40 protein-coding genes are annotated in these 53469 nt (G+C 42.3%); 20 read left to right on the top strand and 20 right to left on the bottom strand.

Features of this window, described 5'->3' with window-relative positions; translation table 11 throughout:
* The first annotated feature begins 282 nt into the window (after positions 1-282).
* The 6 genes from ACUNWA_RS18075 to ACUNWA_RS18050 all read left to right on the top strand — a co-directional run bounded on the left by ACUNWA_RS18075 (position 283) and on the right by ACUNWA_RS18050 (position 7564).
* On the top strand, positions 283-2088 hold the full coding sequence (locus ACUNWA_RS18075; protein WP_445593331.1) for an SLC13 family permease: 1806 nt from the start codon (positions 283-285) through the stop codon (positions 2086-2088).
* A gap of 80 nt (positions 2089-2168) precedes the next feature.
* Entirely contained in the window at positions 2169-3113 is a 945-nt protein-coding gene (cysD, locus tag ACUNWA_RS18070) for a sulfate adenylyltransferase subunit CysD (protein WP_445593330.1), read from the top strand.
* 54 nt (positions 3114-3167) lie between these two features.
* On the top strand, positions 3168-5075 hold the full coding sequence (cysN, locus tag ACUNWA_RS18065; protein ID WP_445593329.1) for a sulfate adenylyltransferase subunit CysN: 1908 nt from the start codon (positions 3168-3170) through the stop codon (positions 5073-5075).
* Between the two features lie 380 nt (positions 5076-5455).
* Complete coding sequence (locus ACUNWA_RS18060) at positions 5456-5989, top strand: hypothetical protein (protein WP_445593328.1); 534 nt, start codon at positions 5456-5458, stop codon at positions 5987-5989.
* Between the two features lie 140 nt (positions 5990-6129).
* Positions 6130-7137, top strand: coding sequence for a Gfo/Idh/MocA family protein (locus tag ACUNWA_RS18055; protein WP_445593327.1), 1008 nt, complete (start codon positions 6130-6132; stop codon positions 7135-7137).
* A gap of 160 nt (positions 7138-7297) precedes the next feature.
* Positions 7298-7564, top strand: a complete 267-nt coding sequence (locus ACUNWA_RS18050) for a hypothetical protein (protein ID WP_445593326.1) — start codon at positions 7298-7300, stop codon at positions 7562-7564.
* A 43-nt stretch (positions 7565-7607) separates the two neighbouring features.
* On the opposite strand, the gene ACUNWA_RS18045 is transcribed toward ACUNWA_RS18050, so the two are convergent.
* Together ACUNWA_RS18045 and ACUNWA_RS18040 are read right to left on the bottom strand one after the other, a co-directional pair.
* Positions 7608-8087 (bottom strand): PaaI family thioesterase, encoded by a 480-nt coding sequence (locus ACUNWA_RS18045; protein ID WP_445593325.1) that lies wholly within the window; start codon positions 8085-8087, stop codon positions 7608-7610.
* Positions 8088-8150: 63 nt separating this feature from the next.
* Positions 8151-8969 (bottom strand): prohibitin family protein, encoded by an 819-nt coding sequence (locus tag ACUNWA_RS18040; protein ID WP_445593324.1) that lies wholly within the window; start codon positions 8967-8969, stop codon positions 8151-8153.
* Positions 8970-9145: 176 nt separating this feature from the next.
* Between ACUNWA_RS18040 and ACUNWA_RS18035 the strand changes: the two genes are divergently transcribed.
* Together ACUNWA_RS18035 and ACUNWA_RS18030 are read left to right on the top strand one after the other, a co-directional pair.
* Positions 9146-10015, top strand: coding sequence for a nucleoside phosphorylase (locus ACUNWA_RS18035; protein WP_445593323.1), 870 nt, complete (start codon positions 9146-9148; stop codon positions 10013-10015).
* A 13-nt stretch (positions 10016-10028) separates the two neighbouring features.
* A complete protein-coding gene (locus ACUNWA_RS18030) occupies positions 10029-10895 on the top strand; it encodes a transglutaminase family protein (RefSeq protein WP_445593322.1) in 867 nt (288 codons plus the stop codon).
* Positions 10896-11007: 112 nt separating this feature from the next.
* Here ACUNWA_RS18030 and ftcD read toward each other — a convergent pair whose 3' ends face one another.
* The 4 genes from ftcD to folE all read right to left on the bottom strand — a co-directional run bounded on the left by ftcD (position 11008) and on the right by folE (position 15379).
* On the bottom strand, positions 11008-12699 hold the full coding sequence (gene ftcD, locus ACUNWA_RS18025; RefSeq protein ID WP_445593321.1) for a glutamate formimidoyltransferase: 1692 nt from the start codon (positions 12697-12699) through the stop codon (positions 11008-11010).
* A 53-nt stretch (positions 12700-12752) separates the two neighbouring features.
* Positions 12753-14003 (bottom strand): imidazolonepropionase, encoded by a 1251-nt coding sequence (gene hutI, locus ACUNWA_RS18020; protein WP_445593320.1) that lies wholly within the window; start codon positions 14001-14003, stop codon positions 12753-12755.
* A 189-nt stretch (positions 14004-14192) separates the two neighbouring features.
* Complete coding sequence (locus ACUNWA_RS18015; RefSeq protein WP_445593319.1) at positions 14193-14543, bottom strand: T9SS type A sorting domain-containing protein; 351 nt, start codon at positions 14541-14543, stop codon at positions 14193-14195.
* Between the two features lie 146 nt (positions 14544-14689).
* Complete coding sequence (gene folE, locus ACUNWA_RS18010; protein WP_445593318.1) at positions 14690-15379, bottom strand: GTP cyclohydrolase I FolE; 690 nt, start codon at positions 15377-15379, stop codon at positions 14690-14692.
* 326 nt (positions 15380-15705) lie between these two features.
* Between folE and ACUNWA_RS18005 the strand changes: the two genes are divergently transcribed.
* Together ACUNWA_RS18005 and ACUNWA_RS18000 are read left to right on the top strand one after the other, a co-directional pair.
* The gene (locus ACUNWA_RS18005; protein WP_445593317.1) at positions 15706-17055 is read left to right on the top strand and encodes a sulfatase-like hydrolase/transferase; all 1350 of its coding nucleotides are present in this window, start codon (positions 15706-15708) and stop codon (positions 17053-17055) included.
* Between the two features lie 214 nt (positions 17056-17269).
* Positions 17270-18586, top strand: a complete 1317-nt coding sequence (locus ACUNWA_RS18000) for an alpha-L-fucosidase (RefSeq protein ID WP_445593316.1) — start codon at positions 17270-17272, stop codon at positions 18584-18586.
* A 72-nt stretch (positions 18587-18658) separates the two neighbouring features.
* Here the strand turns inward: ACUNWA_RS18000 and ACUNWA_RS17995 are convergent, their stop codons facing one another.
* Positions 18659-19069, bottom strand: a complete 411-nt coding sequence (locus tag ACUNWA_RS17995; RefSeq protein WP_445593315.1) for a secondary thiamine-phosphate synthase enzyme YjbQ — start codon at positions 19067-19069, stop codon at positions 18659-18661.
* A 113-nt stretch (positions 19070-19182) separates the two neighbouring features.
* On the bottom strand, positions 19183-20382 hold the full coding sequence (locus ACUNWA_RS17990; RefSeq protein WP_445593314.1) for an anaerobic sulfatase maturase: 1200 nt from the start codon (positions 20380-20382) through the stop codon (positions 19183-19185).
* Positions 20383-20511: 129 nt separating this feature from the next.
* On the opposite strand from ACUNWA_RS17990, the gene ACUNWA_RS17985 reads away from it, so the two are divergent.
* Positions 20512-21123, top strand: a complete 612-nt coding sequence (locus ACUNWA_RS17985; RefSeq protein ID WP_445593313.1) for a hypothetical protein — start codon at positions 20512-20514, stop codon at positions 21121-21123.
* 13 nt (positions 21124-21136) lie between these two features.
* On the opposite strand, the gene ACUNWA_RS17980 is transcribed toward ACUNWA_RS17985, so the two are convergent.
* The 3 genes from ACUNWA_RS17980 to ACUNWA_RS17970 form a co-directional block, all read right to left on the bottom strand.
* A complete protein-coding gene (locus ACUNWA_RS17980) occupies positions 21137-22780 on the bottom strand; it encodes an alkaline phosphatase family protein (protein ID WP_445593312.1) in 1644 nt (547 codons plus the stop codon).
* Between the two features lie 204 nt (positions 22781-22984).
* Positions 22985-24931 (bottom strand): glucosamine-6-phosphate deaminase, encoded by a 1947-nt coding sequence (gene nagB / locus ACUNWA_RS17975; protein WP_445593311.1) that lies wholly within the window; start codon positions 24929-24931, stop codon positions 22985-22987.
* Positions 24932-25104: 173 nt separating this feature from the next.
* Positions 25105-26175, bottom strand: coding sequence for a LacI family DNA-binding transcriptional regulator (locus ACUNWA_RS17970; RefSeq protein ID WP_445593310.1), 1071 nt, complete (start codon positions 26173-26175; stop codon positions 25105-25107).
* 229 nt (positions 26176-26404) lie between these two features.
* On the opposite strand from ACUNWA_RS17970, the gene ACUNWA_RS17965 reads away from it, so the two are divergent.
* On the top strand, positions 26405-26929 hold the full coding sequence (locus ACUNWA_RS17965) for an FMN-binding protein (RefSeq protein ID WP_445593309.1): 525 nt from the start codon (positions 26405-26407) through the stop codon (positions 26927-26929).
* A 29-nt stretch (positions 26930-26958) separates the two neighbouring features.
* On the opposite strand, the gene ACUNWA_RS17960 is transcribed toward ACUNWA_RS17965, so the two are convergent.
* The gene (locus ACUNWA_RS17960) at positions 26959-29145 is read right to left on the bottom strand and encodes a KamA family radical SAM protein (RefSeq protein WP_445593308.1); all 2187 of its coding nucleotides are present in this window, start codon (positions 29143-29145) and stop codon (positions 26959-26961) included.
* Positions 29146-29430: 285 nt separating this feature from the next.
* Complete coding sequence (locus tag ACUNWA_RS17955; protein ID WP_445593307.1) at positions 29431-30318, bottom strand: MerR family transcriptional regulator; 888 nt, start codon at positions 30316-30318, stop codon at positions 29431-29433.
* Positions 30319-30568: 250 nt separating this feature from the next.
* Here ACUNWA_RS17955 and ACUNWA_RS17950 point away from each other — a divergent pair, with 250 nt between their 5' ends.
* On the top strand, positions 30569-32626 hold the full coding sequence (locus tag ACUNWA_RS17950) for a BatA domain-containing protein (protein WP_445593306.1): 2058 nt from the start codon (positions 30569-30571) through the stop codon (positions 32624-32626).
* Positions 32627-32682: 56 nt separating this feature from the next.
* Here ACUNWA_RS17950 and ACUNWA_RS17945 read toward each other — a convergent pair whose 3' ends face one another.
* On the bottom strand, positions 32683-34581 hold the full coding sequence (locus ACUNWA_RS17945; protein WP_445593305.1) for a tetratricopeptide repeat-containing sensor histidine kinase: 1899 nt from the start codon (positions 34579-34581) through the stop codon (positions 32683-32685).
* 217 nt (positions 34582-34798) lie between these two features.
* Here ACUNWA_RS17945 and rocD point away from each other — a divergent pair, with 217 nt between their 5' ends.
* Complete coding sequence (rocD, locus tag ACUNWA_RS17940) at positions 34799-36022, top strand: ornithine--oxo-acid transaminase (RefSeq protein ID WP_445593304.1); 1224 nt, start codon at positions 34799-34801, stop codon at positions 36020-36022.
* Positions 36023-36485: 463 nt separating this feature from the next.
* Here rocD and ACUNWA_RS17935 read toward each other — a convergent pair whose 3' ends face one another.
* From ACUNWA_RS17935 to ACUNWA_RS17915, 5 genes are all read right to left on the bottom strand, one after another.
* Entirely contained in the window at positions 36486-36866 is a 381-nt protein-coding gene (locus ACUNWA_RS17935) for a DJ-1/PfpI/YhbO family deglycase/protease (protein ID WP_445593332.1), read from the bottom strand.
* Between the two features lie 175 nt (positions 36867-37041).
* Positions 37042-39480, bottom strand: coding sequence for a LysM peptidoglycan-binding domain-containing protein (locus ACUNWA_RS17930; RefSeq protein WP_445593303.1), 2439 nt, complete (start codon positions 39478-39480; stop codon positions 37042-37044).
* A 133-nt stretch (positions 39481-39613) separates the two neighbouring features.
* Positions 39614-40600, bottom strand: a complete 987-nt coding sequence (locus ACUNWA_RS17925; protein WP_445593302.1) for a dihydroorotate dehydrogenase-like protein — start codon at positions 40598-40600, stop codon at positions 39614-39616.
* 78 nt (positions 40601-40678) lie between these two features.
* Positions 40679-42181 carry an NADPH-dependent glutamate synthase gene (gltA, locus tag ACUNWA_RS17920; RefSeq protein WP_445593301.1) on the bottom strand — a complete coding sequence of 501 codons (1503 nt, stop codon included), beginning with the start codon at positions 42179-42181 and terminating at the stop codon, positions 40679-40681.
* A gap of 64 nt (positions 42182-42245) precedes the next feature.
* Complete coding sequence (locus tag ACUNWA_RS17915) at positions 42246-43064, bottom strand: sulfide/dihydroorotate dehydrogenase-like FAD/NAD-binding protein (RefSeq protein WP_445593300.1); 819 nt, start codon at positions 43062-43064, stop codon at positions 42246-42248.
* Between the two features lie 270 nt (positions 43065-43334).
* Between ACUNWA_RS17915 and ACUNWA_RS17910 the strand changes: the two genes are divergently transcribed.
* Both ACUNWA_RS17910 and ACUNWA_RS17905 read left to right on the top strand, forming a co-directional pair.
* Positions 43335-46268 (top strand): DEAD/DEAH box helicase, encoded by a 2934-nt coding sequence (locus ACUNWA_RS17910; protein ID WP_445593299.1) that lies wholly within the window; start codon positions 43335-43337, stop codon positions 46266-46268.
* A gap of 104 nt (positions 46269-46372) precedes the next feature.
* Positions 46373-48502 (top strand): DPP IV N-terminal domain-containing protein, encoded by a 2130-nt coding sequence (locus ACUNWA_RS17905; RefSeq protein WP_445593298.1) that lies wholly within the window; start codon positions 46373-46375, stop codon positions 48500-48502.
* A gap of 151 nt (positions 48503-48653) precedes the next feature.
* Here the strand turns inward: ACUNWA_RS17905 and ACUNWA_RS17900 are convergent, their stop codons facing one another.
* A complete protein-coding gene (locus ACUNWA_RS17900; RefSeq protein WP_445593297.1) occupies positions 48654-50501 on the bottom strand; it encodes a hypothetical protein in 1848 nt (615 codons plus the stop codon).
* A gap of 225 nt (positions 50502-50726) precedes the next feature.
* On the opposite strand from ACUNWA_RS17900, the gene ACUNWA_RS17895 reads away from it, so the two are divergent.
* From ACUNWA_RS17895 to ACUNWA_RS17880, 4 genes are all read left to right on the top strand, one after another.
* Positions 50727-51464, top strand: a complete 738-nt coding sequence (locus ACUNWA_RS17895) for a hypothetical protein (RefSeq protein ID WP_445593296.1) — start codon at positions 50727-50729, stop codon at positions 51462-51464.
* A 652-nt stretch (positions 51465-52116) separates the two neighbouring features.
* Positions 52117-52701, top strand: coding sequence for an RNA polymerase sigma factor (locus ACUNWA_RS17890; RefSeq protein ID WP_445593295.1), 585 nt, complete (start codon positions 52117-52119; stop codon positions 52699-52701).
* Positions 52702-53031: 330 nt separating this feature from the next.
* Entirely contained in the window at positions 53032-53187 is a 156-nt protein-coding gene (locus tag ACUNWA_RS17885; RefSeq protein WP_445593294.1) for a hypothetical protein, read from the top strand.
* Positions 53174-53469, top strand: a 296-nt coding sequence (locus ACUNWA_RS17880; protein WP_445593293.1) for a hypothetical protein, incomplete at its 3' end; no start/stop codon positions are given. The genes ACUNWA_RS17885 and ACUNWA_RS17880, both read left to right, overlap by 14 nt.

Genomic DNA, 53469 nt, shown 5'->3' with positions numbered 1-53469 from the left:
CCCATCCTTAAAAGGGATGTGCTCTACCAGCTGAGCTACTGAGTCATCATGTGTAGTGCCTTTTTGTTTTAAAGGCGCTGCAAAAGTATGCTTTTCAACCTAAAATGCAAAACGATTTCCCAATATTTTTTTTTAAAATAAAGACTAACAAAAAGCAAACTTAAGATTTTGAGAAACTTAGATAGCAAAAAGAATTCAGCAAATTTATGAAACCAGAATAAGTATTTCACTCCATAGGAGATCTAGTAAATAAACTTACATTTGTTTGAAAAATCACTCTTAATGACTTTTGAAGGTTACTTTGTTATTGCTGTTATTGTCTTAATGATAATCGCACTCATCAACGACTGGATGCGCCCCGGGCTGTTGCTTTTCTCTGCACTGGTTGTACTAATGGCTGCAGGAGTCGTTTCCTCCAATGAAAGTCTGGCCGGCTTCTCCAACAAGGGGATGCTTACCGTGGCTGTACTATTTTTGGTAAGCGAAGGAGTTCGGCAAACAGGAGCGCTAAATATTGTCGCTCGGGCTTTTCTGCCCAAGCGACGTGGTAAAATGCCAATCACTTTGGTTAAGATTCTAGTTCCAGTATCCTTTATTTCTGCCTTTTTAAACAATACACCAGTCGTAATTATATTTGCACCTATGATCAAAAACTGGGCTGAAAAAATGAATCTTTCGCCTCAGAAATTTTTGATTCCTCTTTCATATGCGACCATACTGGGAGGTATGTGTACCTTGATTGGTACGTCAACAAACCTGGTGGTACACGGACTAATGTTGGAAAATGGGTTTAACGGCTTATTTATGTTTGAGCTGGGAAAAGTCGGAATCTGGGTTGCCTTGGTAGGCTTTTTATACCTTTCATTCGTGGGACACCGCTTGCTTCCCGGGAAAAAGGACAATAATAAACGCGACAGCCTAGATTATAAAGAATATTTTTTGGATGCAACCCTCCCACCCAACAGTTCGCTTATCGGTGAAGAAATCAATAATGGACGCAGCCATCAACTAAAAAATATCATCATCCATTCCTTAGCGCGGGGTGATGAAATTATCGATACCCGCAAAGGCAGATATACGCTTGAACAGGATGACAAGCTCGTGATTGCGGTCAAATCAGAGGTTTTAGAAAACTTGGTTCCACAGCGAAAATTAGAGTTTAAGGCATTAAAAGGATTTGGTAAATTCTATAAAAGCACAGACATCAAGCAAATCGAGGCTGTAATTGCTCCCCGCTTTCCCGGAATCAACCGAACGGTGGATGAATTTGATTTTTTGAACCACTACCAGGCCGAAGTACTAGCTGTATACCGAAACGGCGAAACAATCTCAACCAATGTAGGCTCTTTCCGAATGAAAGCCGGCGACAGCCTGGTTTTATTAACCAATGAAAATTTCATCAAGAATTGGGGCGAATCAACCGGTTTTTACCTGACTTCATTTATTGGTGAAATCCCTCCTCCCCGATACAAAGGACAGCGCTTGTTGGCTCTACTACTCGTTTTACTAATGATTATTGGAGCAACCATCGGTCGGTACCTCCCGGAAGTTGGAGGGAATCAGCTCGACATGTTCTATTTCGCTGCCATTGTGGCCGTACTTATGGCATGGATAAATGTGCTCCCCAATCGAAAATACACCAAAGCTATTTCATGGGACGTTCTGATTACAATTGCCTGTGCGTTTGGACTTAGCAAAGCACTTCAAAATTCAGGTGCAGCCGATGCCATTGCCATAACAGCAATCAATTTCTCGAAATCATTTGGTCCCTTAGGAGTCTTGATTACGATTTACCTGATCACCACTGTTTTTACCGAAATAATAACCAATAACGCAGCAGCCGCACTCGTTTTTCCTATTGCCTATTCGGCGGCCATCCAACTAGGGGTTGATCCCAAACCATTTTTCATCGCCATCTGTATTGCAGCATCAGCAAGCTTTTCGTCCCCAATTGGGTACCAAACGAACTTGCTGGTTCAGGGGCTTGGAAACTATAAGTTTGGCGACTACACAAAAGTTGGATTACCCCTAAATATTATTGCTTTCATTATGTCAATAATTCTTATTCCGATGATTTGGCCATTCTAAATTAGCCGAATAAGAGTTAATACCTATTAAAATTAACACAGAATAACCTATTTTTGCTCTCTAATTAGTTTTTTACAAATTTGCTGGAAGCAAGTTGCGTTTTAAAAATCCTTATCATGAATAAATATACTCTGACCCACTTGCGTGAATTAGAGGCCGAGGCCATTCACATCATTCGTGAGGTTGCAGCCGAATTTGAGAATCCCGTTATGCTGTATTCAATTGGAAAAGACTCATCGGTGATGGTTCGTCTGGCTGAAAAAGCATTCTACCCCGGAAAAGTTCCGTTTCCACTTATGCACATCGATTCAAAGTGGAAGTTTAAAGAAATGGTTGAATTTCGCGATAACTACGCCAAAGAAAATGGCTGGGACCTGCTTGTTCATTACAACAAAGAAGGTTTTGAAAGCGGAGTTGGCCCTTTTTCTCACGGAAGCAAAGTACATACTGATGTGATGAAAACACAGGCCTTACTCGAAGGCTTGTCGAAATATAAATTCGATGCGGCCTTTGGTGGTGCTCGTCGCGACGAAGAAAAGTCACGAGCCAAAGAACGAATCTTCTCCTTTCGCGATAAATTCCACCAGTGGGATCCCAAAAACCAACGTCCTGAGCTTTGGAATATCTACAACGCTAAAGTACATAAAGGCGAATCCATCCGGGTTTTCCCAATATCGAACTGGACTGAGCTGGATATCTGGCAATACATTCGCTTGGAAAACATCCCTATCGTCCCCTTATATTATGCCAAAGAACGCCCCATTGTGGAAGTGGATGGCAACCTGATTATGGTTGACGATGAGCGCATGCCAAAAGAATTAGTCGAGAAAGCTGAAATGAGAAAAGTTCGTTTCCGTACGCTTGGATGCTACCCATTAACCGGAGCCATTGATTCCGAGGCCGATAACATCGAGAAAATTGTTGAAGAAATGATGACCGTTACCGTTTCAGAACGAACCACTCGCGTTATTGACTTTGACCAAGAAGGCAGTATGGAACAAAAAAAGCGTGAAGGTTATTTCTAGCCTTCAACTTGGCAAACAACTAGCACTGCTGAAAATTGATTTAAAAAATTGAAAATGACACAACCCATAGATATAAAGGCATTTCTTGATCAGGACGAAAAAAAAGATCTACTACGCTTGCTAACAGCCGGTTCAGTGGATGATGGGAAATCAACCCTGATTGGCCGATTACTTTTTGACAGCAAGCGACTTTATGAAGACCAGCTTGCCGCCCTGCAACGCGACAGTAAACGCGTGGGACATGCCGGCGAAGACATTGATTATGCCTTGCTGCTCGACGGCTTAAAAGCCGAGCGTGAACAAGGAATCACCATCGATGTAGCTTACCGGTATTTTTCGACCAACAAACGTAAGTTTATCATAGCCGACACCCCCGGACACGAACAATATACGCGCAACATGGTAACAGGCGCATCAACAGCCAATCTTGCCATTATTTTGATTGATGCCACCAAAGGCGTCATTACCCAAACGCGGCGCCATACATTCCTCGTTTCGCTGCTTGGCATTAAGCATGTGGTACTGGCTGTGAATAAAATGGACTTGATAGACTTTGACGAGCAAGTGTTTAACGACATCTGCGAAGACTACAAAAACTTTGTGGCCCAGCTTGACATTCCAGATGTAAATTACATCCCGTTATCAGCTTTAAAAGGAGATAATGTTGTTGATCGGTCAGAACGCATGGACTGGTATAAAGGCAAGGCAATGCTAGAATTTCTGGAATCGGTGCACATTAGCTCGGATCGCAACCTGGATGACTTACGCTATCCTGTACAATATGTATTGCGCCCCGACCGCGATTTCCGAGGTTTTTCAGCCCGGATTGCATCAGGAGTTGTTCGTCAGGGAGAGGAAATCATGGTTCTTCCGTCGAAAAAGAGATCAACCATCAAAAGCATTACCACTTATGATGGCGAACTGGATGAAGCGTTCCCGCCACAAGCGGTTACCATCACCTTAAATGATGAAGTAGATGTTTCGCGTGGCGATATGATCGTCTATCCGGATAACCTGCCACGCATGGAACGTCACTTTGAAGCCACCGTGGTGTGGATGGATGAAAAACCGATGGATCCAACAATTCAGTTTTTTATTAAACATGCCAACAACAACACCAAAGTTCGTATTGACACGATAAAATACAAAACCGATGTCAACACCCTGCAAAAGTCGGAAGTTGACTTTTTGGAATTAAATGAGATTGGGCGGGCAGTATTAACCACCAACAAACCACTGTTTTTCGATCCTTACAAAAAAAATAAAAACACCGGAGCTTTTGTTCTCATCCATCCAGTGACCAACAATACGGTTGCTGTTGGTATGATTATCGATAAGCTAAGCGCCGATGATCTGCCTTCTAAAATCAGTGACCAGCACCGGGAATTAATTCGCAAAGGGAAAGGCTTAATTTCTGACAACGAATACCAGGCGCGTTACAATCAAAAAGGAGCTACCCTCTGGGTAACCGGACTGCACGGCTCTGGCAAAAATGAGTTTGCATTCAGCCTCGAAAAACAATTATTCGACATGGGAGCCACCGTTGTCTTGCTTGATGGCAGCTCCGTGCGTTCAGGGCTTTCGAAAGAGCTGGATTACTCGCCAACCGACCGGGCCGAACATTTACGCCGCGTTGCTGAGGTTAGTCGTTTGCTGAATGATCAAGGCATCATTACAATCTGTTCCTTCATCTCACCTGATGAAGCCATTCGCAAACAAGTCACCGATATTATTGGAGAAGACCGGTTTCATCTCTTCTCAATGGATGCTTCGATGGAGTTCTGCAAAAAGAACAAGCCCGAATTCTACGCCGATAAGACCATCAAATACGTTCCCGGAGTAGACGTTCCTTTCGAAACACCGGAAGATGCAGCCTTAAAGCTTGATCCGGAAGACAACGGTAAAAATCCGGAACTGGTAATCGAATATATCCGTAAAAAATTAATCTTTCCAATAAAGTAAGAAGAGCCCATACCGATATAGTAAAAGGGGAATTTCAATAAGAAATTCCCCTTTTTTAGAGCTGAAAAATCCTCGCAAAAAATACTAGACTTCGTTAAATAGAAGGAAAGACCAAACATTTCACACAAAGCCTTCGTTTAATAAACAGACACAAAAAACAGGGTGTTATATTCTTAAAACATACCGATCTTGACCTGTTTCCATTTCTATGACTTTAAGAATTCCTCATCCATTTTGTGACTTTACCGACAAACAACTCTTTTTTTGGTCAGTGTATACGGTACATTGATAACCTAAAGTACTGTTTTAATAACTCCTACAGATAACCGATTGACAATTAATAATAAAAGTATGAAATTAGCTTACCAATAGAACATCGCATGACGCCTGCAGAAAGGTTTTATAAATATTTCAATCGTGCATATGGTCATCCCGAGGATGACATTCCATCACAATTGAAAAATGAGTTCATCGAGGAATTCATCAGTCAAATTCCTGAAGTAATCGATGAACTTGAAACCAATCTGCTCAAACATGAGATCCACAAATTTTATGTACAAATAAAGAACCTGAAGTACCTCTGCGAATACAGCGAAGAATTTAACCGGTACTGGCTCCTGTTAAGATCCATTTCGGGCGGTCTGGATCGCGTACTTGAAGATCCGACAACAGATCATATCGCCGATGTTTACATCTATTACTTCAGCCGCTATGGCGGTCGCCGAAAACTGCGGGATGAAAATTGGTTTGAAGGTCACCGATGGGAGTTTCTCGACAGGCTATCCAATATCCCAACCAATGATGACCTCAATGATTTCATCTTAGAAAAGATTGATGATCTGAGCAATTATTTTCAATTGTATAAGAAAGAATTGACTTCCTTTATTCTGGAATTAAAAGAGCTGACGAACTAAGTTTCTCATTGCCTCCAAGAAGCCAGAACCACAAAGCTAGTAAGTTAAAAATAACGACTGCTCTCCTGGGCAAATCGCCCCTTCCCTGCTCTTTTTTTAGCGTAAGATTGATTATCTTGCCCAGCAAAATGAAAATCAACATGACAAAACAATACAATTGGGCTATTTTAGGATGTGGAAAAATTGCCCGCAAATTTGCTGAAGATCTAAAGTTACTCCCCAATGCAAAGCTTTATGCCGTAGCATCCAGAAGTTTAGACCGCGCACACGAATTTGCCGTTCAACTCGGATTCGAGAAAGCTTATGGCAGCTACATCGAACTTGTTGAAGACCCGAACGTCGATGTTGTTTACATTGCGACTCCACACTCCCACCACCACGAGCATGCACTTCTATCCCTGACATACAAAAAAGCAGTTTTGTGCGAAAAAGCCTTTGCCATCAATGCTCGTGAAGCCCGAGAAATGATTGACTGCGCCAAAGAAAATAACACATTTTTGATGGAAGCCTTTTGGACCCGCTTTCAACCCGGTTTTTTAAAAGCAATGGAAATACTTGAATCCGGAGAGCTAGGTGAACTAAAAATGGTTCGCTCTGACTTTGCCTTCAATGCTGAAAAAAATGCCGATTTGCGCCTGTACAACCCTGACTTAGGTGGAGGTTCGCTACTGGATATTGGCATTTACCCGGTTTTCGCAACCATCATGACTTTAGGAAAACCATCATCAATAAAAACCCTTCCTCAGTTTGGATTCACCAATTGCGAAGAATCCATAATCATGAGTTTCAAATACGACAATGGAGCCATGGCTTCGCTGGTTTCCAGTTTTGCATCTCATTCATCCATTCAATCCGAGTATTGGTGCGAGAAAGGCTACCTGCGACTAAACAGACGCTGGTTTGCCAATGCCCAAATCTGTATTTGGCGCCAAGGGATGGAGCATGAAGAGGCCGTCGAAGTAGCTCCAATAGAAGGAAAAGGCTATCAATTTGAAGCTGCTCATGTGATGAAATGCCTGGATGAAGGGAAGATTGAAAGCGACATGATGACTTTTGAGATCACCCTCAACATAATGAATACCTTGGACCGTGTGCGAGCTGATGCCGGCATTGTTTATCCCAAGCATGATTTGCCGTCTGCCAACTAAGACAAAGGATTGTTTAGCCTACATCGACTTGCTTGCTGACTTGAATATTGCATTCACAGGCTTATTAACATTATTTAAAGAAAAAAATAAGCCGTTCATCGATAATGTTCCCAAACATTAAGTAAAAAAGTATAATTTTGGTTCTATCAAGAATAAAGCTATGAAATTAATTATTCTCACATCGTCTATTTTTTACTTACTCGGACTGAAGTTAACTCATCAGGTTGAGATCGAACAGCCATTCATAACTGACAGTGTAATTATAAGCGTACCAGCAGAACAGCCTAAACTTCCAGCAGTCGACCAACAGGAAGCACAACCGCAAATCAATGAAGACAAAACCGACAGCATTCAAAGTCCTGGCTCAAACGAAAATACAGCTCCGTGGTATCCTTTAATCGAGGATTTAGAATGTAATGAGTTTTAACGCCCAGCGAGCACATTGGCGCTGCGCACTCGAAAATTTTTCCCTACTCATAAAACGCCTCAACTCCCGGATAATGAAATTTTTTCCGGGCAACAACTTCTGGATAGATAAAGTATTTCACATCAGCTTCCGCACACAACTCATCTTCGTCATTCAATAGTTTCGCATGAATAATGGCTAATCGCTTATTCTGCTCCACCAACTTCCCTTCAATTCTGATTTCCCCCTGGTTTGTATGAAGTGGTTTTAGGTATTTGACCTGCAACTCGGCTGTAACGCCAGCCGTAGCGCACTTAGTATACACCACCCAGGCGGCAATTTCATCCAATAAGGTTGCCTGAATACCTCCATGCAAAACATTTACCCAGCCCATAAATTCAGACCGAGGCTGCCACATCGAAATAATGCTTTCACCGTCATCCCAAAATTCTAAATTAAGACCTACTGGATTGTGTGGCGAACAGCCAATGCAACGATACAATTGCGGATCACCGCTGAGATGAGGATTTCTAATCTTTCTCATTTTTAAAAATAAAAAAAGCCGGTCAAACATAAATATTTGCCGGCTCATGAACGTATAATCCTTTTAATTATTTCCCAAGATCAGGGGAAGTCCTTCTTTAGTGCTTCCAATCACAACAACTTTTGAATTGGGCGATTTAGAGAGCTCCAAGGTTGCTTCAATTCCTCTCTGCTTCAGAATATTGACTGTCAGCGATGCATCAATAATACGATTATAGCGTGCAACAGCCTCAGCTTCAATACGCTTTTTCTCCGCTTCCTGTTCAGCTGTTTGCAGCGTATATTGGTAGGTCAAAAAAGCTTGCTCTTCTTCCAACTTCTTCTCAATCGCCTGCTTAATTTTATCGGGCAGGTTTATTGAGCGAATCAAAAGAGCTTTCATGTCGATGTTATTTTTATTGAGTACTTTTTCGGTTTCTTCAATAATAGACGACTCCACTTCACTTCTTTTGGTCGAATAAATTTCCTCAGCGGTGTACCGGCCTGCCACCTGACGAACCGATGAGCGCACTTCCGGCGTAATTAACTGATCGATATACCGTTTCCCAAAAATCTCGTGTAAATACCCAATCTTATTGTAAGTTGGATTGAAACGCACAGAAACGTCAACATTGACTGACAGTCCGTTTTTATCCAAAACGTCCATTGTTTCTTCCCGCTGCTGTTCCTTTACATCATATACAAATAAAGTATTCCAGGGAGCCACAATATGAAATCCGGGAATATAAGTATTGTCCTTGTCCAGGCCCGATGTAAAAGGCCGGAAAATGACTCCTCGTTCACCTGGCTGAATGGTCACAAACATGCTGCTACCGAAAAACAATAAGATAAAAACGACTGCTGCTGCAATAATGAGATACGACTTCTTAAAATTAAAATCCATTGGTATGAAATTTTTAAAATGACTAAAAAGTAAATGTAAGAGAATTTTAAGGATTTTCTCAACTAAACAGATAAATCTTACTAAAAACCAATAAAAAGCCTAGATTCAGAATAACAAGAATCTGGTGAAATCAGTTTTTTTTCGTTAAATTTGAAATTCATCAAAACCCCTTCTGTATGATTGGTTCTTCAGAACTTATTATTAACAACGACAAAAGCATCTTTCATCTGCATCTAAAACCCGAACACATAGCCGACCATGTCTTGTTAGTTGGCGACCCGGCCCGCGTTCAATTGATTGCATCACATTTTTCCAATATTGAATATAAAATCCAAAATCGGGAATTTGTTTCGACCACCGGAACATACCAGAACACCCGAATTACTGTGATCTCAACAGGCATTGGAACCGACAACATCGACATTGTTATTAATGAGCTGGATGCCTTGGTAAATATCGATCTGGAAACACGAGAAGTAAAAGCAGAAAAGCGTTCGCTCAACATTATCCGTATTGGCACGTCAGGGGCGCTTCAAAAGAATTTGCCGGTCAACTCATACGTCTTATCCCGAAAAGCAATTGGCTTTGATGGCTTGCTGAACTTTTACGCCAACCGGGAGCTAATTTCAGATCTGGATTTTGAACGTAACTTCATCAACCACACGGCCTGGAATTCACTTCTGGGCAAACCTTATGTTGTCGATTCATCTCCCCGTTTGTATGACCGTTTCCAAGGAGATCATTTTACGGAAGGCGTAACCATTTCGGCACCGGGATTCTATGGCCCACAAGGACGAATACTGCGCCTTGAGACAGCCGACCCTCTGCTCAACGAAAAGGTTGAATGCTTCTTCTACAACGACTTGCAGATAACGAATTATGAAATGGAATGTTCGGCAATTTACGGACTTTCAGCACTGCTCGGACATGAAGCCCTAACTGTTTGTCTGATCATTGCCAACCGGACAACAAAAGAAGCCAACGAGAACTACTACCCTGCTATGGAAAAACTGATTAAATTAGTCTTGGATAAACTATCAACTTAATCGCTTTACAGCTATGAAGAAGGACAGGCTGCAAGCTTTAATTGCCTTACTGGACGATCCGGATGAGGCAGTCTTTGAAGCAGTGGAACAACAATTACTTTGCGAAGACGTGCAGATTGTTGACCAACTGGAACAGATCTGGGAAACCAGTCTGGATGAGCTGATCCAGTCCAGAATCGAAAATCTGATTCAACAAATCCAGTTTGCTGAAACCAGAACTAAAATTCTCAACTGGGCCAATCAAAAGCAAATTAACTTATTTGAAGGGTTCTTCTTAATCAGCCAATATCAATACCCCGATCTCAAACAAAAACAAATAAAATCGAAGCTTCAAAAGATATCGAATGATGTGTGGCTTGAAATCAGTAACAAACTTACATCATTGGAGAAAATTACTGTACTCAATCATATTTTATACGATGTCAATCAATTTTCCATCAACCTAAACCACCTCAGTTCACCGCAAAATTGTTATATCAACCAACTCCTTGAAACGAAAAAAGGCAATGCCATTTCAATAGCCATATTATATGCGCTGATTGCGCGCGAACTGAAATTCCCGATCCAGTTTATTAACTTCCCAAAAACTCCCCTGCTCGCTTATATCGACCCGGAGTTGGCCAAGGAAGTCCATGGAAGTAATTACAAATCGTCCATCTTATTCTACATTAATCCATCCAACAAAGGAGCCATTATTGGTCGGAAAGAAATCGATTTTTTCTTAAACAAGAACAAGCAGTACGAAATGGATGATCTTGACGAGCCGTGCGAAGACAAATTCATGGTAAAAAAACTCCTGGAAAGCCTGATTGAAAGCTATGACTCATTGGGCCACCAAGACAAAGTGGATGACTTAAGGAAAATAGCAGATTTCCTATAAAAAAGAATAACAAGCAATCAATAAAAACCAGAACTTTCAAAACCAAGTAAATAATTCTGATGGTTCTGGATTGATCTTCACCTTATCGAAAAATCCCTTAAAGCTTTTGCCATCAGGCTTCTCCATTCATTTTTTCCATTACTATTTTGAGAATGAGTTGCTCTTTCGTTTCAGCCTGAAACAACAGCTCGGTAGCTTCATGCTTCAACGCCTCTTTCTTATCAACATCCTTCAACCCTTGCAAGTTAATCAACACATTCAGGTAAGCCCCGTGAACGGCAGTCTTTGCACACAGGGCTGCCACTCCGGCGTCAGATACTGAATTTGGATTGCCAATTTCCGCCATCACTTCAATCACTTCCATCGAATAAAAGGCAGCCTTCATGACCGCTAAAGGCACGTGGATGGCATTTAGCGTCGCTTGCTGGATGGCTGCACTACGAGCCAGGACTTCGTCTTTACTTGTCTTGGGCAGCCCAAATGCCACAATGATCTGATTAAAAGCATTGGTATCTTCATCTACCAAACGGAGAAGTTCTTTTTGAAAAACTTTCCCCTTCTCCGCCCATTCGGAAAATTCGTCCCAGCGATGATCCCATCCGCGCTTGTGCGCCGAAAGATTAGCTACCATACTTCCCAATGCCGCTCCCACCGATCCAACATAAGCAGAAATAGAACCTCCACCAGGTGCTGGCGACTCCGAAGCGGTTTCGTATGCAAAGTTCCGAAGACTCCTATCGATTAGCTTCAGTGACTGATCTTCCAGCAAATACTCGATAATACGCTCGCGAGGGTTAAATGCCCCCAACTCGTCCAAACCCATCGACTTAATCGCAATTTTAATTAACTCCAAATCAGAGACTCCAGTAGAACGTTGCTGTTTACGCAGAAAATATTTCCCCGCTTCGAGCATAGCCTGCAGTGGAATCAATCCAACCAACTCAGACCCTGTTACCCGCAAGCCTCGGCTTTCAGCACTTTTACAAACAGCATCAAAAGCCACATGAATGGGTGTAATGGTAATGTCGGTTAAGTTCATCGAAATTTGAGCAACGCCATATTCTTCAATAAACCAACCGATGGCACGAACTTTTTTCAGACTCCCGGGAATACGCACGGGTTCTCCATACTCATCCTGCACTATTTTTCCGGTAACCGGATTTCCTTCACGCTTAACTCGTCCTGCCTCGCGCACATCGAAAGCCACTGAGTTAGCTCGCCGAGTCGATGTTGTATTTAAATTAACATTATAGGCAATCAGGAAGTTGCGGGCACTCACCGCTGTTGCTCCGGACGTTACATTCATTTTAGCCGGACCAAAATCAGGCTTCCAATTTGAATCTTTCAATTTATCAGGCAACCCTTCATATTCGCCCGACCGACAATTTGCCAGACTTCTGCGCTCTTCATTTTGTGCTGCAAACTCGTAGCAGTAAATTGGGATATCCAATTCATCACCGATGCGTTTGGCCAATTGATGAGCATATTCAACCATTTCATCCATCGAAATACCTGCAATGGGAACCAAGGGACAAACATCGGTGGCACCAAAACGCGGATGTTCTCCATGATGCTTACTCATGTCGATTAACTGGGAAGCCATTTTCACACCCTGAAAAGCAGCCTCAATAACGTCTGCAGGAGGGCCGACAAAAGTAACTACGGTACGATTAGTAGCATACCCCGGATCAACATTGAGCAACTTAATATTCTCAACTCGCTCAATGGCATCCGTTATTTGTTTAATAATTGATTGATTTCTTCCTTCACTGAAGTTTGGCACACATTCAATTAACTGGCTCATAATTCGTTTTTTTTATTGATCACAGACTCGGATCTATTAATTTTGTTGGCAGATTAATAGATCTCTCCATTGATAATAACAGTCTCCACCGGGTTGCTTCCGAAGTAATACGGAATGGCAGAATAGGTCGGCAGCTCCCGGGTAATAAACAGATTGGCTAATTTACCACGACAAATACTACCACAACTGTGTTCCACGCCCATGGCATATGCCGAATTAATTGTGCAGGCATTAATTGCTTCTTCAGGAGTCATTTGGTAGTTGATACAGGCTAAAGACTGAATGAAATTCATATTCCCGGAAGGAGATGATCCCGGATTGTAATCGGAAGCCAAGGCAAGCGGCAAACCTGCTTGCATCATTTGGCGCACCGGCGATAAGGGCAGTTTTAAGAAGAAGGCAGCTCCAGGTAAAACGGTTGGCATTGTTTCAGTCCCCAACAAGGCTTCAATTTCCGATTCTCCTATGTGTTCCAAATGATCGACAGAAAGTGCCCCATATTGAACACCAACCTGAACGCCACCAGTTAAGCCCAACTCATTGGCATGAATTTTTGGCTGCAAGTCATATTTCATTCCCGCTTCAAGCAGCTGGGCCGTTTCTTCAACCGTAAAAAAGCCTTGATCACAAAACACATCCATATAGTCAGCCAGCCCTTCTTTATCAATCTCGGGTAGCATTTCCTGAATGATTAGCTGAATGTATTTTTGACGATTGTTGTGGTATCCCGCAGGCAAAGCGTGAGCCCCCAAAAAGGTTGATTTGATCATGAGCGGGCTGCTTTCTTTCAAACGCTTGATTACCCGTAGCATTTTGAGCTCAGACTCCAAGGTTAGTCCGTAGCCACTTTTGATTTCCACAGCTGTTGTCCCGTGTTTCTTAATCTCGTCTAACCGAGACATAGCTGACAAAAACAGCTCCTCTTCAGTGGCTTGTTCCATTCGCTGGGCTGAATTTAGAATACCCCCTCCCCGACGGGCAATTTCCTCATAGCTTAAACCTGTAATGCGGTCTACAAATTCCTGTTCACGGCTAGCCGGAAAGACCAAATGTGTATGCGAATCACAATATCCGGGCATCACTATTTTTCCGGCACAATCAATTTCCATAACCATTTCGGCTCCCTCAACAAGTATCTCGTTGAAATCTTTCATCAAGCCGAAGGTTTCAATCTGATCATCATTGATCACCAAAAAAGCATCTTTCAATACCGTTAACTCCTTCATTTCCTCACCAGCAACCCAAGTTCTCGCGTGTTCCTCGACTTGAACTAATTCTTTGATATTTTCCAAAATTACCTTCATATCAATTACTCTGGATTTCTACACAAGATAAAAAAAGAAGTCGAAGAAATAAACTGTCATAAATCATACAGGCTGCATTCTTATTGTAATTTCAGCTTATAAAAGTTATTAATTTCGTCATCGTCAGGATACTCATCTTGCTCCAAAATGAATTAGGAGCAAGATAACTCATTTTGATTCAGGCACTCACTAAAGTTTCCGAATTCGTTTGATAATAATCTGCCCTTGCTTGTCAGCCTTGAGAAGATAAAACCCAGAACTGAATTTCTGTAATTCGAAGCGTATTTTGTGTCGTCCTGGAGTCAACTCCTTTTTTTCCCATTTTTTCACCGTGTTACCCAGAATATCAATCAATTCAAACCGGACGACCATATAATGTTCAGAAAAGAGCTCCACAAACAGAAACTCACGAGCAGGATTGGGATACACTTTCTCAATCTGATAATCTAATGTATCAGATCGAGAAAGATCCTGTGCTTTCAGGCTCCCATTAAATAGTAAAAACAATGAAAATGTGAGAGTAAGTAGAGTTTGTTTCATAGCTCAGTCCTGTTTATAGTTGGTTAGACAAGAACTATTCCAAAAAGGTTTCACCAAAACCGAAAGAATTAAACAGGACCTTCAAAAAATGCAACTAAAAAGCCCTTCATTAAATGAGAGGCTTTTCCGAATCAGAGATTCGCAGTTTACTTCCCTAAAGCAAGATATTTCAAAAACTCTTCCCGCCGAGCTAGCTGCTTAAATACACCACCATATTCGGCTGTAATTGTCGTGCTACTTTCATCTTCAATTCCCCGTACAGACACACACATGTGTTTGGCATCGATCACAACGGCAACATCCTCAGTTTTCAGAATTCGTTTTAATTCACTGGCAATTTGAACGGTCAAGCGCTCCTGAACCTGGGGTCTACGAGCATAATAGTCAACAATCCGGTTAATCTTCGACAACCCAATAACCTGTCCGCTCGAAACATAAGCTACATGGGCTTTCCCCACAATTGGCAAAAAGTGGTGCTCGCAGGTTGAATTCAGGTTAATATTCTTTTCAACCAACATTTCACTGTATCGAAATTTATTATCGAACACCGAGATTTTAGGACTGGCTTGCGAATTTAATCCTCCAAAGATCTCCTGAACATACATTTTTGCCACCCGATGCGGCGTGCCATTCAAACTATCATCTCGTAAATCCAATCCAAGGGTATTCATAATATCCCTAAACTTCGACTCAATGATTGAAATCTTCTGTTCATCGCTCAAGTCAAAAGCATCACCACGCATGGGTGTTTCGATGGAGGTAGCAACGTGGTTATCTCCAATAAGATCGGTATCCACCAAATTTCGAGTGTTAGTATCATTAGCGTTCCCATTCATTTTGGACACTTGGTGGTTTGTTTTTATAAATCCATTAACTTTCATTGTCTATTCCTCCATAATGTTTTCATCAATAACCAACAAAGAGAGTTTAAGTTTGTTTAATCTTTTATTCTTTTTTCTAAACAGAAGAAATGAATCACTCATTTTATCTTTCATTCAAAACCCACTTTTCCTGACGATTCTCGATGAATTTGCTAGTCCCTAGGATTGGATGCCTAAGCGCTATGCTATCTTAAAAATTAATTATAGCGAAAAGGATGGTTAGCTGGCTTGGATTTAATAATTTTATAGGAAATTGAATTGGCATCCTATTTTCAAAAGCAATGAAACAAAAAATAAACCAACTGTCCTTATTGGGAACAATCATCATCATAACATTTACAGCATTACAGGCGAGCCCGACTACCAGCAGGAATAGTAAAAAACCCAATATCCTGATCATCATGGCAGACAACCTCGGCTACGGAGACCTTTCGATTACCGGAGCCAAAGACATACAAACCCCAAACATTGACGAGCTTTTCAATAACGGACTTATTTTTAATGAGTTTTATGCAAATTCAACCGTAAGTTCTCCCACCCAGGCTTCCCTGCTAACAGGACATTACCCCGCTCAGGTAGGTGTTCCTGGCATGATTCGAGATATGAAAGAAAACAACTGGGGACATTTTAAGTGCGAAACCACTTTGGCAAGGCATTTCCAACAAGCAGAATACACCACCGCACTGATTGGGAAATGGGCCTTAGGATTTGAATCGCCCAACCTCCCCAATGAACAAGGGTTTGATCTGTTTATAGGCTTCCTGGGTGATGATATCGATGATTATTATACGCATCTCTATCAAGGCAAAAACTACTTACGATACAATGAGAATGAGATTGAAACTCCAGGTCATACTACAGATTTATTTTCAAATTGGTCCGTGAGTTTTATTGAGAGCCAGGCAGACTCCGAAACTCCCTTTTTTCTATACTTGTCATACAATACACCAGGCAACTTACTTCAACCCAAAGAAAACTTTCTTCAACATGTAAAGGATAACCACCCCGGATTAAGTCCCGAAAGAGCTCGTTATGCTGCCCTTGTAGAACAAATGGATGCCGGTGTTGGAAGAGTTATCACGAAGTTGAATGAAACCAACCAGCTAAAAAATACAATCATCATCTTTAGTGCTCACAGCGGTGGAATTACTACATCTGGGGCTTCAAATGGGAAATTACGAGGAGGAAAGCAAGACATGTATGAGGGAGGAATTCGAGTACCAACCTGCCTGTGCTGGAAAAGTCAAATAAAGAAAGGAAGCCGGAGTCATCAGGTTGCCATAACCATGGATCTTTTTCCAAGTTTATGCAACTTAAGTCAAAACCCGACCAACCGACCTTTTGATGGAAAAGATTTGACTAATTGCATTTTTAAGAATGAACCATTACTACAAGAGCGAACCTTATTTTGGATCTACCGGGACGGAGGTAACTTCGATGGTAAGGCAATCTACGCTGCTCGCAAAGGAGCCTATAAACTAATGCAAAACCACCCGTCAGAAAAATTCAAATTATACAATTTAACAACCGACCCACATGAAATGATTCCTCTGTCCGAAAGTTCAGAACACTACCAACAACTCCATCAACTGATACGCCAACATATTAAGGAAAGTGAAATAAAACCGTAGTTTAAGGAAGATAGCGAAGACAAATTGATTCAATCGATGTCCGGGGAATAGACCCATTTTGCATTTGCCTGGTTGAACGATTCGAAAGGAAGCCCACCAGAACGATGGGAAAACACCTTGATGGCCAAAAATGAACTAGTTAATTCTTTTTATTTCAAATCTTTCCTGTAAATTTAGCAGCACAACACAGCACAGTAAATCTAAACCAACAAAAATGAAAAAACTTAGCTACGTATTATTACTCGTATTTTTGTCTACGATGACTCATGCACAAAAAGGTTATATGCCCACTGACGAGAATCTGGAAAACAGAGAGTGGTTTCTAGATGCCAAGTTTGGCCTGTTCATACACTGGGGAGTCTACTCCGTAATGGCCGGCGGTGGTGATACTGGGGTCGCCGAATGGATTATGAACCAAAAGCAAATTCCAATTGCTCAATACGAAAAACTACCTTCCTTTTTTAACCCCACCAGCTTCGACCCAGCAAAATGGGTATCGATGGTAAAAAAGGCCGGCATGAAATACATTACCATCACCAGCAAGCACCACGATGGTTTTGCCATGTACGACTCGAAAGTGAGCGACTACAACATTGTAGACCAAACCCCCTACGGAAAGGATGTACTTAAACAATTAAAAGATGAATGCGACAAGCAAGGCGTTAAGTTGTTCTTTTACTATTCACAACTCGACTGGCGCCATCCGGATTATTATCCCCGCGGACGCACCGGAGGCGATTTTACCGGAAGACCTGATAGCGGCAATTGGAAAGACTATCTGGACTACATGAACGCTCAGCTAACCGAACTCTTGACCAACTATGGAGAAGTTGCTGGTATTTGGTTTGATGGCATGTGGGACAAACCCGACGCCAACTGGTACCTGGAGGAAACCTATGGTTTGATTCACAAACTGCAACCCGGAGCCTTAATTGGAAGCAACCATCATAAATCGCCGTATTCAGGTGAAGACTTCCAGATGTTTGAACGCGACCTGCCAGGAGAGAACACAATGGGCTTCAATCAAACCGGAACGATCTCCGAATTACCTCTTGAAATGTGCGAAACGATGAATGGCAGCTGGGGTTTCAACCTCAAAGACAACAACTACAAATCGTCAAAGAAGCTCATTCAAACCATGGTAAAAGCTGCAGGTTATGGAGCTAATTTCCTCCTGAATACCGGCCCGATGCCCAATGGCGAAATTCAACCTGAAAATATCGATACGCTAATGGTCATGGGTGAATGGCTGGAACAATATGGAGAGTCCATCTACGGAACACGCAGAGGACCAATAAGTCCGAGCAAATGGGGAGCCACAACACAAAAAGATAATACTGTCTATGTCCATATTATGAATTTGGAAGAAGAAACTTTAGAACTTCCGTCCTTCAATCAAAAGATTAAATCGATCCGTTTTTTTGACGATGACACCAAAGTGAAATACAAAAAAACAGCAACAGGAGTTCTCCTGCAATTACCATCGGAGAAAAGAAAAGAAGTGGATACAATCCTCAAAGTTGAGATTTAAGAAGGGAGCATTCCGATACAATTTAAAAGCTGATCTTAGAAGGTCAGCTTTTTTTATTCCTCAGCTAAAGATCTAACTGTAGACTGTCAGCACCAGCTTTCGAGAGGCACCATAGTCGCGGTATTCTCCCAGGTAAATTCCTTGCCAGGCACCCAGGTTCAGCTTACCATTGGTGATTGGGATGGTTATTTCAGCGCCTAAGATGGACGATTTCAGATGAGCAGGCATATCATCATCTCCTTCATACGTATGGGTATAAACCGGATGATTCTCCGGAACCAACTTATTAATGAAGGACTCAAAATCGGTTCGAACCGAAGGGTCTGCATTTTCATTAATGGTTAATCCGGCCGAAGTATGTTTAATCAAAATATGAAGCAAACCAGCCTTTGGCAAATCGGGCAATTCCTGGCTAATTAAATCGGTTATCAGATGAAAACCTCGTCTAAATTTTGGTAGTCGTATTTCTTTTTGTTGAATCATACAGAATAACTTGCTACTAGACTGATAACATAATTCGCTAAAGTAGGTTCAAATGAAAATGCTTTTTAGTTAATATCGACCAACTAAAAAGCATTCTGCTTAACCTTTTCAAATTACTTCATAAAATCATCAAAAGCATTGTAAACTCCGCCACTTTGCTGGTTTTGCTGCATATCGTGTTGGTTTTGCTGCCATTGTACAGCCATATCCGACAGTGCTGGATCGGCATGTTTGAAGAATAATTTATACGCGGTACAAAAGCGTGGTTTGCGCTGATCGCGTGGATCTTTTATCCGGTCTTTGGTACAACCACCGTAACATTTGGTAAGCCAGCTACACTGTTTGCACTCGCGCGGCAGTTGCGCCTTAGCCATTCCAAAAATGGTTTGCTTTTTCGAGTTCAGCATATTAATGACCCGATCATGCATCACATTACCTAATTTCCATTTGGGTTCAACAAAGAAATCACAGCTGTAAACATTTCCATTATGCTCAACCACCACATACGGACCACATTCTTTCATCATAGTACACTCAGGCGCCTCCATCCCAACATAGGAGTAAAAGACGGACTCAAAATGCCGAATAGAAGTGGTAGGCTGCCCATCTTCAAAGTCGGCCAGCCACAAGTCAAAAAGCTTATTCAGAAAATGACCATAATCCTCTGCTGACACCGAAAAGTCAGCGGCCTTGGTTGGATCATCTTTATCGGTTTCTACAACCGGAATAAACTGCATGAACGTCAAACCCTGTTCTTTGTAATAATTATACAACTCCTCCGGATGCTTCACCGAATGGCTGGTAACACAGCACATGGCATTAACCGACGCGCCTTCATCGAGCAACATTTTAGCACGATCTTCCACTCGCTGATGTGTTCCTTTTCCTGCCACATCAAACCGATAATGATCGTGAATAAACTGGGGGCCATCAAGCGATAAGCCAACCAGCCAGTCGTATTTTTTCAGAAACTTCGCCCAATCACGATTCAGCAACAGACCGTTGGTTTGCAAACCATTGCCAACCATTTGTCCGTGCCCATACTTTTGCTCCAGTTCGATTGCCCGTTCATAAAACTCCAGCCCCATTAAGGTTGGCTCCCCCCCCTGCCAGGCCAGCGAGACACTGTCACCCGACTGTTGCATCACCTGCCGAATGGTTTCTTCCTGCACCTGAGGGCTCATTCGGTGTGTTTTGTTCTGAGAAAATAATTCAGACTTTTCCAGATAAAAGCAATACGAGCAATTCAAATTGCAATCAGGTCCTGAAGGTTTTATTAAAACTGAATTAAGTGGTTTAAATTTCTTTGCCATTTCTAGTCCTATCAAAATCGAAAGTCACAAACTTACAAAAACAATCACACTTCTATAAATTATTCAAAATCCTGTAATAATTTTAATATCTTTCAGTCAAAATAACTAAAATTCAAGAATTCCGACCCGATGAAAACCCTGATGAAATTTCTGGCAATCATTCTTATAACAACATACCAATCAGAACCTTCAATTGCACAGGGACATCTGATCCGCAACCAAGGTTTCTTCTATGGCGTGGAAGGATTTTATGGACATGGAACGGGATTTAGCACAACCCACGTGAGAAGTACGGATTTCGAATCCCCTACGTCTTATGGACTTAAAGTATCAGCCAATTGGTTTTCCAGCTTTCACTTTTCCTATGGACTTGCCGCGGGCCTTTTAAATTATGAAGATCCCAACATGCTTACTTTTCCAGTGCTGATTAACGGGCAGGGCTATTTAAGCAAAGGCTCCAATACACCGCTGGTTTATGCCGAAGCTGGTTATGGGTTTCGATTCAACCACAGAGACCAGGATAAGGGGTTCATTTACGAAGCCGGAATTGGCTATCGGCATCGCATCAAGTGGAGCAATTTCCTAGTCGTAAAGACTGGACTCCAAAGCTTTAACAACAAGGAGTGGGATTGGTTTTACAAACTAGGTGATGATTTTGATCCGAGTCAGTACCGCTGGTACGACCTCAGGCGTCAAACCCTTACGCTGACTGTCGGATTTTATTATTCAACACGCTACTAAGGCTGAACAAACGTTATTGGTTCACCACCTCATCCACAATCCGACCGATACAATGAGAAGGAGTTTCGTAGCCCAGCAAATGAAGGAGCGTTGGCATCAGATCCACTGCATCGACCTTTTGTAAAGTTGATCCCCGTTTAACTCCTTTGCCAAACCAAATCATCGGAATTCGACTATTATCATTGTAAATGGTGCGTTTATATTTGAATTCAGGCTGCCAACCTTCTTCCAATACAAAAAGAACATCACCCGATCGTTTAAAATTATAGGAACTGGCAATGCGTGCCAACTGACTTTTCACATAATCGCCTTGCTCAAAATCCATAGCAGGCAAAGCAAGCTTTACTCCTTCAAACTGATTAATGAATGAAGCTGCTTTGGACTGAATATCCCCCAGTTGCAAGTCTTTCTTATCGATTAAGTCGTGGTTCAAATAGATTTGTTGATCGGTCACAAACTCCACCCAATCGCCTTGCCCATAACTGATATTGAGAAAAGATTTCAATAAGGCAACCATACTCTCCGGAGCCACAAAACCAACCGGCATATTTAATTCCTCTTTCAAATAATTTACCGGGTAGCTCGAAGAACAAGCCGAACTAAGCACCAGCAAATACTTATCGCGACCAACTTTTTGATCCAAAAAATTCAGCAAATGCTCAATATTCCGATCAAGCCGAAGATACAAATCCTGTATTTCCACCGAATTCGGACTAAAAGCCCCCTGTTCATAATCCATTGAGGAGAAATTGATTGCCAACAAGTCTGGAGTACTGTCCATTCCCAGTCGTTCGGCCTCAACAAGAGCCAGAGCAAAATCCTTCACCATGACATTACCAAAAGGCGTTGTTTTTAACACTTTATAACTCCCAGCCTGCTTTTTTAACTTACTGATATTGTAAGGAAAAGTATTCCACTTCCCATAGTAACCAGGCTCCAGTAGGTAGTCATCATCCAAACTTTCAGCATAACTCGAGATGGGCAGCAACAAGTCCCAATCGCGATCGGTATACAAGTCAGCAAAGTTTTTATCATTGAACTGGCGCACCCAGTCCGGGAATTGATCCACATAGTACGAACTGCTGATCATGTTGCCGGTAAGCTCATCCATCCAGTAAGCTCCATCTGCCGCGTGTCCTGCCGAGAAAACAGCACTATTGGGATTAAGAGCCACCGAAAAAACTTTGGATTCATTCTTTGTATTGAGTTTCAGCACATCACCAATCGTTGGACTAAGAAGCTTGGCAGCAGACAATTGGCCTTCACGGGAGTCACTTCCTACAGTAATGTAGTAATCATCGTCCAACGCATCAACTTCCTTTTGCCGCAAACGGTCATACCACGAATCATTGACAATACCATGCCGTGCCGGGTAAACACCAGTAAACAGCGTAGGCACTCCGGTCATTGTTTTCTGAATATGCAAATCCATCGAAGCATTGGTGCAGACCACCCCATCCTGCATCAGCCTGCGAAAGCCACCTTGCTGAAACTGATTCCAGTAACGGCTGATGTAATCAGTACGCATCTGTTCCACATTGACCACCACCACCAAGCGGCTCTGGTCAGCCGACGGAGAAGGAATTTGTTGCGCAAAGGCTGGAGTAACGAACAATGTAAGAGAAATAAACAGGAGTGTCTGCAATCGATTCAGCATGGTCATGATTTTTTAAGCGACTCAAAAATATAAAAAAGAAATGAACACGCTAAGGAAACGAATCTTATAAAATAAATAGATCGCAATGGGATCAAACTAAAGCGGCCAGGTACACACTTCCAGCTTGAAGAAGTATATGCCCGGCCGCATGATGTGAGCATTTTCCGACTTGCGAGAAACCGAAAAAAATTCATTTCTTGTTTATCACTTCAAAAATGACTCTTCGTCATCGAACGGATAGCGCACAAAAGCCTCAATTGCCTCATACTCGGCCAATCCTAGTTGATCATAGATTTTCGCTGTTTCCTGATTTCGATCTTCCGCCCGTTGCCAGAATTCGCGTTTATCTTCACCCGGGAATACCGGAAAATCTTTCTGCGACTGGTGCTTAAAAATCGCTTTTCGTTTTCTTAGCAATTCAGCAGGACTGATGGGAACTGCCATTTCAATATCCTCCACATCCCATTCTTGCCATGCCCCGCGGTACAGCCACAGGTAGCAATCATCCAACCAAGTATCGCCTTCAGCTCGAATTTGACGAATAGCCTTAAAAATAATCTGTAAACACACTTCGTGCGTTCCATGTGGATCCTGTAAGTCGCCAGCGGCAAAAATCTGATGTGGTTTCACCTGACGTAACAAATCGACCACCAGCTTAACATCAACATCGCCAATCGGGCCTTTCTCCACCTGTCCGGTTTCATAAAATGGCAGATTCAGAAAATGTACGTTCGTCTCCTTCACCCCGCAAAAACGACAGCCAGCCTCTGCTTCCCCTTTACGAATCAAGCCTTTCACTTTTTTGACAAACGGTGTATCAATTTCCCCCGGCTTTTTATTCTTCAGAAATTGAATAAGTCCTTTGTGTGCTTGAATTAGTTTTTCATTCTCCACTTCCTGGCTTTCCAGCAAATCAATAGTGAACTGAGAAAAGCGAATGGCATCATCATCAAACACAGCAATATTGCCGGAGGTTTGATAAGCCACATGGACATCATGCTTTTGATCGACCAACCGAAGCAAAGTTCCGCCCATCGAAATCACATCATCATCCGGGTGCGGACTAAAAATCAAAGATCGCTTCACCGCTGGCTCCGGACGCTCCGGACGAGTTTTTTCAGTTGCTCCCGGTTTTCCACCCGGCCATCCGGAAATAGTATCACGGATTTCGCCAAATATTTTAATATTCAAATCATAGGCACCTCCATACTGCGCTAACAGGTCACGAAGTCCTTCTTTCTTATAATCATCATCGGTCAATTTCAAAATTGGCTTTTCGGCTTTTTGACTTAACCAGATAACCGCCCTTTTTACCATTTTGGGTGTCCATTCGCACACACCAACCAGCCAAGGGGCTTTTGTCCGGGTAAATTCAGCAGTAGCCGGCTCATCCAGATATACAGAAACCTTGGAATGCAATTGCAAAAATGATGCAGGCAAACTGCTGGTAACAGGCCCTTCAATCATCGCTTTCAGAACCGGAGACTTCAGCTTTCCCCAACCCGCTAAAATAATCTCGCGGGCATTCAAGATGGTATCCACTCCCATCGTTATGGCGCGGTGTGGAACCGATTCCTCGTTTCCAAAGTCCTTAACCGCATCCGCAATCGTAATACTGTCTAACTTCACTAGACGGGTCGTTGAATTGGCTGTTGCACCTGGCTCATTAAAGCCAATATGCCCCGAACGACCAATTCCAAGCAGCTGAATATCAACTCCACCTGAAGCAATAATCTTAGCCTCATAATCAGCACAGAAATCTCCTACCTGCTCAAGCGGCAACGTTCCATCGGGTATATGAATATTTTCCGGCTTAATATCAATATGATCGAACAAATGGTGATGCATAAAATGCACATAACTTTTATCACTGGCCCTATCCATCGGGTAATACTCATCCAGGTTAAAGGTGATGACATTTTTAAAACTTAAGCCTTCTTCCTTATGCATACGCACCAACTCACGGTAAATCTTTACCGGTGATGAACCTGTTGCCAGCCCCAACACTGCCTCTTCGCCAGCGGCTTTCTTTTTCTTAATCAACTCAGCAATCTTTTTCGCAATAAGTAAAGCACCTTCTTGCGGATTGTCTACTATTTGAACCGGAAGTTTTTCAACTGTCTTCTCGATGTAGTTAAATGTTTTATTCATTGGATTCATTATTTAATATCAGCTGAAATAAGCGGAAGTTGTATTTTCTCTGTCAAACCTGCGGATATCGTCCAACAACAGCTCATCATCATTGAAGATGTGTACGCACACATAACGTATAATCCTGATGTAATGTTCTAGTGATTACACAATTTATTGGAAGCTCTTTTCGGTTAGTTTAAGCCAGAGTTCAAGTACGATTTTATATTTTCCCGAGAGATCACTTCCAAGGGAAACAAAACATTGGCAGGGGGTACCTTTCTAAATAAAAGATAGTTGACTAAATAGCTAACTCCCACGAATGCCTGTTTGCGAGGATTTTGATTAATTAAATAATTAATCACGCGGTCATACACATAGTGAATGTTGTTTTTCAGTAAATCATAACCAACCAGACCTATATCTTTTATTCCGGCCTGATCAATTACATAGGCAGTTAAATAAGCACCTTTCGATGTCGTCACAAATATACCTTTCAGCTTGTCGCGCCTAATAATAGTCATCAGTTCGCGGCTAAACTCCAACTCATTGGCGTTATCAAATTCATAGCTCAAGATGTTGAAATCATCCAGGCGATTTTCCCTAAAAAAATCGCGAAACCCTATTTCCTTTTCACTTAAATGAACCCCATTCTGCATCGCCTCATACACATGAAGAACGGCAATATTTCCAGGCTCCGATAATTTAGTGAGCAACATTTCGGCGCCAACCCGCCCGCTTTGGTACAAATTCTGTCCAATAAAGCTAATTGGGTTCGCATCCGGTATATTGGTATTGAAAAGCACATATGGAATTGCCTTGGCTTTCAGTTCTTCAAAAAAATCATTGGCTTCCTTATGAAAAATGGGAGCCAGCAAGATGCCATCCGGTTGGCTGTCCAGTACTTTTCCCGACATCGAAACGAAAGAAGCTCGATCGTACAGGTTGAAATAGAATGTTTCAATCTGCACATTGTATTGTTCCCATTCTGTAATGGCATTTAAAATCCCGGAGGCTGACTGGTTCCAGTAATCATCGAGTGCCGGATTGGGAACCAAAGCTGCAATTTTATATTTCTTATTCGCTCCCAAGGTGCTGGCAATTAAGTTGGGCTTATAAGCCGTTTTTTCCAAGGCCTCCATCACTTTTTGAAATGCCTTGTCCGAAATCTTACCTCTCTTATGCAACACGCGGTCGACTGTTGCTACAGAAACCCCCGCCATTTGGGCAATGTCTTTGATCCTAATATTTTTGTATTCATTCATATTTTACACTCAACCAAAGGATTATTCAAATGTCCGTTCTCTTTTCATAAAGATAATGTTTGCGCACACAAAATGAAACAATTATCCATTTCAGTACGAAATTTCATTCTTCCGGATAGAGAAGCAAGCACATAAAAAAGATAGAACTCAAGCTATTTTAGAAATTTCCGGACTAAGGGTAAAAAGCTAGTCGCTTGTCTTTCTCCTAAAACCAATCAAAAAGAATCTCATGAAAAAAGGTCTTTTCATTCTTCTCTTGCTTTCGGCAATAGCCAGCACAACCGCACAGAACAGTAAGCAACAGCAGGTAACCGAACAACTAGGAAAGTTACATTTCACTATTGAGCATTCGCCCATTGCCGACTTGGAAACGGAGTACACAAAAACGATGAAAAAAACAGGTCTGCCTGCATCTGAGCTAGACTTACCGGATGGAACCTACCACGGAGAAACACCTGCAGATGATTTTGACTACCGGCACGTAGTCCAGTTTGAGGTAAAAAACGGAAAGATATGCCAGCTTGATTACGATGAAATTCATAAGAACGGGCATGCCAAAGAAGCCGATAAAAATTACGGACGAAAGATGAGCGTTTCAGGCACAACGCCAGCCATTGCTTACCCAATTTATGAGAATACGTTGGTGGAGAAGCAAAACCTGGAAGGACTAGATGCAGTGAGCGGCGCCAGCTATTCGCTCTATCGATTTAAGCTGGCGGTGGCTTATGCCATTATCAATGGAGCCAACCATTAAATTGGGACAAAAATAGAAAAGCATGCCCATCAGCCTAGCTCAAGGTTCGTCATTTCCGGAGTAAGTTTAAAATCATAAGCCGGATATTCATAAATAGGAATACGACCTTCAGTTTCCCCAATGGAGTAGCCATATAAACTTTCGTATTCGCTCACCTCTTCGCCCATGCTTTCCAACTGATCCAGGTATTCTTTGATGGATTTTGATTCGATGATAATCACTTTCCCCATCTTATGAATTATAGGGCTGTGCTTTCGGGTAGAATCATAATCAAACTGGAGAATACGACGACCATAGCGTGTAATTCCAATCACCCGGAAAGTCATACTTTTTCCCACACCGGGAAGGTTCAGCACATTGCGATCAGAAGCTAAAAAAGGAAGATTTTCCTTTTCCCGCAGCTGATTAATCTTTTGCAACATATTTTCAGCTTCCAAAGGAAAATTCCGAATGACATCATAATATTTCTCCGGAATACGACCTACTATTTTCTCCTCCTTTTCCTCTTGTACCGCGCGAGCATTAACCGCAAAGCTGTGGTTGTTTTCCATATAGCCCTTCACCGTAAAGGTATAATAAGAGAGCACCCCAATATCGTTTAATACCTGCCGCAATTTGGAAGCATGACCACGCCGTGAAGCGGCTGCTGTAAACACCAACTGGTTGGTAATTGTCCACCCGGCTGACAAGAGTTTCTCAATACTTCCGCGTGCTTCGGGAGTAACTTCCATGGGAGATTCGAAATGCGTTTGAACAACGAACTGCTGCACGCCAACCTCTGATGCCCGGCGTTTGAAATCAGCCAGAATTGCAACAAGCTTGGGCGTAATTCGCTGAGGTAAATAAATAGGTAAACGGGTTCCCAGCCGCACCCGGACAATTTCAGCATACTTCTCCCCTTCTTTTCGCTTTTTATTGGCTTCACGTTTGCGTTTGGCCATCGCGTAAACAGCATCGAAAAGATGTTCCAGCGCCTGGTCGGAGCTCATCAACGCATCGCCCCCCGTAATCAGAATGTCGCGCAACTGCGAATCATTTTCAAAATAGTCCATCAGTTGTTTCAGTTTTTCATTCCATCCTTCACTGGGTTTTAACTTCTCCAGATCAAAATTGAGGTTCCCATTCTGAAAATCGAACATCCGCTGACACGAAGTACACAATCCGCCACAGGTACGTCCTGCCGTATCCGGAATCAAGATGGCCACCTCTGGGTAACGACGATGCACATTATGATAGGAAGGTAACAACCAGCCTGCCGCATTGGGTTCGCCGGGCCGAACAATATCTTCTTTCTCCCAGGCCGAAATGTGCCCAAACTCGTTAACCAATTGCCTGGAATACACAATGTAGTCGCGAATAGCCAAATCAGCACCAATAGCAAAATACGGCACACGCACATGAAGTAAAGATAAATAATAGGGATTGACAAAAAACGGAATGCCAGCCTGGTAAGCATCATAAAGAATTTTCATGGTGTCGGGATCAAGCGAATTACCTAACATCTCATTGAGCAACTCCGGGGTTCGCACGGCAAACTTCAAATGAAAACGAGGGTCATCCCACCAATCCAGTACCTGCAAATACTTCTGTTCACCAGACCAATCTGCAGTAAATTGAAACCGGTCACTTTTCACCATCCCCTCATCCAGCTGCTTAATAATAACCCGTATAATTCGGTCGCGGTTCTCCTCACGCAACTTCACAATTCGTGGATCTAAGCCGGAAGGAAAGCGCTCCATCCACTCTTCAATCTGATTTCGGGATGGAATTTGGAGTTCTTGTTCACCACGGTACTGACGAAAAAGCTCCAGCATATCTTCAAAGAAAAAGGGTTTAGCCCCTCCGGTACCAAAATTTACCGCCAGCCAAATCATCTTAATTGGATTACTGACAGCCAATTCTCCGTGCAAATTCAAATCCTTGTATTCATGACCGGCATAATCAATGTAATCCAAAATCCGAATCGCAGCAAAATCGGGCCAATCCAACTGATCAACCGACATATGCTTTCCATTTTGCCGGTAAAACTGATAAGCTTCCGGTTTTTGCCGAAGCTCCTCCATCACCCAGTTGCGGACTCCGATTAATGCTTCCGTTTCGTTGCGGGAGTTTCTCATAAGCTCCTCAAGCGTCGGATTTTCTTTCAGTAAACGCTTTAACAATCGATGTGACTTGACATTGATCGCGATTTGATCCAATTGCTGAATTATTGACATCACAACCTCCTCTTTACCTGACTAAAATTCCCTACGAACAACAATTATTTTAACGAAAACAGAATAAAATTTTGACAGTCGCATCAATTGATGATGAAGTGAAAACAACGAACGCCATGCTTTAAGTTACGAAAATTAGAGGTTTTAATCAAGCAAATAGAACGACAACAAATGAATCAAGAAGATATTGAACCGATTGTGACATTGGGACTCAGACCAATAAAAGACCGATAGGAGCTCTTAAAAAAAACAGCAATTAAGCGGCACTCCCACGGTCAGATCATTTCAGTGACCATTTTCAAGCGAGCCAAAGTACTTTTTAAAGGCCCGCAAATCGGATACAACCTTAAAGTTGGACGGGAGTTTGCCTTTAACTTGCACCAATTGGGCACCGGTAACAAAGACTTTTTTCCGCCTAAAAACCTGGTTCATTTGCTGGAGATAGTCCTCCAGCTCGTCAGGCTCAACCCCATTCACAAAAGCGGTAAACACCCGATCGATATCCTGCAAACCATCCAGTTTCAGCAAATCGTCAAACGGAACATTCTGCCCCAAGTAAATGGTTTTATACCCTGCCTTAAGAGCCAAATACTGATAAAACAAGAGACTTAGTTCATGCATCTCTCCTTCTCTCAAAAAAAACAAAACGGTAGACTTCGCATCGTAGTTAGTATATTCGGAACAGGCCCGAATCAACAAATGCCGGGTTATATTGGAAACGAAATGCTCTTGAGCTGGAAAGATTGAGCCGATTTGCCAATAAATTCCGATTTTTTCAAACAGTGGAAAAACAACCGTCATGAAGGCCTCTTCAAATCCAAGGTTCTCAATTTCTTCCTCCAGCAGTCCTTCAAACTTTCGGTAATCAAAATTCACCATATGAACGATCAACTGGTCGATAACTCCCTGCGAAGAAAGCGACTTCTCATTCAACTTCAATACTTCCTGCTGAATCTGCTCATCCTCAAAAATAGAAACTTTGGAAATCTTGTATCCATGCTTCACCAACATCGAGACATTCAACAATTTTCTCAATTCATTATCGCTGTAATACCTAATATTCGTGGTCGAACGTTGCGGGTCAAGTAAACCATACCGCTTTTCCCAAATCCGAATAGTATGCGCTTTTATACCTGAAAGCGTTTCTAAATCTTTTATCGTATAATAATTCATGGACCAACTGATTTAAATGCAAAACGTTAACACAATCTCTTCAATAAGCTAAAAAATCCTACTACATTGCCATTTGAAACAAACAGCAAAACCAATACTTTTAACAAGATTTCTGCATTTTTGTTTAACCATCACTAAAAAAGACTAAACACAAAGATAGGATTAAATTGGTGAAAAACAGAAGTCTAAAATAGTTTTCGGGATTAAACAATTCCACTAAATTTGATCGTCAATCCATAAGTAGTCTGAAATGAAGTTTATTTATCCTGAATTTTTACCGGCACTTGCCTTAATATGTATTCCTATACTTATTCATTTTCTTCATTTCAAACGGTATAAAACAGTTTATTTTAGTCAGGTTAATTTCCTGAAATCCATCAAGGAAGAAGCCAAAAAAAAGAACAACCTCAAACAAATGCTTATTCTGGTAAGCCGGATTATGGCTATCATAGCCTTAGTTTTTGTTTTTGCACAGCCGTATGTACCGACCAACAAACAAGAACGTAAACCTGCGCGAAAGTTGGTGGCCATTTATGTCGACAATTCATTCAGCATGAAGCAGGAATCAGCAAACGGCATGTTGCTGGAGCTGGCCAAAACCAAAGCAATAAGCATTGCCAACAGTTATGGGCCAGGCGCCTGTTTTCTGTTGATCACCAACCAAAATCAACCGGAACAACAGCAATTACTGAACAAAACTCAACTGATTAGCAGGTTAGGCGCTATTCGCGAAAGTCCGGAGTCACTCCCCCTATCAAAAGCTCAGAAACTACTGATCAACAACCTTCAAAAGCAAAACCTAAAAGCGGAAGAAACCATCTACTTACTCACTGACTTTCAGGAGTACACCACCGATTTTCCTGAATTAGAAAACGATACCAGTCGTCGTACAATTTTTATTCCCTTAAGCAGCACAAATGGCAACAACCTGCTCATCGACAGTTGTTGGTTTGAAACTCCCGGACACAAAAAAAACCGGGAAGAGGTGCTTTTTGTCCGCATCCAAAACCAATCCCAGCAGAACTATCAGAATTTGCCGGTTCGCTTAAAGATTAACGACTCTATAAAATCAATTAATAACCTGAGCATTGAACCTGGAGCAAGCCAACAAATTGAACTTCGCTATAAAAATAATCGCTCGGGCACCCACCGAGGAGTGGTGGAACTGGACGACTACCCCTTGGTTTACGACAACCAGTTTTTCTTTAGCTATGAGGTAAAGAGCAAAAATAAGGTTTTAGCTATTTACCGCCAGAAAGATCCGGCCATCAGTAAGCTGGAAGCCCTTTTTCAAAACGACAAAAACATCGATTTTGAAAAAACGACTGAAAAGCGCACGCAGCTAAGTCGGTTCCGAAATTATCAGTGCATTTACTTAATAAACCTGACGGAGATGAGTTCCGGATTGATCAGCGCGCTAAATCAATTTGTCAGGCACGGCGGATCGCTGGCTATTTTCCCGGGGAGTGAAGCCAACGTCACCTCATACAATGCCCTTTATCGCCTGCTTGAAACGGACCTAATGCAACAAGAAGATTCGGCGGTTTTGCGCATGGAAACAATCAACTATAATCATCCGCTGCTGCAAAACGTTTTTCTGCATGAAAATTCAAATTTGCAATTACCCGTGGTGAAAAACTGGTACCGTTTTTCCAGCTCGAGCCAGAGCAAGCAAACACAGGTGATCGGATTTAACAACATGCAAGCAGCCTTGTCTGAGTATCCGGCTGGCTTGGGGGGCCTGCTCAATTTCAGCTTCCCACTCGATGAAGCCGTAACAGACTTTAGCCAACAAGCCATTTTCGTGCCCCTCCTGTACAATATTGCACTCAACAGTTTCGCCCCACAAAAGATTCAGTATGAGATTAGCAGCAACATGATTTTAGCTATCCCGGACAACGAATCATTGACTTCACACAGAAATCTGACAATCACGCCATTTAAAAAAGACAAACCTGTTCAGCTTTCTGTTTTAAACACCTATGCCGGACAAGTTCGTGTTGACCTGCAAAACATCATCCAGCAAGCTGGCTTTTATCGGCTAAAATTCAGCGATGCTCATGAGCAGACACTTGCGTTCAACTTCAACCGGCAAGAATCCTTATCGCCATCGCTAACCAATGAACAACTTAACAATGGTCTGGAAACAACTAATTTAAAATCAGTGGAGGTAATCGAAGAGAGTGCAACCAACTTTGAAGCGGCAATTCAAGAAGCAAATGAAGGTCTTGAACTGTGGCAATTATTTCTGGTGCTAACACTGCTGTTTCTAGCAGCTGAAACTATGATTAGCCGATTCTGGAAATAATTGACAGCTGAAATTTATACTTTTTGATGTTAAGTGGTTCCCAACCGGTTTCAAGTTCACTTTTTGGGGGCGACATAAGGGACAGAAAAACGAAAAGTAGCTCCTTTTCCGACTTCGCTTTCCACCCAGATAAGGCCATCATTTTTCTCAATAAACTCACGGCAAATAATCAGCCCCAATCCGCTTCCGGTTTCTCCAGCAGTTCCTGCTGTTGTTGTGTTTTCTTCGCAGTTGAAAAACCTTTGCAGCTTATCGGCAGCGATTCCCACCCCCTGATCAATCACTGAAACCAGAATGCTATTCCCTGCTTTCTTACCCTCCACGCGAATCTCGGCGTTGGCATAAGAAAACTTGATGGAATTGAATACCAGGTTACGAATCACTGTGGCAATCATATCTTTATCGGCAAAAACCTGCAAATCATCCTCAATATCCACTTTTACCGTTTGCGATTTAGTCGTCAGATTAGGATTTGCCAGACTAATCACATCATCCACAATTCGGTTCAACTTAAAAAAAGTTTTATACACTTTGATACGGTTGGTTTGCGAGCGTGTCCAATACAACAGGTTCTCCAATAAAGCAAACCCTTGTTCTGATGCGTCGTTCATATCGGTAATAATCTGACTTAACTCTTCTTTGCTAAACGAATCAAAATCGAAACGCAATAGATTGGTATAACTCACCAGCGCATTGAACGGATTTTTTAAGTCATGAGCGATAACAGAGAAAAATCGGTCTTTTGAAACATTCAACGTCTTAAGTTCCTTTGTTTTTTCCTGCAGCTCACGCGCCAACGACTTTTCTTTACGCAAAAGAAAAAACAAAATAGCCAGAAAAATAACCACCAAAATGATAATGACATAGAGGTAGCCTTGAATATTTCTTGTATCGCTCAACAATTCTTGTTGCTGAGTAGTAAGCTCTTTCAACTCCAGAATTTCGCGTTGCTTTCTCTCGAATTGATATTGAGTTTCCAACTTCCGGATCATTTTATTTTGCGTATCTCCCAGCAGGCTATCATACACCAAATTGTATTTATGGTAATACTCAAAGGCCTTCTTATAGTTCCCTGTCTGCTCGTAATAGATCGACAGGTTGCCAAAAACGTCTTTACTAAAACTGTAAAGATCCAAGTCGTTAGCGATCTTCAGCGCCTCCTGAAAGCAGTCTCTCGCCTTTGTGTAATGTTTCAGATCGAGGTGCACCAAACCCATATTATTCTTAGCAAAAGCCACTCCCTCCCTATCGTTCGCTACTGAATACAAATCCAAAGCCTGCTGATAATAAATCAAGCTTTCGCTGTAGTTCTTCAAGTCATATTCCAGGGTTCCCCGATTATTCAACACATGAACCAACAACAAAGAATCTTGCTGTTTTTGCGCTAGTTGGTATGCTTTTTCGTAATTGAGTCGTGACAAATCGAACTCTTTCAGGGTTTGATAGCTAATGCCCAAATTAATGTAGGAACTCAACAGCCCTTTTTCATTGTGAAGCAAGCTATCGAGCCGAAACGATTCAAGATAGAACTCCAGCGAACGATCGTAATCCTCCAGTTCATCGAAAATCATCCCCAAGTTGTTGTACAGCTTTGCTTGCTGGCCACTATTGGGAGCATTGTCCAACAAATTCAATCCCTGATAGAAATAATTGGTGGCTTGCTCATAATTCCCAACGGTGAAATAAGCTAATCCAAGGTAATTGCAAACAGCAACCTGTATAGAATCATTTTTCTGACTTACCGCTTCGTCATGAGCTTCTTGCAAACAAGCAACAACGAGATCATTAAAGCGAATGGAATCGACGTACTGATCAGCGATTTCCATTAGTAATTCAAGCCTATTCTCCTTTCGAACATCAAGAACGGATTGCAAGGAGTCAATTGTTGAAATCTGACTATAACCAGAGGCAGAAAGAATAAAAACCAGCAAAAATAAGATTACTTTCTTTTTCATGAAGAACAACAGGTTATACGGATTCGACCGCAAATATAAAACAAAACAAGAAAGGATCTTCTAATTTATAACAAGAAGCTTGTAATAGTAAAAAATATGTAACTATGAAATAGTTCCCTCATTCTCACAGCTTTTCTCTAACAGGTTAAAACACTTTGAAATTCAATGGATAATCCGTAATTCTGTTAAAAAATAAATGCATTAATACCTTTTGAATATGGAAACTCGATCAGCTCAATTCTACATCGATCGTGAAGCACGATTCGGAGCACACAACTACCATCCGCTACCTGCTGTTCTGGAGCGTGGCGAAGGCATTTATGTGTGGGACGTAGAGGGTAACCGCTACATGGATTTTCTGGCAGCCTACTCAGCGGTCAACCAGGGACACTGCCATCCCAAAATTGTTGAAGCACTGACCCAACAAGCAAAAACTCTGGCGCTAACTTCGCGCGCGTTCTATAACAATGTATTAGGCGAATGGGAAGAATACATGTGTCAGCTATTTGGCTACGATAAGATGCTTCCCATGAACTCCGGTGCCGAAGCCGATGAGACGGCCTTAAAGCTAACCCGGAAATGGGCTTACAAAGTAAAGGGCATTCCACGTAATGAAGCCAAGATTGTTGTGTGCAACGGCAATTTCCACGGACGAACCATTACCATCGTTTCCATGTCCTCCGATCCTGATGCTTACAATGACTACGGTCCCTTTACTCCGGGATTTGTGAACATTCCATACAACGATCCGGAGGCTCTCGAACAAGCTTTTCAAGACCCGAATGTGGCTGGTTTTTTGGTTGAACCCATCCAGGCCGAAGCCGGCGTTTATGTCCCCCAAGATGGTTTTCTGAAGAAAGCATCGGATCTGTGTAAAAAGTATAAGGTGCTTTTTGTTGCCGATGAAGTGCAAACCGGATTGGCACGCACCGGCAAAATGCTGGCCTGCGACCACGAAGACGTGCGCCCCGACATCCTGATTTTGGGTAAAGCCATCTCAGGAGGAATGTTTCCGGTGTCGTGTGTGTTGGCTGACGACGAAATCATGTTAACGATCAAGCCCGGAGAACATGGGTCGACCTATGGCGGTAATCCTATTGCCGGCAAAGTAGCCATGGCCGCACTCGATGTTATCCAGGATGAAAAGCTGGCTGAAAATGCAGAGAAGATGGGCAAGCTTTTCCGTAGTGAGATGCGAGCTATCGATTCTGAAATGATTGAGCTTGTGCGGGGAAAAGGCCTGCTAAATGCGATCGCCATCAAACCAATGAAAGGAAAAACAGCCTGGGATGTGTGCCTGGCCATGAAAGAAAATGGCATACTGGCCAAACCAACCCACGAGCACATCATCCGCTTCACCCCTCCTCTAATTATCAACGAGGCCCAGATGATGGAAGCGATTGAACGTATCAAAAAAACATTTGATGAGTTTGGTTTTTAGTGTCCAACATGGCAACCATGTTGGAGGGAGGCAGTGAACTGCTTCCCTTTTTTTATAAAAAACAGGAGCCAACCTTTTTACAAGTCAGCCCCCTGAACAGCGTTATTTACATCAAAACGATTTATCGTTTCGCTTTCTTTTCTCTCTTTTCTGCTTTTTTTTCTTTAGCCGTCTTGAGAGGTTGTTTCTTCTCGCTTTTTTTAGCATCCTGTGATTTTGCCATAATCTTCCTTTTTAAGGGTTTATTTTGAAATATAGGAATGAGCGGATTAGACCATCATTCGGTATGTAAAATTACATTATTATTCAATCACTAATACCTAACAGATCCTTTTTGAAAAGAAAAATGCAAGAAAGAACGAACCTCCTACTCAATTGACTCCGACAACTTTGCTCCAATCAGGAGATAAAAACTACCGTTATTTCAGAAAACACTCAAAAATACTGGGAATATTTATCCAGCCTAAATCTCTATTTTAGCTCCCATAATTTTCAAAAATTCTCTCATAAAACAAGGATGTGCTGGCCACGCCAGGGAAGTCACCAAATTCCCATCCACAAAAGCGCTATCAACCGCAATATCTTGGTAATCGCCACCCGCCAGCTTAACTTCGGGTGCAACAGCCGGATAACAAGTTAATTTGCGCCCCCGAACAACATCAGCCGCCGTCAGAATCTGGATGCCATGACAAATGGCGACCACAGGCTTGTTCGCGTCGAAAAAATACTTGACCATTTGGATTACCTTCGGATTGAGCCTCAAATAATCGGGAGCACGTCCACAGGCAATAACCAAGCCGTCGTATTGCGATACCTCAACATCATCAAAGCTATAATTTAAGATAAAAAACGGAAATCAATCAACATCAGAAAGGCAAACACATCCAATAACCGCTGTCAGGCCATAAAATCGCTTATCCCATAAAAATTAACACATACGACTTACATTCACATGAAAAACAGGGCATTATTTCTTTTCGTCAAAATGATGCCCTGTCCCATTCTCCTAAAGGAAAAATCTATTCCTCAGTCAGCAGAAGTAATGGAATTCCTTCCAGTCCATCCACCGATATTTCATAATTGCGCTGATAGTTCAGAATGTATAAGCCCCGATTCATAAAGCCGCCATACCGACTGACCCGGTCAAAATAAAATTCGGCCTGGTTCAACGCTACATGATGATAAGGCAAGCAATCGGTGAAATTTTCGCCATACTGAAATAAAGCTGACATAAAATAGTAAGCCACGTCGTACCCTTGAAAGCTAAACTGGTTCGGTTCTGCTGAAAAATTACGACGAAAGCTTGAAATGAACCGATTCGTAACCGGTGCATGGTAGTTAATAAAATACGGGCTCAGCAAATGCAGATTGGTATGATGAAAATATTCAGACTGAATACTGTTGTAGCGCTGAAAGTTAGACAAACCCACCAAGGTAACCGGAAAATCTTCGGCCAACGAATTGATGTTGGACACGGCCACACTTACCTGCGCTTCGGTAGCCGACGGTATAATAAATACGTTCTCGCGTGTTTTACTTAAAATGCGGCGCAAGCCCCAATAGCCTTCTTTCTTGAAATTATACTCGTGAAAGCGTACATCGCGGTCGCCATCTAAAAAGGCCGATGCAAAAAATTTCTCCCTACACAGGTTAACCAGCGTTGCTTCGGGCAAGTGCTTATACTCGCCCATCTCCAGTACAATCAGGTTCTTATTAAAATATTCCTCACCGATATAATCGGCTGTCTCGCGCACAAGGTAATCCTTGGTTGGGTTGATTTTAAAATACCACGGATTGCGGGTTTCAAAATCTCCAGAAGATGACAAAGGCGACACCATCGGAATTTGTTGCTGATGAGCAAACTCAGCAACCGGGCCCTGCAACTCGGGGAAAACCGGCCCAATAATTAAATCAACCTCCTGAAACACGTCCAGGCGAATCAGCGAGTCGACCACCGCCTGTTTCTGATTGGTATCGAACACATGCAGCTGCACATTCATCCCAGCGCGCTGCAAGCTATCAACGGCAAGCAAAACACCTTCATAAAAGTGAACAAAGTTCTCCGATCTCGGGTAAATGATTTTCTCACTTCGAATTTTAAAGGTATCGTCAGGAAGCTCTTCCGGATTTTCAAACTGACTCCTCAAGCCGGCATCCTGTAATATCTCCTCTTTCGTAAGGCAAACCCGGTTTACCGTATCATTGGCCTGCAAGTATAGCGGCAACAACAAAGCCACATCATATTTTTTAAAACGAGCCCCATCATTTGGCATACAGTTCTCCGGACGATCTTGCACAAAAACCTGCACCGAATAATCAATTGGCTTCAGCTTGGCAGGAAGCTCTTCGCTCCGGCTTTCGACAGGCTTTTCCTCCTGTTGGCTCTCATCAGCGAGCATTGGCTGGGGTTCTGCTTCAACTTCCTTCGGAATCAGAATCGTTTCTCCGGCCATCAATCCTCGGTAGCCCAACACGGGGTTAGTCTTCTTGATCGAAGTAATCTTTACATTATATTGATTGGAAAGGCTATAAAGTGTTTCGCCACGGGCAACCAAATGCTTAACAAAAGCGTCCTCATTAACCGGCGACACCTGAATATCGGGCAACTCCTCCGAAACCGGAATCTTAATACGCAAACCAGCCTGCAAGCCTTGTTCCAATGCTGGATTATATTTTTCCAACACATCACGCGTCACATGGTATTCGCGCTCCAATCCCCAAAACGTTTCTCCCGACTCAACCAAATGAATAAAAAATTCATCACTTGTTCTAACATCTGCCACCTCCGCGGCTTTGGCTTCAGGAATGGTCAGTTCCATGCCAATGCGCAGGCTTTCCTTCACCTGAGGGTTAGCCTTAATCAGATCAGCAATGGAGCAGTTGTATTTTTTGGCGATCGAATAAAGAGTCTCATCACCAACCACCCGATGCTTGTTTACAGGCACGGAAACTTCCTTCTCAGTTCTGGCACGCCTTGCTTCCCGGCTTTCGCGAATTCGCTTCAAATCCTCCGCATCCGGAATAAGCAAGATTTGTCCTTTTTTCAAACCCTTTTCTTCCAGTTGTGGATTGTATTTCAATATATCTTCAACTTCCAGGTTGAAATTCTTGGCTATAAAATGTAAACCATCTTTTCGCTTTACACGATAGGAACGAAAAGATGGTAATTCTTCCAACTGCGGCTGATCCAATCTCTGTGGAGCTTTTTTCTCGACCGATTCAGCTAAGGGAATACGCAATTCCTGTCCGGTTTTCAAACCAAAAATCAAGCTCGGATTAGCATTGAGCAATTCTTTGCGATCGACCGAATAGGTTTTACTCAACGAAAACAGGGTTTCGCCTTTCTCAACCACATGAATCAGGAAGGTTTGACCATCTTCCTGAATTCGTCGTTCCTGTCCGTAAAGCTGAAATCCAAAGAAAATTACGAGAAGGGTAATTATAATGCGATTCTTCATTGTTGTAAATTCGATTTAGCATGGCCAAACTACATGACCCATTTTTGCAATTTCACAAAAATAAGGTTTCTCGACCGATCTTCACCCCAAGAACGTGTTAAAAAGCATTTAATTGTGTGCCCACATCGGTTTATCAGAAGCTCTTTTGACTGAAATATTTCATAAACTGCGAGCGCTCATAAAGGGTGGCATCGGCTTGACTAACGGCTAGTTTACCTTTAAAATCTGCAATTGCAGCATACCCTTTCTCATCCATCCAGACAGCAATTTTCTGATTCATTTCCTGCACCTGATCAACTCCTCCTGTGTACAAAACGGAAGCAATCTGAACGGCATTAGCTCCTGCCAACAAAAATTTGATAGCCGTTTCGGCAGTGTGAATTCCCGTTGTAGCAGCCAATGGACAAGCTATTTTTGATGACATAATTCCAGTCCAGCGCAAAGGCAACAAGTAATCGTTCGGACTGCTGAGCACATCGGCACCAATCACTTCTTCTTTCGTAATGTCAATGTCGGGTGAATAAAAGCGATTGAATATGCTGATTCCACTCACTCCTGTTTCTGACAATCTTTGAATCATTCCTGCCAGGTTAGAGAAATAATGGCTTATCTTAATCGATACCGGAATAGCAACTGTTTTCAGTACTTCGGCAATTGTTTTAAAGTAAAACTGCTCGCTGACCTCATTGCTTTTCTCCACGTCCGAAGGCAATGCAAACAAATTCAGTTCCAGCGCATCGGCTCCGGCTTCTTCCAGCTTTTTGCTGAAAACAACCCAATCAACATTGCTAACACAGTTTACGCTGGCCACAATGGGAACATCAACCGCGTGCTTGGCTTGCCGAATCAGGCTGGTATAATCTTTCAGATTTTCATCTTTAATGATATAATCAAAATAATCCAGGTACTCCGGATCCGGCTCCAGCGCTTTGCGTTTTGACAGTTCCTCCTGAAGTTGGGCGTCAATTTCCTCTTCAAACAACGACTTAAGGACAATAGCTCCTACACCGGCTTGAGCCAGTTTTTTGATTTGTTCCAAATCGCCGGTCATGCTGCTACTGGCTGCTATCACCGGGCTTTTTAATTCTAATCCGAAGAATTGGCTTGTTAAATTGGCCATATGCTTGTTTTTTCTTGATTCGTACTATTTGGTTTGATTCATGGTAATCAAAACCTACTTCTATTTAGCGGGCATCATTTAATTATTGGAAGCGTCCGCAGCTACCTCTTTCAATTTCCCTTGAAGGTAGTTGTTCATTCCGGCCGCCGCTTTACGTCCGTCGCCCATCGCTAAAATTACCGTGGCACCACCGCGTACAATATCGCCACCGGCAAACAGTTCAGGAATCGAACTTTGCATACTCTCCGGGTCAACCTCAATGGTTCCCCAGCGACTCACCTTCAACTGGGGCAATTCGGATGGCACCAGCGGATTGGGCGATACACCAATGGCTACTACCACCACATCTACCGGAATATCATATTCCGATCCTTCAACAACTACTGGCCGGCGGCGTCCCGAAGCATCAGGTTCTCCCAGCTCCATTTTCTGAACACGCATGCGGTTTACCCGCCCGTTTTCATCGGCAAAATATTCAACCGGGTTGGTCAAATTCAAAAACTCAATACCTTCTTCTTCAGCATGTATAACTTCCTCAACCCTGGCAGGCATTTCCTCACGCGACCGACGATAGATAATCATGGACCGCTCAGCTCCGAGACGTTTAGCTGTACGAACCGAATCCATAGCTGTGTTTCCACCACCTACAACAGCGATGTTCTTGCCACGCAACACAGGCGTATCAAACTCGTGTTTGGCCGCGTTCATCAAATTTACGCGCGTCAAATATTCATTAGACGATAGAATACCATTGTAGTTTTCGCCCGGAATATTCATAAAACGAGGCAAGCCGGCACCGCTGGCTACAAAGAATGCCTGAAAACCTTCTTCTTTCAAATCATCAAAAGAGGCGGTTCGCCCGACAATGAAGTTCCGTTCGAATTTAACGCCCATACTTTCGAGGCTCTCTAATTCGACATCGACCACACGGTTAGGCAAACGAAATTCAGGAATACCATATTTTAATACTCCCCCAATTTCGTGTAAAGCTTCAAAAACAGTAACGTCATAGCCCAGTTTAGCCATATCGCCTGCAAATGACAGCGAAGCAGGACCAGAACCAATGGCTGCCACTTTAATGTTGTTTTTAGCTGCTGTTTCCGGAACGGAAATTTCGCCACTGCTTTGCTCGTAATCAGCCGCAAAACGCTCAAGATAACCAATAGCTACCGGTTCCTTTTTCAATTTCAACGTGTAAAAGCACTGAGCTTCGCACTGTTTTTCCTGCGGACAAACGCGCCCACACACAGCCGGAAGAGCCGAAGTTTCTTTTAGCGTTTTAGCTGCTTCAAGCACCTCACCACGTTCAATGTTCTTAATAAACTTTGGAATGTTAATGCTTACCGGGCAACCTTCAATACATGTTGGGTTTACACAGTCCATACAGCGAGAAGCCTCCTGACGAGCACAGGGTTCATCCAGTCCAAGGTTAACTTCCCGATCCTGATAATTAATGCGTTCCAATGCATCAAGACCGGGCATTATCACCCGTTCCATCATGGTCCGCTCTTTATTTTTGAGCTTTGAACGTAGCTCTGCACGCCATTCTTTAGCGCGTTCTATTTTAAGGTATTCTTCCATTTCAAATTCCGTTTAATACAATACTGTTCCACAATGATCATCCACTCTCCTGATGGCTGAGCAATCATCCATTTACTTGCTCCCATGCTTCTTGTTCTTCAGCCTTATAGCCTCCCAAGCGCTGGATTAGCTCATCAAAATCAATTTGGTGGGCATCAAATTCGGGTCCATCGATACAAGTAAATTTTGTTTCGCCCCCTACACTTGCCCGGCAGGCGCCGCACATGCCGGTTCCATCAACCATAATGGCATTCAAACTAGCTTGCGTTGGAATATTATATTTTTTGGTAAGTAAGGACGTAAATTTCATCATTACAGCCGGCCCAATTGCGACACATTCATCGACTTTTTCGCGCAGAATAACCTCTTCGGCTCCGGTTGTAACCAATCCTTTATTGCCATACGATCCATCATCAGTCATTATAATAACTTCGTCGGACCATTGACGAATCTCGTCTTCCAGAATAATCAAATCTTTAGAGCGAGCAGCCAACACTGTCACTACGCGATTTCCGGCCTTCTTAAAACCCTCAACAATTGGCAACAAAGGAGCAATACCTACACCACCACCACATGCCAGCACAGTTCCGGCCTGGTGAATGTGTGTTGCTTTTCCGAGCGGGCCAACCAAATCCAGGATGCTATCTCCCGGATTCATCTCACACAAACGGGTTGAACTTACGCCTACTTTTTGAACCACCAAGGTGATTGTGCCTGCTTTTTTATCTGCCTGAGCAATCGTTAGAGGAATTCGCTCTCCTTGCTCATCGATCCGCAAAATAATGAAGTGTCCCGGTTTTCGTGCACGGGCAATCCGCGGAGCATGAACAACCAATTTCACAACCTTTTCCGAAAACGACTCTTTTTGAACTATTTGGTACATTTTTAAAACACTATTTTTATTTTCAAGCCTAATTTGGCAGGTCAAAAATAGTAATGTCTTCGTAAAATTAAGGCCCGACTCCACCATTTCATGCTAATTTATATTCATTCTTACAATGACTAACCTAATGGTTACCCAAGGGACTTAAATTTATTATGAAATCTGATTCCAAGGCAAATGTCCTGCCTAAAATTCATGTATATTTGAGGTTCGATTTTTTTCGCTGACTCCTTTTTAGCGGTCAGCTTTTTATTCAGCTTTTTTTATTGAATGGCACACGAATTAATCATTGGGCTCACCGAGCACCGGACATTTGGCAATTTGTTTCAGGCTTTCTTAATCGAGAAAAAAGTCTCATTTTACAGCATCATCAAGTTAGTCAAACCGCACGACTTGGATGACCTGCAACTCACTAGCCAGGAACAAGAGCTGGTGAGGTTGACCGACAAGTATAGTGATGAAAACCTGGTTAAAAAATTCTCGAAGAAAAAGGAATCCACCAAGTTTTTCCAGCAGATGGATCAAGGGCTTTTTCAAGATCATATCAGTCCATACATCGACAAGCACATGCGCCAGATCTCCCTCTTACTTATGCAACAGAAAACCCGGCTGTATTTCAAACAAGTTAAGTATTCCAACCTATACGATGAAGACCAGATTAGAGTCCACGACCAATTTTCGAGGGCTACCTTTTGTTTTGACCGAACACCCGAAGGCATCCGCTACTCGCTTGAAATAAAGCACAACAATCAGCCTCTGAACATCCTGCATAAAAACCTGACCGTGGTGACCAGTCAGCCATGCAGCTTTGTTTGGCAAAACAAGCTTTACCTCTTTCAGCACATCAGCGCCAAAAAGCTGGTTCCTTTTCTCGAAAAGGATCTTATTTCCATCCCCAAAGCTGTGGAGGAGAAATACTTTCAGACTTTTGTGCTGAATATGGTTAAAAACTACCCGGTGCGCGCATCCGGCTTTTCCATCGAGAAACACACCAGTGGCAAAAAAGCCTTGCTGTCACTGGAGCCCAATCTACAACTCGAAGCCGTATTCCTTCCCAAGTTTAAGTATGGCGAAACGGAATACCTGGCTAACAGCAAATCGTCGATTTTTGTGGTGCTCGAAAAAGAGAACGACAACTATACGTTCAAAAAATACATACGCGACCACCAATGGGAAAGCCAATTGCTGCAGCTGCTCAAAGAACTCGAGCTGGAAGAAAAGGATGGTATCTTTTTTCCCAAAGGAATGGAACTGCTTGATGACACCGACCGCCTGTTTGAGCTCCTGACGTGGTTGAATAAACACGAAAAAGCACTCCGTGAGGCTGGGTTTGAGTTACAACAAAACCAGTACGAAAAGCGGTACTCTACCGAAACCCAAGACCTGCAGATCGAAATAAAAACCAAAGAAGACTGGTTTGATATTTATGCCAAGGTTCGTTTTGGCGACTATGAAATACCCTTCATCAAACTCAAACGAAACATACTGAATGGCATTCGCGAGTTTGAGTTACCCAATGGAGAAGTTGCTATTCTTCCAAAAGAATGGTTTGCCGAATACGAAGACCTCCTCCCTTTTGTGAAACAAGAAGGCCATGCCATGCAACTGCAAAAACACCATTACCAGTTGCTGAAAAAAAGGCTGAAAGGTATTGATAAAAGCTTTTTTCAACGCTTGGATAAAATCAGCGAATCAACTTCCGAGCCAGTTGCTGTTCCGGCGAACATACAAGCCAAACTCCGCAGCTACCAGGAAGAAGGGTTTTCGTGGATGTATCGGCTGTATGAACATCAGTTTGGCGGATGCCTGGCCGACGACATGGGACTGGGAAAGACGCTTCAGACGTTGACTTTACTGCTCAAGCTCAAGCGGATGAAACGACAAATCATCGTTCCGAATCAAGAAGATTCTGACAAGCAGATAGCAATTTTCAAGGACGAAGAAGCTCCAGCAGAGGAATCGCAGGCAGCTTCTTTGATTGTGATGCCCACCTCGCTGATTCATAATTGGGAAAACGAGATCAAAAAATTTACGCCATCATTAAAAGTGTATAAACATGTTGGCATACAACGTAAAAAGGCACTCAACCTAAAAGGTATTATTTCCTATTACGATATCATTCTGACAACCTATGGAACAATAAGAAACGACCACGAACTACTGAAAGAACATGAGTTTTTCTACCTGATTCTAGATGAAAGTCAGAACATTAAAAACTCAGGTTCAAAAACCTATCAAACTATTACTAAGCTGAAAGCCCGAAACAAATTGGTATTGACCGGTACGCCTATTGAAAATTCACTCTCCGATTTATGGTCGCAAATCAACTTCTTAAACAAAGGGCTGCTGGGCAATCAAGCCTATTTTAAGCGCGAATTTATTACGCCCATTGAGAAAAAGAACGATCCGGAAAAACAGACAAAACTTCAAACACTCATTCGCCCGTTTGTTTTGCGCCGCAAAAAAGAGGACGTGGCCCGCGACCTTCCACCCCTGACCGAACAAATACGCTACTGTAGCATGTCGAAAGAACAACAACGGTCTTACGATAAAGAGAAGTCAATTATTCGGAACAATATTTTACAGAACATTGAACAGGATGGTGTGCAAAAATCGGCTATTGTTATTCTCCAAGGGCTGACCAAACTCCGGCAGTTGGCCAATCATCCATCGATGCTGAATGATGATGAGCAAGCCGAATCAGGTAAATTTGATGAAATTTTCCGCAGCCTATCGAACCTGATGGCCGAAAAGCACAAGGTGCTTATTTTTTCATCCTTCGTGAAGCATTTAGATTTATTGAAAGAAAAAATTGAAGCTGAAAAATGGAAATACTCCTTGCTTACCGGACGAACGACCAAGCGAGAAGAAGTGATCAAGAATTTCCAGGAAGACCCCGAAAACCGAATTTTCCTGATTTCATTGAAAGCCGGTGGTGTTGGACTCAACCTCACCTCTGCCGACTACGTATTTATTATCGACCCGTGGTGGAACCCGGCAGCCGAAAATCAGGCTATCAATCGGGCACACCGAATTGGGCAAGAAAAGAAAGTCTTTGTTTACCGCTTCATTACAGAAGGTTCCATCGAAGAAAAAATACAGCTATTAAAAGAACGCAAATCTTCTTTGGCGGAAAAATTTGTCAATTCCAACAACCCGTTCCAGGCCATCACCCAGAAAGAAATCATGAATCTCTTAAGCTAATCTTCAAGTCACGTGTAATAAAATGAAGCCTGAGCTAACTCATGATCAGAAAAACAAAAAAGCGATAGTTTCGCTGTTTAAAACTTTGTAAAATCCAATCACCAATGAAAATAATACAATACACCCTTTTATTTTTTCTGATTTCAACGCTGAGTTTCGCTCAGAAAAAGTCATTAACCCTTGAAGATGCCTTAATTGGCCGATCAAGCCACTTAAGCCCCGAATACCCGAGATCGCTGCAATGGCAAGACAGCAAACACTATGTCAAGATTGAAAACGACACGCTTTTTCAGTATTCAGTCCCCAAAAACCAAAAAGAAGTTTTGCTTACACTGAACGACCTGACGCAAGCAGAATCAAACCAAGACGATTGGTCTTTTTCCAGCTTTCCTTCGTTTTCATTTGTGAACGCCAACATCATTCGCTTCTGGAAGTCGCGCCAGCTCATTCTTTTCAATCTCGCTGACAAGAAAATTGATCAAAAACTGTCGCTTCCGGAAACAGCCCAAAACGTTGATTTTTGCGATACCAGCCTCAGCCTGGCCTATACGAAAGGGCAAAACCTGTATGTGAAAAATGCAAAGAGCGAAAAGCAGATTACGTTTGACACGGCCGAAGGAGTTCTAAACGGACAGTACGTTCACCGCCGCGAATTTGGTATTAGCAAAGGTATTTTCTGGTCATCAACAGGGAAAAAAATCGCCTTCTACCGAAAAGATGAAAGCATGGTTAAAGATTATCCGCTGGCAGATTACATGACCCGCCAGGCAGAACACACTCCTGTAAAATACCCCATGGCCGGCATGTCCAGCCACCAGGTTACGGTTGGAATTTACGATTTAGAAACCGGGGAAACGTACTTTCTGAACACCGGAAAATCCGATGACCACTACCTGACCAACATCAGTTGGGGGCCAAATGATGAATTCATTTACCTGGCCGAACTCAACCGCAAACAAAACCACATGCAGCTGAACCAATACGCCGTAGCGACAGGTGAAAAAGAAAAAACCTTATTTGAAGAAACAAGCACAACCTACGTTGAGCCGCAACACGAGTTGGTCTTTTCAGAAAAAAACAACGATCAATTTTACTACTGGTCGCGCAAAGACGGCTGGTTTCACCTTTACCTGTATGACACCAACGGAAAACAACTCAAGCAAATTACGCAGGGCGATTGGGAGGTTACTGATTTTTATGGCGCCGATGCCCAGTTTGTCTACATTCAAGCCACCAAAGAAAGCCCTGTAGAGCGCCATCTTTACCGTGTAAAGATTTCCAATGGAGCCATGACCCGACTTGATGAATCAGCAGGAACACATCGCGGCAGCTTTTCACCCGATAAAAACTACGTCATTGACAACTGGAGCGCCTATGCCGTTCCTCGCAAAGCTGACTTGGTTGCCACAAACGGACGATTTGTGAGCAACATCCACACGGCTCAAGATCCGGCTGCCGACTACGCCTTTGGAAAAAATGAAATTTTCACCATCAAAGCAGCCGATGATTCAACAGATTTGTACTGCCGCATGATTTTGCCTCCTAACTTTGATTCGAATAAAAAATACCCGGCCGTTATTTATGTCTATGGTGGTCCACACGCCCAGCTAATAAACAACACCTGGCATAATGCCGTGAGTTGGTGGCAGTACTACATGGCGTCGAATGGCTATATATTATTTACAGTGGATAGCAGAGGGTCAGCCAATCGTGGCGAAGCTTTTGAGAATATCATCCATCGCAAGCTCGGCCTGGCAGAAACCGAAGACCAGCTAGAAGGAGCAAACTACTTGATGAATCTGCCTTATGTTGATGCCGACCGTATTGGGGTTCACGGCTGGAGTTATGGTGGATTTATGACCTTAAATCTGATGTTACGCCATCCGGAAACCTTTAAAGTAGGCGTATCCGGAGGTCCGGTAGTTGACTGGAGCATGTATGAGGTAATGTATGGTGAGCGCTACATGGACACACCACAGGAAAATCCAGAAGGCTACGATGAGACCAATATGGTTAATCATGTTGAAAACCTTCAAGGTAAATTGATGCTCATTCATGGCGCACAGGACGAAACCGTGGTGATGCAGCACAGCATGAAGTTTTTGCGTGAATGTGTGAAGCGAAACAAAGCCGTTGATTTTTTTCCATACCCCACGCATGAGCATAATGTACGAGGAAAGGACCGTGTCCATTTGATGCATAAAATAAGTCAGTATTTCTTCGACTACCTGTAACCCTATCCCAAAGGCAACGAAAAACAGTTGAAAACAATTGTTTTTCGTTGCCGCTATCATTCTTCAACTTTTCACAGGAATCTCTCTTCTGAAAAACACGTCACAACAATAACTTCCAACTTACACCAAGGCCACTCAGAAGAAACAAAAGCTATTCAAAGCGAAGCACATCTGGCTTACGGGGCTGAAAATCATAGAACTGGCTTTTACTACGTTCATTAAAGTCAACCCCAAAAGCTCCAATATCGGCAGGGTGATTGGGAAACCAGGATAAACGCAGCTGTAGGGTCTGAAAAACCAGGTTTTCATTTCGAATACGAACACCAGCACCAACGCCGGCATAATAATCCTGAGTGAAAATAAAATGCTTGTTCGATCCGATAATCCCCAGATCAACAAAACTGAAGAAAGCAAAGTTAAAGTCGAGCACATGCCTGGGAGGAAATACCACAGACTCAAAAGAGAGTACCAAACGTTGTTTCCCAAGTGGCAAGCGACTTCCAAAGCCCCGAATCCCGTTTTCGCGTCTTAAGGACAATTCTTCAACCTCAAAGCGCCGAATGCCTAACAGGTAATTCAGCTTGATAAACTGCCGGAACCCTTTATTCCCAAAAGCATAAAGCCGGGAAATATAACTTCCGTCAATTTCAATCTGTCCTTGCTCAAACCTTCGCGATCGAAAAAAACCACCAATTCCAGCTGAGGCATGCAAATACGATGGCTTATACTTGACAAAATTTCCAGAAGAAACGTAAACGTGTGAATACCAACGCCTATTGAACTCATTATCGTCGAAGCCCACCACCCATTCGTGCAGGTAGCCCTTGGGAATGTCTTCCGTAATTCCATAGCTGTAAATTAAATGATCTCGATAATACTTTCGTTTCGACAGACTCAAACTTGCCAAGTAAAATTTGGAATCAGCAAAATATTGATTATTCATCGGGTCGGGATCCGGACGCTTGTAGAAATTATAAAACCTCGTTCGTCCGGAAACAACAAGCTGTTTATTTCTATCCAGCTCACCTTCATACAACTGAAAAGAATATCCTCCCCACACATCCCAATACCGATAATCCAACTCATCAAAATCCAGAATAATGGGAGCATCATTAATCAGCCGATCAGCCCGTTGCCATCGCGAAGCAGTCAAGCCTCCACCCCATTTGGTGGTTGATCGCAAAAACTCCTTCTCCAGAACCATTGAGACCCCATTACGACGATATGTATCGGCATACCCAAGAGACATATTCACAAAATTTCCACCGATGTTGTTAATGGTGTAGGATCCCTCGAAGCCAACATAGGGCTGTTTCTCCACGTGCCCCACCACTTTGGCCGACAACTGATGCCCAATCCCCCATATATTCTGATTGTACATTTCCAGACTAGCAGCTCGCAGTCCTTCGACGTAACCACCAACGCCAAAGGAAAAAACATCTTTTGTCAGCACAGTCACATGAATATGCTCCTGGATCAAAGAATCCTGCTCAACCAAAAAACGAACATCTTTAATAAAGGGAAGTCTTCGAATAATCCGTTCATTATCCAGCAACGATTCAACATTCAAGGCATCTCCAGGGTGAACCAGAATATTCTTTCGGATAATCCGCTCGTTGGTTTCAATATGTAGCTTATTGGCCATTTGCCCCAGCCAGGTATGGCTAATCCGTGAGGTGTCGGCAAAAGACGGTCCAATAATATCCAGCTGATGAATTTTCACCGAAGCGATCGTTTTGCCCTCCAACTCACTCATTCGTATAAGTTCCCGCTCAATCTGTTGCTGATCCTTCGTTTTCCCTCCTGTTATCAAATTATCATAAACCAAACGCGTAAACCGATGACGGTAAGCTTTATGCTTTAAACTGTCATAAAACTGTTCGGAAGGCGTAGAAGACTTCAAAAGTGAATCAGGATTTTGTTCCTGTCCATACAGAGTGTTCACCAACAACACCAACCAAATTAATTTCCATTTAAGCTGCCAATTCACAAAAACCATTTTTTAAGATCATCGCCTTTGTTATACCAAACGAAAAAAGCGTGTCCCTGATTATTTTTTGATATCGAAATAAGATCTGTTATAACTAACCCGATTACCACCCATTAAAATACATTAAAATTTGACACATCGGTAAACCCCGAAATATATTTAGATAAAAAACATGTATCAAAATTCAAAGCCAGAAGGCGTTTAAGGCTCTTTTGTTATTAACTTTGTCGCTACATGTCAAAGATCAAAAAACTATACAAGGAAAATATTTACGGTATTATTGGAACTCTTTTATTCCACATTTTACTGGTAAGCAGCTTTTTACTTGCCGAAGTAAACTTAAAAGGAGAAGTAAAAGAAGAGCCTATCATCCTTGATTTTACAGACATGGAAGAGCTGGAAGAACCGATTGTCGAAGAAGCGAGAGAGGAAAAAGAAGATGAAAATACTCCTGCCACTGAAAATAAACTTGACCAATCGACCTCCAGAAGCAACCGAGCAGTGAATGATGCCCCCCAGAAAGATCCATTTTTCGACGAAGACTACCAGAAAGAAATCGCAGAAGCTCAAAAGCTCGTAGCTGATGTAAACAAGCAACTCTCGAAAGAGGTCAAAGATTTGGAAGAGTTTTCCATGCCTGAAGAAACCACCGAAGGGATGAATCCTGACTCGATCAAGAACACTATTTATTCCGGCGAAAGCAATATTCACTATTTTCTTGAAAATCGATACCACCTACGTTTACCAATTCCTGTTTATCTGGCGCAAGGTGGAGGTCTGGTTGTTGTTGATATCGTAGTCAACCCACGGGGAAAGGTTATTCAGGCTGAAGTACGAAAAAACGCCAACCTTAAAGACCCCATGCTGGAGGTTTATGCGAGACAAGCAGCAGAGCGAACTGTTTTTAATGCGGACAAATCGGCTCCCGAACAACAAAAAGGAACCATTTCCTACACGTTCATAGCTCAATAGCTCCATTTTTATAAGAAAAAACAATTATTTAACAACAATTAACAGATTTTTAACGCTAGTTAATGTTTTAAAGCATATCTTTGTGGTACGTTTTTTTTCATAAGTTTAGGTTTAGTTAGGTTAGTTAGTTTAGTGAGAAAAGGTAGGCCAGAGGGTCTACCTTTTTGTTTTTATACACTTTCCTGACCAATGTGGTCCCTTTTAATTTTTAAGCCAGCTATAACACTTTTCCTTTATCTATCTAAGCCACAAAAGCATTTCCACCGCGAACAAGGAATAATATCGGCATCATCTTCCCTGCACAAAAAGCTCATCTCGGCAATTTTTCACTTCATACAAAGTTGACTTAACCAAACAAACTCAATGAAAGCTGGTCACTACCAGCAATTCAAATTATATGCGAATAATTATTAACAGCTCAAGGCATTGATTCTGCTAATTTTGTATTTTTACCCTCAGTACATGTGTCTAAAGATTACCCCAAACGCCGTAATCTGAGGCAAGAAGCGATCAAGTATTCATTTGCTTTTTCAACATTTTATAGACATATTTAACACGAAATAGGATGGTTTTACAATTGATCGAATGTTTCTTATCACTTGAGAACCTAAATTTAAGCTGGCAAACCATTATAAAGAATTAAATAGAGAAAATGATTAATTATACGAACGAAGAACTTCTTCACGGAATTCTTAGAAACGACAATTTAATTCTACAGTACATCTATAAAAATTTCTTTTACAAGATTAATTTCTTTATAAAAAAGAATAGCGGGGATGATGAAGATTCGAATGATATCTTCCAGGAAGCCATTATTATCATCTACCGTAAATTAAAAGCGAATGATCTTGTTCTCGATTGCTCATTCGAAACCTATATTTATTCCGTTTGCCGTTTTTTGTGGTTAAAACAACTTGAAAAACGCAAAAATGAGCGAGAAAAAATTCAAGACAACCACGATTTCAACGAAGACATTTACGACAGTGGCTTTGAAGAAACAGCGGAAAAGAATGAAAAGTACAAGTTGTACCAAAAGCATTTCAAAAATCTAGGCAAAGACTGCCAAAAAATACTACAACTCTTTTTCGACAGGGTTCCATTAAAACAAATTGCACAGGTGATGGGCTACCAAAGCGAGAAATACGCCAAGAAAAGAAAATACAAGTGTAAAGAATACTTAGTAAAAAGCATCAAACAGGATATTGAGTATAAAAAGATTCTGGAAGACAATGCTTAGTCACTTTAGCGACTCTTTATCCATAAGGCAGAAGCATTTTTACGTTAATCGAAGAAGCTTTAAAACACACAACTCCGAATGCTAAAAACTCACTCACTGGGGTTACCTTTTTCCCAATTTCGGAATAAAGAAGTGAAAATGATAAAATACACGAACCAGTAATTTCTAACGAGATTCTGGCGGCTTCTGATTCCAACGTAATTCTACAAGAACATTGAATTGCAAGATTTCGGCACACCAAAGTATCGGGTTTAACCCGTTCAAGCTGGTGATCTCGAAAATTCAACTTGTAATTTGGCTCAACAACTAATTTAATAAACCGTGTGTGATTTGATATCAGTAGATTTCAAAGAACGAAAAGCAACCCAAGATGCCGGTAACAGCAAAACAGCAACAATGCTGAATATGGCTCCGGATGCAGTTCTCTATAAAAAATTAAAGAAGGATATTGGAATAACTAATTTTTGGAAAGATGATACGCAATAATAAATTTGAACAAATTGAAAAGTACCTTAGCGGGGAGTTGACCGGCGACGCGCTTAGCGAATTCAATGCTGAACTGGCCTATAACACCGAATTGGCCGAAGAAATCAAGCTACAGGAAGAAATCCAGGAGGCCGTGCAGGAAACCGACATTACCAACCTCCGGAATAACCTGAAAAATATAATCGATCAAGAGCAAAATGCGGAGAAAGAAGTACGCATAAGCCAGGAAGAACAAGCTTTTAGCTTTGAACTTTCCGAAGAGTTATCATCTTTTAAAGAATT

It is taken from the genome of Sunxiuqinia sp. sy24 (assembly GCF_052677165.1).
This window is presented reverse-complemented; position numbering and strand designations above follow the sequence as displayed.

Bases quoted from the DNA above. Each gene is read 5' to 3' on its own strand.
- ACUNWA_RS18075 (WP_445593331.1), top strand. From the start codon at position 283: ATGACTTTTGAAGGTTACTTTGTTATTGCTGTTATTGTCTTAATGATA.
- ACUNWA_RS17955 (WP_445593307.1), bottom strand. From the start codon at position 30,318: ATGAATTATTATACGATAAAAGATTTAGAAACGCTTTCAGGTATAAAA.
- ACUNWA_RS18030 (WP_445593322.1), top strand. From the start codon at position 10,029: ATGAAGAAGGACAGGCTGCAAGCTTTAATTGCCTTACTGGACGATCCG.
- ACUNWA_RS17985 (WP_445593313.1), top strand. From the start codon at position 20,512: ATGAAAACCCTGATGAAATTTCTGGCAATCATTCTTATAACAACATAC.
- ACUNWA_RS18015 (WP_445593319.1), bottom strand. From the start codon at position 14,543: ATGAAACAAACTCTACTTACTCTCACATTTTCATTGTTTTTACTATTT.
- gltA (WP_445593301.1), bottom strand. From the start codon at position 42,181: ATGGAAGAATACCTTAAAATAGAACGCGCTAAAGAATGGCGTGCAGAG.
- ACUNWA_RS18045 (WP_445593325.1), bottom strand. From the start codon at position 8,087: ATGAGAAAGATTAGAAATCCTCATCTCAGCGGTGATCCGCAATTGTAT.
- ACUNWA_RS18060 (WP_445593328.1), top strand. From the start codon at position 5,456: ATGACGCCTGCAGAAAGGTTTTATAAATATTTCAATCGTGCATATGGT.
- ACUNWA_RS17905 (WP_445593298.1), top strand. From the start codon at position 46,373: ATGAAAATAATACAATACACCCTTTTATTTTTTCTGATTTCAACGCTG.
- rocD (WP_445593304.1), top strand. From the start codon at position 34,799: ATGGAAACTCGATCAGCTCAATTCTACATCGATCGTGAAGCACGATTC.
- ACUNWA_RS17960 (WP_445593308.1), bottom strand. From the start codon at position 29,145: ATGTCAATAATTCAGCAATTGGATCAAATCGCGATCAATGTCAAGTCA.
- ACUNWA_RS18055 (WP_445593327.1), top strand. From the start codon at position 6,130: ATGACAAAACAATACAATTGGGCTATTTTAGGATGTGGAAAAATTGCC.
- ACUNWA_RS17980 (WP_445593312.1), bottom strand. From the start codon at position 22,780: ATGCTGAATCGATTGCAGACACTCCTGTTTATTTCTCTTACATTGTTC.
- ACUNWA_RS18050 (WP_445593326.1), top strand. From the start codon at position 7,298: ATGAAATTAATTATTCTCACATCGTCTATTTTTTACTTACTCGGACTG.
- ACUNWA_RS17930 (WP_445593303.1), bottom strand. From the start codon at position 39,480: ATGAAGAATCGCATTATAATTACCCTTCTCGTAATTTTCTTTGGATTT.
- ACUNWA_RS17915 (WP_445593300.1), bottom strand. From the start codon at position 43,064: ATGTACCAAATAGTTCAAAAAGAGTCGTTTTCGGAAAAGGTTGTGAAA.
- ACUNWA_RS18000 (WP_445593316.1), top strand. From the start codon at position 17,270: ATGAAAAAACTTAGCTACGTATTATTACTCGTATTTTTGTCTACGATG.
- folE (WP_445593318.1), bottom strand. From the start codon at position 15,379: ATGAATGGGAACGCTAATGATACTAACACTCGAAATTTGGTGGATACC.
- ACUNWA_RS17900 (WP_445593297.1), bottom strand. From the start codon at position 50,501: ATGGTTTTTGTGAATTGGCAGCTTAAATGGAAATTAATTTGGTTGGTG.
- ACUNWA_RS17990 (WP_445593314.1), bottom strand. From the start codon at position 20,382: ATGGCAAAGAAATTTAAACCACTTAATTCAGTTTTAATAAAACCTTCA.
- ACUNWA_RS18035 (WP_445593323.1), top strand. From the start codon at position 9,146: ATGATTGGTTCTTCAGAACTTATTATTAACAACGACAAAAGCATCTTT.
- hutI (WP_445593320.1), bottom strand. From the start codon at position 14,003: ATGAAGGTAATTTTGGAAAATATCAAAGAATTAGTTCAAGTCGAGGAA.
- ACUNWA_RS17970 (WP_445593310.1), bottom strand. From the start codon at position 26,175: ATGAATGAATACAAAAATATTAGGATCAAAGACATTGCCCAAATGGCG.
- ACUNWA_RS17950 (WP_445593306.1), top strand. From the start codon at position 30,569: ATGAAGTTTATTTATCCTGAATTTTTACCGGCACTTGCCTTAATATGT.
- ACUNWA_RS17995 (WP_445593315.1), bottom strand. From the start codon at position 19,069: ATGATTCAACAAAAAGAAATACGACTACCAAAATTTAGACGAGGTTTT.
- ACUNWA_RS17925 (WP_445593302.1), bottom strand. From the start codon at position 40,600: ATGGCCAATTTAACAAGCCAATTCTTCGGATTAGAATTAAAAAGCCCG.
- cysN (WP_445593329.1), top strand. From the start codon at position 3,168: ATGACACAACCCATAGATATAAAGGCATTTCTTGATCAGGACGAAAAA.
- ACUNWA_RS18005 (WP_445593317.1), top strand. From the start codon at position 15,706: ATGAAACAAAAAATAAACCAACTGTCCTTATTGGGAACAATCATCATC.
- ACUNWA_RS17965 (WP_445593309.1), top strand. From the start codon at position 26,405: ATGAAAAAAGGTCTTTTCATTCTTCTCTTGCTTTCGGCAATAGCCAGC.
- nagB (WP_445593311.1), bottom strand. From the start codon at position 24,931: ATGAATAAAACATTTAACTACATCGAGAAGACAGTTGAAAAACTTCCG.
- ACUNWA_RS17945 (WP_445593305.1), bottom strand. From the start codon at position 34,581: ATGAAAAAGAAAGTAATCTTATTTTTGCTGGTTTTTATTCTTTCTGCC.
- ACUNWA_RS18040 (WP_445593324.1), bottom strand. From the start codon at position 8,969: ATGGATTTTAATTTTAAGAAGTCGTATCTCATTATTGCAGCAGCAGTC.
- ACUNWA_RS17910 (WP_445593299.1), top strand. From the start codon at position 43,335: ATGGCACACGAATTAATCATTGGGCTCACCGAGCACCGGACATTTGGC.
- ACUNWA_RS17895 (WP_445593296.1), top strand. From the start codon at position 50,727: ATGTCAAAGATCAAAAAACTATACAAGGAAAATATTTACGGTATTATT.
- ftcD (WP_445593321.1), bottom strand. From the start codon at position 12,699: ATGAGCCAGTTAATTGAATGTGTGCCAAACTTCAGTGAAGGAAGAAAT.
- ACUNWA_RS17890 (WP_445593295.1), top strand. From the start codon at position 52,117: ATGATTAATTATACGAACGAAGAACTTCTTCACGGAATTCTTAGAAAC.